51 protein-coding genes, 2 pseudogenes and 1 riboswitch (1 of these 54 running past the window's edge) are annotated in these 57,671 nt (G+C 41.3%); of the genes and pseudogenes, 37 read left to right on the top strand and 16 right to left on the bottom strand.

From position 1 onward, the window contains the following. Window positions 1-579: the 3' portion of a thiol reductant ABC exporter subunit CydD gene (cydD, locus tag H580_RS0112480; RefSeq protein WP_028595089.1), read on the top strand. The gene continues 1,248 nt to the left of window position 1, outside the view; 579 of the gene's 1,827 nt are visible here — the last part of the coding sequence; its start codon lies beyond the left edge, outside the window; its stop codon occupies window positions 577-579. Window position 580: 1 nt separating this feature from the next. Continuing rightward, window positions 581-2,308, top strand: a complete 1,728-nt coding sequence (gene cydC, locus H580_RS0112475) for a thiol reductant ABC exporter subunit CydC (RefSeq protein ID WP_028595088.1) — start codon at window positions 581-583, stop codon at window positions 2,306-2,308. Window positions 2,309-2,435: 127 nt separating this feature from the next. Here the strand turns inward: cydC and H580_RS0112470 are convergent, their stop codons facing one another. Next, the gene (locus H580_RS0112470; protein ID WP_028595087.1) at window positions 2,436-2,978 is read right to left on the bottom strand and encodes a GrpB family protein; all 543 of its coding nucleotides are present in this window, start codon (window positions 2,976-2,978) and stop codon (window positions 2,436-2,438) included. Between the two features lie 62 nt (window positions 2,979-3,040). Continuing rightward, entirely contained in the window at window positions 3,041-3,997 is a 957-nt protein-coding gene (locus H580_RS0112465; RefSeq protein ID WP_028595086.1) for an NAD(P)H-dependent flavin oxidoreductase, read from the bottom strand. 462 nt (window positions 3,998-4,459) lie between these two features. Here H580_RS0112465 and H580_RS0112460 point away from each other — a divergent pair, with 462 nt between their 5' ends. After that, entirely contained in the window at window positions 4,460-5,362 is a 903-nt protein-coding gene (locus H580_RS0112460) for a prenyltransferase/squalene oxidase repeat-containing protein (protein WP_028595085.1), read from the top strand. 222 nt (window positions 5,363-5,584) lie between these two features. Here H580_RS0112460 and H580_RS0112455 read toward each other — a convergent pair whose 3' ends face one another. Then, on the bottom strand, window positions 5,585-6,772 hold the full coding sequence (locus H580_RS0112455; protein ID WP_028595084.1) for an ornithine--oxo-acid transaminase: 1,188 nt from the start codon (window positions 6,770-6,772) through the stop codon (window positions 5,585-5,587). Window positions 6,773-6,796: 24 nt separating this feature from the next. Then, window positions 6,797-7,738 carry an arginase gene (rocF, locus tag H580_RS0112450; protein ID WP_028595083.1) on the bottom strand — a complete coding sequence of 314 codons (942 nt, stop codon included), beginning with the start codon at window positions 7,736-7,738 and terminating at the stop codon, window positions 6,797-6,799. A 473-nt stretch (window positions 7,739-8,211) separates the two neighbouring features. On the opposite strand from rocF, the gene H580_RS0112445 reads away from it, so the two are divergent. From H580_RS0112445 to H580_RS27015, 15 genes and pseudogenes are all read left to right on the top strand, one after another. Beyond that, a complete protein-coding gene (locus tag H580_RS0112445) occupies window positions 8,212-9,039 on the top strand; it encodes a CPBP family intramembrane glutamic endopeptidase (RefSeq protein ID WP_028595082.1) in 828 nt (275 codons plus the stop codon). Window positions 9,040-9,476: 437 nt separating this feature from the next. Then, the gene (locus tag H580_RS0112440; RefSeq protein WP_028595081.1) at window positions 9,477-10,322 is read left to right on the top strand and encodes an STM4015 family protein; all 846 of its coding nucleotides are present in this window, start codon (window positions 9,477-9,479) and stop codon (window positions 10,320-10,322) included. 2 nt (window positions 10,323-10,324) lie between these two features. Next, window positions 10,325-11,542, top strand: coding sequence for an STM4014 family protein (locus H580_RS0112435; protein ID WP_028595080.1), 1,218 nt, complete (start codon window positions 10,325-10,327; stop codon window positions 11,540-11,542). A gap of 19 nt (window positions 11,543-11,561) precedes the next feature. Beyond that, window positions 11,562-12,347, top strand: coding sequence for an STM4013/SEN3800 family hydrolase (locus H580_RS0112430; protein ID WP_028595079.1), 786 nt, complete (start codon window positions 11,562-11,564; stop codon window positions 12,345-12,347). A 19-nt stretch (window positions 12,348-12,366) separates the two neighbouring features. Next, entirely contained in the window at window positions 12,367-13,743 is a 1,377-nt protein-coding gene (locus H580_RS0112425; RefSeq protein ID WP_028595078.1) for an STM4012 family radical SAM protein, read from the top strand. Next, window positions 13,740-14,597, top strand: coding sequence for an STM4011 family radical SAM protein (locus tag H580_RS0112420; RefSeq protein WP_028595077.1), 858 nt, complete (start codon window positions 13,740-13,742; stop codon window positions 14,595-14,597). Before H580_RS0112425 ends, H580_RS0112420 begins: the two co-directional genes overlap by 4 nt. Before the next feature lie 318 nt (window positions 14,598-14,915). After that, window positions 14,916-15,341, top strand: coding sequence for a hypothetical protein (locus H580_RS25510; RefSeq protein ID WP_051217440.1), 426 nt, complete (start codon window positions 14,916-14,918; stop codon window positions 15,339-15,341). A gap of 55 nt (window positions 15,342-15,396) precedes the next feature. Then, a riboswitch (ZMP/ZTP riboswitch) is annotated at window positions 15,397-15,477 on the top strand. Window positions 15,478-15,560: 83 nt separating this feature from the next. Further along, window positions 15,561-16,721, top strand: coding sequence for a phosphoribosylglycinamide formyltransferase 2 (gene purT / locus H580_RS0112410; RefSeq protein WP_028595076.1), 1,161 nt, complete (start codon window positions 15,561-15,563; stop codon window positions 16,719-16,721). Window positions 16,722-17,431: 710 nt separating this feature from the next. After that, entirely contained in the window at window positions 17,432-18,454 is a 1,023-nt protein-coding gene (locus tag H580_RS0112400; RefSeq protein ID WP_028595075.1) for a hypothetical protein, read from the top strand. Window positions 18,455-18,473: 19 nt separating this feature from the next. After that, on the top strand, window positions 18,474-19,697 hold the full coding sequence (locus H580_RS0112395; protein WP_051217439.1) for a hypothetical protein: 1,224 nt from the start codon (window positions 18,474-18,476) through the stop codon (window positions 19,695-19,697). 384 nt (window positions 19,698-20,081) lie between these two features. Then, window positions 20,082-21,359, top strand: coding sequence for a cytosine permease (codB, locus tag H580_RS0112390; RefSeq protein ID WP_028595073.1), 1,278 nt, complete (start codon window positions 20,082-20,084; stop codon window positions 21,357-21,359). Beyond that, window positions 21,328-22,596 (top strand): cytosine deaminase, encoded by a 1,269-nt coding sequence (locus tag H580_RS0112385; RefSeq protein ID WP_028595072.1) that lies wholly within the window; start codon window positions 21,328-21,330, stop codon window positions 22,594-22,596. Before codB ends, H580_RS0112385 begins: the two co-directional genes overlap by 32 nt. Window positions 22,597-23,005: 409 nt before the next feature. Then, window positions 23,006-24,415 carry a flavin-containing monooxygenase gene (locus H580_RS0112375; protein ID WP_028595070.1) on the top strand — a complete coding sequence of 470 codons (1,410 nt, stop codon included), beginning with the start codon at window positions 23,006-23,008 and terminating at the stop codon, window positions 24,413-24,415. A 4-nt stretch (window positions 24,416-24,419) separates the two neighbouring features. Further along, complete coding sequence (locus H580_RS0112370; RefSeq protein ID WP_028595069.1) at window positions 24,420-25,313, top strand: DMT family transporter; 894 nt, start codon at window positions 24,420-24,422, stop codon at window positions 25,311-25,313. Window positions 25,314-25,594: 281 nt separating this feature from the next. Further along, window positions 25,595-25,702: pseudogene (locus H580_RS27015) on the top strand (preprotein translocase subunit SecA); the annotation flags it as partial. Between the two features lie 141 nt (window positions 25,703-25,843). On the opposite strand, the gene H580_RS24150 reads toward H580_RS27015, so the two are convergent. Further along, on the bottom strand, window positions 25,844-26,395 hold the full coding sequence (locus H580_RS24150; RefSeq protein WP_051217438.1) for a TetR/AcrR family transcriptional regulator: 552 nt from the start codon (window positions 26,393-26,395) through the stop codon (window positions 25,844-25,846). Window positions 26,396-26,909: 514 nt separating this feature from the next. On the opposite strand from H580_RS24150, the gene H580_RS0112355 reads away from it, so the two are divergent. The 3 genes from H580_RS0112355 (at window position 26,910) to H580_RS0112345 (ending at window position 29,238) form a co-directional block, all read left to right on the top strand. Continuing rightward, window positions 26,910-27,260, top strand: a complete 351-nt coding sequence (locus H580_RS0112355; RefSeq protein ID WP_028595067.1) for a hypothetical protein — start codon at window positions 26,910-26,912, stop codon at window positions 27,258-27,260. Between the two features lie 673 nt (window positions 27,261-27,933). After that, window positions 27,934-28,950, top strand: a complete 1,017-nt coding sequence (locus tag H580_RS0112350; RefSeq protein WP_028595066.1) for an aminoglycoside phosphotransferase family protein — start codon at window positions 27,934-27,936, stop codon at window positions 28,948-28,950. A 114-nt stretch (window positions 28,951-29,064) separates the two neighbouring features. After that, complete coding sequence (locus H580_RS0112345) at window positions 29,065-29,238, top strand: hypothetical protein (protein WP_028595065.1); 174 nt, start codon at window positions 29,065-29,067, stop codon at window positions 29,236-29,238. An 80-nt stretch (window positions 29,239-29,318) separates the two neighbouring features. Here H580_RS0112345 and H580_RS0112340 read toward each other — a convergent pair whose 3' ends face one another. Further along, window positions 29,319-29,984, bottom strand: a complete 666-nt coding sequence (locus H580_RS0112340; protein WP_028595064.1) for a DNA alkylation repair protein — start codon at window positions 29,982-29,984, stop codon at window positions 29,319-29,321. 841 nt (window positions 29,985-30,825) lie between these two features. On the opposite strand from H580_RS0112340, the gene H580_RS0112335 reads away from it, so the two are divergent. Together H580_RS0112335 and H580_RS0112330 are read left to right on the top strand one after the other, a co-directional pair. Then, window positions 30,826-33,024, top strand: coding sequence for an NPCBM/NEW2 domain-containing protein (locus H580_RS0112335; protein ID WP_028595063.1), 2,199 nt, complete (start codon window positions 30,826-30,828; stop codon window positions 33,022-33,024). A 417-nt stretch (window positions 33,025-33,441) separates the two neighbouring features. After that, window positions 33,442-33,900: a cupin domain-containing protein gene (locus H580_RS0112330; RefSeq protein WP_028595062.1), complete on the top strand. Its 459-nt coding sequence runs from the start codon at window positions 33,442-33,444 to the stop codon at window positions 33,898-33,900. A 129-nt stretch (window positions 33,901-34,029) separates the two neighbouring features. Here H580_RS0112330 and H580_RS0112325 read toward each other — a convergent pair whose 3' ends face one another. Beyond that, window positions 34,030-34,710, bottom strand: coding sequence for a stalk domain-containing protein (locus tag H580_RS0112325; protein ID WP_028595061.1), 681 nt, complete (start codon window positions 34,708-34,710; stop codon window positions 34,030-34,032). 558 nt (window positions 34,711-35,268) lie between these two features. Here H580_RS0112325 and H580_RS0112320 point away from each other — a divergent pair. Together H580_RS0112320 and H580_RS0112315 are read left to right on the top strand one after the other, a co-directional pair. After that, the gene (locus tag H580_RS0112320; protein WP_028595060.1) at window positions 35,269-35,982 is read left to right on the top strand and encodes an alpha/beta hydrolase; all 714 of its coding nucleotides are present in this window, start codon (window positions 35,269-35,271) and stop codon (window positions 35,980-35,982) included. A 773-nt stretch (window positions 35,983-36,755) separates the two neighbouring features. Further along, window positions 36,756-37,880, top strand: a complete 1,125-nt coding sequence (locus tag H580_RS0112315; protein WP_028595059.1) for an RICIN domain-containing protein — start codon at window positions 36,756-36,758, stop codon at window positions 37,878-37,880. 100 nt (window positions 37,881-37,980) lie between these two features. Here the strand turns inward: H580_RS0112315 and H580_RS0112310 are convergent, their stop codons facing one another. The 5 genes from H580_RS0112310 to H580_RS0112290 all read right to left on the bottom strand — a co-directional run bounded on the left by H580_RS0112310 (window position 37,981) and on the right by H580_RS0112290 (window position 41,725). Next, window positions 37,981-38,796: a CPBP family intramembrane glutamic endopeptidase gene (locus tag H580_RS0112310; protein ID WP_028595058.1), complete on the bottom strand. Its 816-nt coding sequence runs from the start codon at window positions 38,794-38,796 to the stop codon at window positions 37,981-37,983. Next, window positions 38,789-39,355 (bottom strand): PadR family transcriptional regulator, encoded by a 567-nt coding sequence (locus H580_RS25505; RefSeq protein WP_051217437.1) that lies wholly within the window; start codon window positions 39,353-39,355, stop codon window positions 38,789-38,791. The genes H580_RS0112310 and H580_RS25505 overlap by 8 nt, the downstream gene beginning before the upstream one ends. Window positions 39,356-39,656: 301 nt before the next feature. After that, a complete protein-coding gene (gene arsC, locus H580_RS0112300; protein WP_028595057.1) occupies window positions 39,657-40,079 on the bottom strand; it encodes an arsenate reductase (thioredoxin) in 423 nt (140 codons plus the stop codon). A gap of 24 nt (window positions 40,080-40,103) precedes the next feature. Further along, window positions 40,104-41,396, bottom strand: a complete 1,293-nt coding sequence (locus H580_RS0112295) for an arsenic transporter (protein ID WP_028595056.1) — start codon at window positions 41,394-41,396, stop codon at window positions 40,104-40,106. A gap of 14 nt (window positions 41,397-41,410) precedes the next feature. Next, complete coding sequence (locus H580_RS0112290; RefSeq protein ID WP_028595055.1) at window positions 41,411-41,725, bottom strand: ArsR/SmtB family transcription factor; 315 nt, start codon at window positions 41,723-41,725, stop codon at window positions 41,411-41,413. Between the two features lie 184 nt (window positions 41,726-41,909). Here H580_RS0112290 and H580_RS0112285 point away from each other — a divergent pair, with 184 nt between their 5' ends. From H580_RS0112285 to H580_RS0112265, 5 genes are all read left to right on the top strand, one after another. After that, window positions 41,910-42,362, top strand: a complete 453-nt coding sequence (locus tag H580_RS0112285; RefSeq protein ID WP_028595054.1) for a MarR family winged helix-turn-helix transcriptional regulator — start codon at window positions 41,910-41,912, stop codon at window positions 42,360-42,362. Between the two features lie 63 nt (window positions 42,363-42,425). Further along, window positions 42,426-43,490 carry a flavin-containing monooxygenase gene (locus H580_RS0112280; protein ID WP_028595053.1) on the top strand — a complete coding sequence of 355 codons (1,065 nt, stop codon included), beginning with the start codon at window positions 42,426-42,428 and terminating at the stop codon, window positions 43,488-43,490. Between the two features lie 134 nt (window positions 43,491-43,624). Continuing rightward, a complete protein-coding gene (locus H580_RS0112275; protein WP_051217436.1) occupies window positions 43,625-43,972 on the top strand; it encodes an ArsR/SmtB family transcription factor in 348 nt (115 codons plus the stop codon). A 97-nt stretch (window positions 43,973-44,069) separates the two neighbouring features. After that, window positions 44,070-45,446: an NAD(P)-binding domain-containing protein gene (locus tag H580_RS0112270; RefSeq protein WP_028595051.1), complete on the top strand. Its 1,377-nt coding sequence runs from the start codon at window positions 44,070-44,072 to the stop codon at window positions 45,444-45,446. Window positions 45,447-45,468: 22 nt separating this feature from the next. Further along, the gene (locus H580_RS0112265) at window positions 45,469-45,999 is read left to right on the top strand and encodes an arsinothricin resistance N-acetyltransferase ArsN1 family A (RefSeq protein ID WP_051217435.1); all 531 of its coding nucleotides are present in this window, start codon (window positions 45,469-45,471) and stop codon (window positions 45,997-45,999) included. Between the two features lie 415 nt (window positions 46,000-46,414). Here H580_RS0112265 and H580_RS0112260 read toward each other — a convergent pair whose 3' ends face one another. After that, window positions 46,415-47,437, bottom strand: a complete 1,023-nt coding sequence (locus H580_RS0112260) for an MBL fold metallo-hydrolase (protein ID WP_028595049.1) — start codon at window positions 47,435-47,437, stop codon at window positions 46,415-46,417. A gap of 216 nt (window positions 47,438-47,653) precedes the next feature. On the opposite strand from H580_RS0112260, the gene H580_RS0112255 reads away from it, so the two are divergent. Further along, window positions 47,654-48,235, top strand: a complete 582-nt coding sequence (locus tag H580_RS0112255; RefSeq protein ID WP_028595048.1) for a TetR/AcrR family transcriptional regulator — start codon at window positions 47,654-47,656, stop codon at window positions 48,233-48,235. A 79-nt stretch (window positions 48,236-48,314) separates the two neighbouring features. Here the strand turns inward: H580_RS0112255 and H580_RS26810 are convergent, their stop codons facing one another. Then, complete coding sequence (locus H580_RS26810) at window positions 48,315-48,437, bottom strand: hypothetical protein (protein ID WP_281167971.1); 123 nt, start codon at window positions 48,435-48,437, stop codon at window positions 48,315-48,317. Window positions 48,438-48,560: 123 nt separating this feature from the next. Between H580_RS26810 and H580_RS26805 the strand changes: the two genes are divergently transcribed. From H580_RS26805 to H580_RS27010, 4 genes and pseudogenes are all read left to right on the top strand, one after another. Beyond that, entirely contained in the window at window positions 48,561-48,689 is a 129-nt protein-coding gene (locus tag H580_RS26805; protein ID WP_281167970.1) for a hypothetical protein, read from the top strand. 125 nt (window positions 48,690-48,814) lie between these two features. Then, window positions 48,815-48,970 carry a hypothetical protein gene (locus tag H580_RS26205; RefSeq protein WP_157282873.1) on the top strand — a complete coding sequence of 52 codons (156 nt, stop codon included), beginning with the start codon at window positions 48,815-48,817 and terminating at the stop codon, window positions 48,968-48,970. A gap of 423 nt (window positions 48,971-49,393) precedes the next feature. Beyond that, window positions 49,394-49,588, top strand: coding sequence for an AraC family transcriptional regulator (locus H580_RS25500; protein ID WP_028595047.1), 195 nt, complete (start codon window positions 49,394-49,396; stop codon window positions 49,586-49,588). 12 nt (window positions 49,589-49,600) lie between these two features. Next, window positions 49,601-49,891: pseudogene (locus tag H580_RS27010) on the top strand (helix-turn-helix domain-containing protein); the annotation flags it as partial. Here the strand turns inward: H580_RS27010 and H580_RS26520 are convergent. Continuing rightward, complete coding sequence (locus H580_RS26520; protein ID WP_028595046.1) at window positions 49,804-50,469, bottom strand: hypothetical protein; 666 nt, start codon at window positions 50,467-50,469, stop codon at window positions 49,804-49,806. The pseudogene H580_RS27010 and the gene H580_RS26520 sit on opposite strands and share 88 nt — an antisense overlap. 905 nt (window positions 50,470-51,374) lie before the next feature. On the opposite strand from H580_RS26520, the gene H580_RS0112220 reads away from it, so the two are divergent. Both H580_RS0112220 and H580_RS24125 read left to right on the top strand, forming a co-directional pair. Beyond that, the gene (locus H580_RS0112220; RefSeq protein WP_028595045.1) at window positions 51,375-56,354 is read left to right on the top strand and encodes an RHS repeat-associated core domain-containing protein; all 4,980 of its coding nucleotides are present in this window, start codon (window positions 51,375-51,377) and stop codon (window positions 56,352-56,354) included. 12 nt (window positions 56,355-56,366) lie between these two features. After that, entirely contained in the window at window positions 56,367-56,732 is a 366-nt protein-coding gene (locus H580_RS24125; RefSeq protein WP_051217434.1) for a hypothetical protein, read from the top strand. Window positions 56,733-57,329: 597 nt separating this feature from the next. Here the strand turns inward: H580_RS24125 and H580_RS0112200 are convergent. Further along, window positions 57,330-57,671, bottom strand: a 342-nt coding sequence (locus tag H580_RS0112200; RefSeq protein WP_028595043.1) for an IS3 family transposase, incomplete at its 5' end; no start/stop codon positions are given.

Below are 57,671 nucleotides of genomic sequence, written 5' to 3'. Positions count from 1 at the left end.
AAACCCGCATCAGGGAATGTTCGAGTAAATGGAATCCCTCTTTCACAATACGATGAACCAGCATGGTTCAAACAGGTCAGCTACATTACCCAGCACCCCTATATTTTTGCAGGCACATTTGCTGAAAATATTTCGATTGGTGCTGAACGTAACGTCTCAAGAGATGAAATTGAGCAGGCAGCGAAGGATGCAGGACTTGGTGAACTTGTTGCTCAATTGGAGCAGGGATTGGATACATTTGTTGGTGAAGGAGGCAGAGGACTGTCTGGTGGAGAAAAGCAGCGGCTTGCTTTGGCACGTGCTTTCTTAAAGCGACCTGCGATCATCTTGTTTGATGAACCAACAGTGGGACTGGATTTGCATACCGAGCGAGTACTTCAACATTCCATTGCCGAACTTGCAAAAACAGCTACGATGATTACGGTCGCTCACCGATTATATACGATTCAACATGCCGATCACATTTTATTTATGGACAATGGAGTGCTAGTGGATTCAGGACGACATGACGAACTTCTAGAGCGCCTACCTCAGTATGCTGAAATGGTTGATGTCCAACGAAAAGGGGGAGGGGATTAGCATGAATGAGCTGGCTGTTCTGTCAAAGGCTATGTTTCAGGAGCGTAAAGATATCGTCCTTTCCATTTTGGGCGGATTTATCGCCGGCATAGCTGGTGTGATACTCTTTTCCACTAGCGGGTATTTGATCTCGCAAACGGTATTTGCGCCACCGCTTTACACACTAATCGTGCTCACATCGCTAGTTAAACTGCTTGGTCTGCTTCGGGCAGCAAGTCGTTATGGAGAACGCTTATATTCTCATCGGGCTACATTCTCCATACTTAGCCGTTTGCGTACCTCTTTTTTTGCCAAGCTTATTCCAATCACGCCGGGGATATTTAACAAACATCGAAGTGGTGATCTGCTTGCACGGATCGTTGGGGATGTAGAAAGCTTGCAGCATTATTTTTTGAGAGTCGCATATCCACCAATCATTGTCGTCATGGTATTTTTGGCTACAATTCTGTTTACTTCGGCTTTTTCGTTCTGGATTGCATGCTTGTTTGTGCTAGGCATGATAGCAACGGTACTAGTTGTGCCGGGAATTGTTTTGTTAGGTCAACGGAAAATACATGGACGAGTTCGAGAGCAACGGGCATTACTTTCTACGGAAGTAACCGAAGTATTATATGGTTTCCGAGATTTGAAAGTATACGGGCAATTGGCACAGCGTGAGCAGCAGCTTCAGCAAGCCTCAGCTCTTCTGGCAAATGAACAGCAACGAGCAGCCGCACACTTGCTGCGCGGGCAATCGATGCATGCTTTTGTTACGTTTCTCATTTCCTGGGCTGTGCTGGCTCTTGGCGCCTATTTAATTATAGATGGGGCACTTGCAGGTGTATTTCTTGCCATGTTAGTCATGGCCGCACTAACCGTATTCGAAGAAGCGACTGCAATGGCGACATTACCCGCGTATAAGCAAGATAGTGAACACGCAGCTAATCGACTGACGGAAACGGTGCCGGCCTTTGATGTGCAGACTTCACAGCCAAGCGGAAGGATGCCTGTTGCTCATGCCGCTTCGATCGAGCTATCTGGTGTTACGTTTCAATATGAAGGGGAGTGGAGACCCGCGCTCCGAGATTTGTCCCTGCATATTTCACCTGGCTCCAACACGGCGATAGTTGGACCGAGCGGGTCAGGAAAATCAACGATTATCGATTTGCTGCTCCAGCTGCGTACACCAACGGCTGGCGATATACGATTCAACGATGTTTCGGTGAAGGAACTGGATGAAACGAGTATATGGAGTTCGGCTAATGTAGTACTGCAGCAAAGTCATTTCTTCAGAGGAACGATCCGTGACAACCTGCTGTTAAATGGAGAAGAACATGCTGACGAACAATTGATGGATGTGTTGGATAAAGTACAGCTATCGAATAAATCGTTGACTGATATGGTGTATGAAAAAGGGGAGAACCTGTCAGACGGCGAGAAGCAGCGGCTGGCTCTTGCGCGGGCGATGCTCCGCAAAGGACGATTATGGTTGTTGGACGAACCTACTTCATCGCTGGATTATGTGACGGAGCAGCACGTTTTAAAGCACCTTTACGCACAAGCGGCTAATGACACGCTGCTATTGATTTGTCATCGCCTTACCGGATTAGAAGAGATGGATCAAATTTTGGTCATGGACCAAGGCAAAGTCGTTGAAACAGGTTCCTATTCGGAGTTAATGAAGAAAAAAGGCTATTTTTATGAGATGAAGAAAATCGAACAGCAAATGATCGGAGAAGATGGGCTGTAAAAGATGGTAAAGACTTAACTGTGTAATTGTTAAGTCTTATAGCTCTTGTCCAAATTAGATGGCTAAGAAACCCTGTCCTTTTTCAAAGGTCACAGGGTTTCTATTTAAACTCACATTTGATTCCACATTATTTTAGAACCTGTTTAATAAATTCTGTTTTTGCTTTTGAGTATGCTTCTCTATCTTGGTTAAATCTTCTCGCTAATTCTTTCTTAAGAATTGAATAATCATAAACTAATTGTGGACTTTCTCGTAAACGATTGCGAAACAAAAGTTGCTGTTCCCATCGTTCAGTTCCTTTAACCATCAAATGCAAATGCGCTACACGCTTATTATTTTTAACCTTTACGAAGAATCTTCTCCAAGGTCTTTCATCTAGTTCCGGGCTTACATAATGCCAATTATATGACTCCAATTTGGCTGAAATATCTGCTACTCTGTCAAATGAATCTGTTTCAGCCATTAGATCAATGATAGGTTTAGCAGGCAAATCAGGAATAGATGTACTTCCTATATGTAATACCTTGCTTATACCAAGAGAAGATAGAAGAGCATAAAGTTGCTGTTCTTCTTGTCTCCCTTTATCTTGCCAATCAGGATCTGCCTTAACTATTTCTACCGACTCAGTTGCCCATATAGGCCAAGCATTTTGCTTATTATTTTTATCCATTTAACAAATCTCCTTTTGCAAATTATAACACTATTTTTTATGTGGCTGTATAGAAGCACCACCTACAAAGCATCTAACGCTTCCTTATACTGCTGCTTTAATTCTTCGGTCACCTGTGCAACTGGAGCAACATGTTGGATGGCGCCCAATCCTTGCCCAGCCGACCAAATATTCTTCCACGCTTTGGCTTCGGTCGCATTAAGTTGCGAGAAGTCGACGTTATCTTTCTTATAAAGGTTGTCAGGATCGAGTCCGGCTCTGCGAATGCTCGGAATAAGATAGTTGCCTTTTACGCCGCTAATGGCATCCGTATAAATCAAATCATCGAGCGTGGAGTTGATAAGCATCGCCTGATAATCATTATGAGCAAAGCTCTCCGATGTCGCGATAAAACGCGTGCCCATATATGCAAGATCAGCACCGAGCACTTTGGCGGCCAAAATATCTTGTCCATTCGAGATGCTGCCAGCGAGAATCGTAATACCTTTCCATGTTTTTTTAACTTCAGCGATAAAGGCGAACGGATTGATCGTACCCGCGTGTCCACCAGCGCCGCTGCAGACAAGGATAAGTCCGTCTACACCCCGCTGCGCAGCTTTTTGCGCATGTTTAAGTGTACTGACATCGGAAAAGACAAGCCCACCGTATTGATGTACGACATCAACAATTGGCTGTGGGTCGCCAAGCGACGTAATGACGATCGGTGGCTGATGTTTCACGATTAGGGCTAGATCGGTTTCAAGGCGCTCATTCGATTGGTGAACGATAAGATTGACTGCCCACGGAGCAATTTTTCGTTTAGGGTCATCGCTCTTTGCGGCAGAGAGCGCATCCGTTATTTGCTGCATCCATTCGTCAAGTTCATCTGAAGTACGTGCGTTTAAGAGAGGAAATGACCCGATCAATCCGGATTTGCAGCTTTCGATAACCATTTTGGGACTGGAAATAAGGAACATAGGGGCGACGATAACAGGTAAGTGGAGTTGTTGTGCTATCGCTTGAGATAACCGTTTGGACAATTGAACTCATCCTCTCGTCGTTCATATTTTAATTAATAACTGAATCTCTGATATTAAAAGGAAAAAGCGCTTAGAGGGAAGCGTATCATGTATATGAATATGTAAGCGTTGTCAATCCATTCTGAATTAAAAATTAGCTTAATAGCATTTGATAGTTTTTTTAAATGATATTTCTTTGTTGTTAATTAATTGGTGTAGGTGTGCTCTCAGTGTGGTTTTCAAAATGGGCTGATGGCCGCGGTAGAGCAGTTTAAATGGTAGACATGCCACCTAATTGCTTGGAGAGAATCGGATAGGCGTTATCATATATATTAGTATATTTACTAATAATTTGCTATACCCGGCATGCCGAACAAGCAGGATTGATTAATGGCTCATCGAATTTGTTAACGTGAGAAAAACATGTCATAAGGTAATGCTTCACTGGAGCTTGAAGCCGAGCAAACGAAAAGGAGATACTAGATGCAAACGAATCAAACGATTCATTGGGCGATTGAAGAATCTATAAAATTTCTTGAATGTGCAACGAATTTTACGATCGATCATGGCCAGTTCAGTCGCCAAAAATGGGACGGAGCTTGGTGGCATATGGCTGCGCTGTATGAGATGGGAGAGGTATCACGAATTCCCGAATCAGCTATCCACAGAGCTAAACACCTACTCAAAACCCAGGTGTGGCAAACTTTTATCATATCCACCGATGATCAACCAACAAGTGAAAGCGATAAAATGAAGCTGGATTGCTGCCATTGTGAACTTGCCGTATTTTATATGATAATAATGGCGTATGGCTGTAATCTCGATGAGGAACTCCCTTGGATTCGGGAATGGCTCTTAAAACACCAGCTACCTGATGGCGGCTTGAATTGCGAGCCTGAAGCGTATACGCATTCTCAAAAAAGCTCTATTATTTCAACACTTCCACCACTTGAAGCTATTCTTTTTTATACAAACCGCGAATTTACTGAGCAGGAAGCTATTTTCTTAGACGAAGGCGCACGTTATTTAATAGAGCATCGTCTTGTATGCTCAAAACAAAATGGGAGCGTCATTGATAGAGATTGGCTGAAGCCTTGCTTTCCGAGATTCTTTGAATATGATATTTTGCGTGGCATGTTTTTCTTGGCAGAATGGTCCCGGCGTAGAAACAAACCACTGCCAGTCGGCTTACTTCTGGAAGGCTTAGAACGCTTGAAGCCATCAATTGAAGCAGGAGGTTTGCGAGTCGGTAGACAGATTTTTGATCCACAAGGCCCGTGGGGTGGGCACACCTTTCCCTTGCTCCAAGCAGTAGCAGGCATTGGCTTCGTTTCGCCTTATTTGACCCGTCAACTGAATCAAGTGATCGAACGATTAAGAGCGTAAGTATCCTTTAGAACAAATATCTAGTTTGAAATGAGCATCAGGCGATAGATTCTTCTGGTGACCTCTTGGCTAATGTACAACAGAGTATGAACAAGCAAATGAGGACATTGATCTGACAAATTGTTAACTAGAGCTGTCTTACCTATAAAGGAATGACGAGAGTCGACCTGTTACATGGAAGACAGCTTTTGTTGTTGTATAGCAATCGTCTATAGCAATACCTTACAGTACTTGTTTAATGCGTTCCAAAGCCCAATCCAATTCATCTTGTGTAATGACAAGTGGTGGAGCGAATCTAATTGTATGGTCATGCGTTTCCTTAGCAAGCACGCCTAAGCGCTGCAGTTGTTCGCAATATGGTCGAGCAGCTTCTGTAAGCTCAACGCCGATAAATAGCCCTTTGCCGCGTACTTCCTTAATAAGTGGGGATTGGATACCTCGCAGTGCCGTGATGAAATAATCTCCAAGTGCAAGTGAACGCTTAACGAGTTGTTCATCTTGCAGCACTTGAAGGGCCGCTACGGCTACCGCACTTGCAAGTGGATTTCCACCGAAAGTTGAACCATGTGAGCCTGGATTAAAAATGCCTAGCACGTCCTCATCAGCCGCTACCGCAGATACGGGAATTACACCACCACCCAATGCCTTGCCGAGAATATACATGTCTGGAACGACATTTTCCCAATCACAAGCAAACATTTTTCCTGTACGTCCAAGTCCTGTTTGAATTTCATCGGCAATGAATAAGACATTGTGCTTGCTGCATAGCTCCCGAGCTGCCCGCAGAAATCCATGCTCTGGCATTATAATTCCCGCTTCACCTTGAATCGGCTCCACTAAAAATGCGGCGGCGTTTGCGGTAATCGCTTGTTCTAATGCTTCGATATCACCGTACGGAATCGTCACGAACCCTGGGGTGAATGGTCCAAAGCCGCGTTTATAGGTATCCTCGGACGAGAAAGAGGTTATCGTGACCGTGCGCCCATGGAAATTTCCTTCGCATACGATAATCGTTGCTTCATTTTCAGGAACCTTTTTCAAATCATACGCCCATCTTCGTGCCGCCTTAATTGCGGTTTCCACAGCTTCTGCTCCTGTATTCATGGGGAGAATCAATTTTTTTCCTGTGAGGGTAGACAACTGTTCATATAAATGACCTAGCTGATCGTTATAGAAGGCTCTTGAAGTTAGCGTGACTTTGTCAGCTTGATCCTTGAGTGCTTGGATGATAGTCGGATGGCGATGTCCATGATTCAAGGCGGAATAAGCACTAAGCATATCCATATAGCGTTTGCCCTCAGGATCGGAGACCCAAACTCCTTCGGCATGTGAAATTACGATCGGTAGGGGATGATAGTTACGGGCACCGTACTGTTCAGTCTTATCGATAATTTGCTTGGATTTATTCATCATCAATCCGCTCCTTATTCGGAATTATAAAATGGTTTGGCCGAGCAGTGAGCAGATAAGCCCATTAGCAAGAAGAACAGTTCGTTTGTTTTGATCTAAGGTTGGATTGACTTCAACGAACTCTGCCGAGGTAATGAGTCCTGATTCGTGCATAAGTTCCAAAGCAAGGTGAGCCTCTCGGTAATTTACTCCGCCTTGAACTGGAGTCCCAGTACCTGGTGCTTCATAAGGGTCGAGACTATCAATATCGAAGCTGAGATGCACACCGTCAGTACCACTGCCTACGATAGCCAGTGCTTCTTCCATCACACGCAACATGCCCTTGCGGTCGATATCATGCATGGTGAAGCAGGTGACACCGAATGAGCGAATCGTTTCTCGCTCTCCTTGATCAAGCGATCTAGCGCCGATAATGACGACCTTGCTCGGATCAATCGGGTGAGCACTTTGTTTAATCTGGGTGAGCAAAGGATGGCCTTGACCCAGGTTAACAGCGAGCGACATACCATGAATATTTCCTGTTGGACTTGTTGCTTCCGTATTCAAGTCACCGTGGGCATCGAACCAAATAACACCTAAATTGCGATAGTGTCGTCTAATTCCCGCAATTGTTCCGATAGAGATACTGTGATCACCACCAAGGATGAGAGGGAAGTGTCCTTGTTCGACGATATTACTTACTCTGTCAGCAGCAGCTGTATTCAGCATGATGATTTCATTTAGATATTTAAGGTTTGTGGATGCGCTTACAAATTGTTTGGTACTTGTATCAATTACGGATAATTCTGAGGCGGCAGCGATGGGAGGAAGGACGATTTCTCCTTCATTGATTACTTGGATGTTCAAATTCGTCAGGTGGCGTACAATACCAGCTTCGATCAAAGCTTTTGGACCAAGCTCTGCTCCTTGTCGAGCACCACCTAAACCGAATGGCACACTTAATAAAGATACAGCTTTGTTTCTCATGAGAGTGCTCCTTTCCCTATGTCCGTGAATACAAACAAACAAGATCGTTGGAGATAATAAGCTGTTGCTTGCTAACGTAAATAAACGTGTTACCTTAAGTTTCGGTACTAGTATATCAGAAAATAATGTAAATTTAATAGCTGAAAATTTAAATACTAAAAGTTGTATTTCTATGCAAAATGTACGCTGTGTCGGAGGGTGGTTTAGAAATTCATTCTAACCTAGCATATGAAGACATGCTCTGAATTGTTAACCATCGTTTAATAAAGTGGCTTTTGAATAATCATACGGAGGTGTTCATTCAATAGGCGGAAGAGAGTATAGGTTGTTGTTCCAATGGTGCTGCCGTGCTAACGTATATGTATGAAACATAATTTGATCTAGCCAGTTAGAGCCATTGTAACATCTATTCTTAGAAAGCCTTCTTGATAAATACAATGTAGAAATAAAAAATTTCTAAAGGGGAAAGTCCAGTGAATAAGTCAATGACGACAAAAAATTTTAAAGTGCAAGACCTAGTAATAAGGGTTGCTGCCGTGCTCATTGTAGGTATCTTCATTTGGAATGGTATCGCTTATGGTAGTGACACGTTTATTGGGCAAGAATACAGCCCTCTTAAACATTTTTTAATGGCGCTGCTCACAACTGCATTGACGCTAACACTCGTACAAGTCGCACTAAAATGGGACAAAATGAAATGGAACCAGCTTGGACAAACAACCGTTAAGAACAATATCTTTTCCTTTCTTCTTGGTTTTTTTCTTTGGTTGATACCTGCATCTCTTGGTTTATTTATTTGCATTCAAATTGGGTTGGTTAGCATAAATGTTAATACCGATCTCAGTTACCTATTACAGAGTATTTTAATTTTATGCATAACTGTATTTTTAATCGAAGCACTGCCTGAAGAACTTATTTTTAGAGGATATATATATCGTTACTTACATGCCTGCTTCCCTCATTGGGCAACCATCCTTTTACAGGCATTGTTGTTCTCATTATTTGCTTATTGTATAGGGGCCATTTATTCGTTGGAACAGCTTCAATTTATTCCTGGCTTTGCAATTATATTAGGTATGCTTAGGGCCATATCGGGAAATGTGTGGACATCTATTGGGTTTCATACAGCAATTATGACGGCAACGCAAAGTTTAGGACCTTTTCAGGGGCATTTTGATGTGAGCGGAATGTTCACACTTAAATTCTTTGCATTTATTTTGCTGCCAAGTGCGGTTGGAGCGACGGTATTATCATTTATGTATTCAAACTACAGTTGGAGTAAAAAAGAACCTTTACGCTAGATGACATTGGACATGAAATACGACTAGATTAACTTTCCATTTTGTAGGAACTATCAACTTCGTGTTTTGCTATAAAAATGTGAAAATTAAACCACTCACATACGATATGTTTATCATACATAACGACCGTATTTTAGTTACAATAACTGTATTTACGGTAATAGGGAAGCACCTCGTACATGGAATTAGTGCTATGTGTCAGGTGCTTTTTTTGTTACAGCTATAGCGTAAAATTTCATTGTATTTCGTATTTGGAGGTCTAGCAGATGATATAGAAAGACCTGATTTCTATAGCGAAGATGGCCCCTTTCAACATTCTTCACAATGGGCGAAGCACTTATGTAAGAGATGTTTATTGATTGGCAAACATTTGAAACTAGCAAGTGAGGCTATTATAATGAAAGAATGTTTGTATTCATATTTTAGGAGGTATCGTTATGTCCGAATGTAAACTATCAGTCGATTATGATCAATACGAGAATGGTGTCAAAATCATAGATTTAATAGAGGAACTGGCAGGTAAAGATGAATCCCTTCAACTTGAAAGCCTCATTATCGGTGACTGGGGCGGGGCCTATGAAAATGATTCTAGTGAAATTGTCGAAGCGCTTGTTCGGCTGAAAGACCGCTTCCCACAGCTGCGGAGCTTATTTATTGGCGATATGTCCTATGAAGAATGCGAAGTCTCTTGGATTAATCAATCCAACATAGGGCCGATTCTAGCTGCTTATCCTGATCTACGCTCACTCACGATAAAGGGAAGCACAGACCTGAGCCTGGTTCCCGCTCAACATGACAAACTGGAGGAGCTTACGATTATTTGCGGCGGCCTGGGCAAAGACGTCCTTACTAGCATAAATGAAGGTAGTTTCAAAAACTTGAAGAAGTTGGAGCTTTATTTAGGGGTCGAGGATTATGGATTTGACGGAAGTCTCGAAGATGTACTTTCTTTGATTGAACCTGGAAAATTCCCTCTGCTTACCTATCTGGGACTCAAAGATAGTGAAATTCAAGATGAAATCGCCATTGCAGTAGCCAATGCACCGATTGTTGATCAACTACATACGTTAGATCTTTCTATGGGGACGCTGACAGACAAAGGCGCTGAAGCACTTATTAATAGTGAAAAGGTAAAGAAACTGAAGCTGCTTGATTTAAACTACCATTACATGTCGGATGAAATGATGAATCGATGGAAGCAGTCAGGGCTGAATGTAGATATTAGCGATCAACAAGAGTCTGATGATGACGAAGATTATCGCTATCCTTCCTTGACGGAATAACGATGAAATCAATGATTATTATTGGCAATTCCGGTAATCGAAGAACAACTGGATTACAAGCGGCAAGAGCTCGGCTGGGGTTACCCCCGGCTCTTGTTTTGGATTATTTGGATGTACTGCAGGGAAAGGCATCCTTACGTTCAGTTGCACAAAGCATGGGGCAAACGGTGAATGAACCTCCATTGCTGCGGCTGGACGCACCTGGGGAACATTTTGAAGTGGAACGTGAGCTCATTGCACTTGGCGCACCTGATGCGGCAACCCAACATCTAGACGAGCGTTGGCTTAGATTCAACAAGAATCCCGTTCAGCCTATTTCGACAAAGATGGCCAAAACGATGGAAGAAGTTAAGGGAAAGCTGTATCATCCTTCCCAGTGGTTTCGTGGGTATTGCATCCTGTTATCTCAACTGGACCGGGAGGCAGCACATTTGTGGGATATGCCAAGTTGGATGAATGCTCCCGAGGATATAGCCGCCATGTTCGATAAAAGACATACTCACGATATCCTATCATCAGCGGGATTACCAGTGGCTAGAAGATTAGCAGCACCGGAAGCCATACCGGATTACGATACACTTCGGGATATTATGGTGAACAAGCGAACCTACCGTTTATTTATTAAGCTAGCAGCTGGTTCCGGCGCATGCGGTGTAATTGCGTACCAGGTAAACCCCGTTACAGGAGCAGAATCGGCCGTGACGACAATAGGAGTCGAGAACTATGTACGTAGACCGCCTATATTTTATAACGTAAAAAAGCTGGTGAACTACAAAGACCACCAAGTCATTCGCCAAATTATTAACTGGTTATTGAGACATGGTGCACATATAGAACAATGGATTCCAAAAGCGTCTTATCGGGATCGCACTTTTGATATCCGGCAGCTAGTCGTAGCAGGGCAAGCTTGTCACAGTATTGCAAGGATAAGTAGAACGCCTATCACGAATCTGCATCTTGACAGTGATCGAATGAGCTTGGAGGAGGTCGGCATATCTGAGCATCTTCAAACTACCGTACGACAGTGCGCGGAACAAACGTTATCGGTATTTCCACGTTCTACGGTCGCAGGCATAGATGTATGTTTGAGCAGCAGTTCTTATAGACCTTATGTACTGGACGTTAATCCGTTCGGGGACTTACTGTACCATAGTTATTATGAAGGACATGATCCCTATGAATGGGAAATGAAAATGACCTCACTATCTACGACTATCTAAATGGAAGAGGATTACCACGATGTTTAATATGAATGAAATGGTAGGCAGTCACGATATTCTGATGATTACATTAGATACGCTGCGGTATGACGTAGCCGTACTGGAGGAGGAAAACTGTCCGAATTTATGCGAAAGCGGGCAATGGGAAAAGCGACATACGCCGGGCAGCTTCACTTATGCGGCTCATCATGCTTTCTTCGGCGGATTTCTGCCGACTCCAGCTACGACAAATAAGGAAGATCACGTTCGATTGTTTCATTCTAAAAATACGGGATTAAAGACACATCCGTATACTTGGCAATTCGATACAACGGATATCGTATCTGGATTGCAGGCAGAGGGCTACCGTACGATTTGCATAGGTGGAGTCATCTTTTTTAGCAAAAAAGTTCCGCTCGCCAAAGTTCTTCCAAGCTACTTCCAAGAAAGCTATTGGCGGATGACATTCGGGGTTACCAATCAACGCTCTACTGAGCATCAGGTCAACCATGCCATCAAGCTGCTGGACAAATCAGAACCAACAGAACGACTGTTTATGTTCATGAATGTTTCAGCGATACATGGGCCCAATCATTATTTTGTACCAGGGGCAAAGAAAGACTCCATAGAGACACAGCGCGCCGCACTCCGATATGTTGACAGTGAGCTTGGTCGATTATTTCAGGCATTCCAAGAACGAGAACGGCCTGTATTTTGTATGGTATTTTCAGATCATGGCACCGCATATGGTGAGGATGGATATAACGGACATAGGCTGGCGCACGAGGTTGTGTGGAACGTGCCTTATCGTGAATTTATTTTGTAAAGTGAGAGAAGGGAACATGATGAGCCTTGCGGTTTACCCTAATTACATGGACATTATTCAAAATCCGGAGGCTCTGCGCAGCTGGAAAGAACATCTAACGTCAGAGCCTTACCGGTCTTATTTATACGCTTATCCACACAAAACCTCCTATAGAGAATTAGAGAGGAAGCTACCTTTATCTGAACTGTGGAGTCAGGAAAAGGCAGATTCACTCTTTTTATATATGCATATCCCGTTTTGTGGAGCACGCTGCGGATTTTGCAATTTATTTACGCTGCCTGACAAGAGGGCTGACGTACATACTAACTATGTCGATGCTTTGGAGAGACAAGCTGCACAATGGGCCACGCTCATTCCGAATGCACCTATTGCTCGATTTGCTGTTGGAGGTGGAACACCGACGCTGCTGCAGCCTGACCAGTTGGATCGGTTATTTCATATTGCTCAACATGGAATGGGAATGGATCCGAGTCAAGCTTCTATCTCGGTAGAAACATCTCCCGAGACGATAAGTACCGAACGCTTGGACATTTTAAAAAATAGGCAGGTCGATCGGGTCAGTATGGGCATTCAAAGCTTCGTAGAATTTGAAGCAGATGCCATCTACCGTCCCCAAAAGCCTCGGGAAGTTGAAAGAGCGCTGAGCCAGCTCAAGTTGTATTCATTTCCGATACTGAATCTAGATTTGATCTATGGTCTTCCCGGCCAAACCCTTGATTCATGGTTATATTCATTGGATAAGGCGTTGTCCTATGACCCAGAAGAGTTATTTATTTATCCGCTGTATACGCGTGAACACACGATCGTAAAGCCAGAGCAGATCAGACAGAGCGGCGAGGATCAGAGGGTAATGTTCTATCGTGCAGCAAGGGATCGATTGCTTGCACATGGATATACCCAGTACTCTATGCGCAGATTTGCCAAAGCTGAAGCGGGCTCAGATAAATCACTGCTTCCTTATGGTTGCCAGGAGGAGGGCATGATTGGACTTGGTTGTGGAGCACGATCATACACAAGAACGGTTCATTACTCCTCACGCTATAGCGTAGGTCGTTCTGCTACTGCAAGTATCATTGCCGATTACGTGGCATCGATCGACTACACTCATGCCGATTACGGTATTGTGTTAAGCAGGGATGACCAGCAGCGACGATTTATACTGAAAGCACTGCTTCATACGGAAGGCTTGGCATTAAACGAATATACAGAGCGGTTTGCAACATCAGCGCTCAACGATTATCCCGAGTTGAATCTCCTCTTGCATACAGAGCTTGCTGTTATAGAGCTAGAGATACTGCAACTGACGGATGAAGGGTTGATGTACTCCGATTCCATAGGAGATTGGTTTATCTCTCCGGAAATACGGGCGCGTATGGAAAGCTGTGCACTATCATGAAGGCGACCATTTATTTTCGCGGGAGCCTGAGCTCATGCAATTATGACTGCCCTTATTGTCCGTTTAGCAAAAATATTGATAGTCAAGCGACATTGACGAAGGACAGGCTGCAAGTACAGAAGTTTGTCGACTGGGTAGGGAAGCAAGATGAAAGCGGGCATAAGCTGTCTGTGTTTTTCAACCCATATGGTGAAGGACTTACGCATCGTTGGTATAGAGAGGCTATGGTTACGCTGTCCCAAATGCAGCACGTTAATAAAGTCGCAATACAAACCAACTTATCCGCTAAGCTAGATTGGACGCGGGATCTGAATCCAGTTACGGCTGCATTTTGGGTAACCTATCACCCAGGCCAGACGAAGGAAGAGCGATTTTTACAGCAATGCGGCAAGCTTTATGAACAAAAAATATCGTTCAGTGTAGGGTCTGTTGGGCTTAAGAGTGCGTTTAGCTCCATTTCTTCATTAAGGAAGGCACTACCTGATGATGTTTATATGTGGGTGAACGCCTATAAAGACAAAAAAGACTACTATTCTGCCGAGGACTTAGCATTTTTGACCGATGTGGACCCTTATTTTGGCCTTAATGCCCAGGATTACGACAGTATGGACCAGCCGTGTCGTGCTGGGAAAAATGTATTTTATGTGCAAGGAGATGGGCGTGTAAAGCGCTGCTATAAGGATCGTCAAGTGATCGGGAATTTGTATAGAGATGGGCTTGACGGGATCTCCAAAGAACGCCCGTGTCGTATGAGGCAATGTGATTGTTATATAGGCTATATCCATATGGAGGAACAGCTGTTCGATTCTATATACGGTGAACGCGCTCTCGAACGGATCGCTATATTATCGTAGAGGGATAGCGGACACTGGGACAGTAATGAACGTAGACACACAGTATGACTTGATCTTGGATTGAGTAAAGATAATCGAATTGAAAATATATGAGAATATAAAAACACCTTCAAGTTAACGACCATCTTAAAAGATCGGTAGTACCTTGTGAAGGTGTTTTTGCATTTGCAGTAAAAATGAAATATCTAGTGAAAGTAAAAGTAAACTTGCAAACGATGAAATAACCTTTCACAAACTGAATTGGAATGCATATCCATAAAGAGTGAGTTAATTATATGCTTTTGGTGAAAACCTATTTGTAGGAGGTAGATTGAAATTATGAGTTTGCATAAAAAGGTACGTACAAGAATTTTTTTGATATTACTAACACTAGTATGTATCATTCCATTAACAACAGCGAGCGCCTTTGTGGATCAGCCAGTGAATCCCCAAAGCGGGGATGGAAAGTGGAATTGGGTAGGTGAAGATCGACTTATTAGATTAGGCCCCAATTTTTACGTTAGCAGTCCTACTGTGAATTCTACTGGGGGAGATTTCAGAGTTTGTTCTACAGCTCACGACTACTATACTTTATACGAGGCCGATTCTGTACCCAATCCTCCTGATTTAGTATGGACTGAAAAAACCGGCAGCGACGGTTGTGCAGTTTGGCGAAAAATCGGTAGATTTGTGGACGGAGACAATAGAAAAGCTGAGTTTTATATAATTGGCTCTAGAGCGGCATACGTATGGTTTTATGATTGATCTGGAAATAGTTGCATTTCTATAGGAAGTTCAGTATGATTTACTGATAATGAATAGGTTTATGTGTGACTGGCGTAGCATGGGGTACCATGAGGGAGCACATAGATGACAACGGCCGTACGCCTGGGCAGAGGTAAGGGAGTGTATTTCCCTTGCCTCTTTCTTGTATTTTTGCAACATAACTAATCTACTAATTGATGAAAAGAGGAGCTGACCATTATGCTGCACACAAAAAAATTACTACTGCTGGGCTCGGGAGAACTGGGCAAGGAAGTAATCATTGAAGCTCAACGCTTAGGAATAGACACGGTGGCAGTTGATCGCTATGAGCATGCACCTGCTATGCAGGTTGCGCACCGTCATTACGTGATAGATATGCTGGATGGGGACAAGCTGCGGAGCGTGATTGAGCAGGAGAAGCCAGATCTAATCGTACCTGAAATTGAAGCTTTAGCTACGTCGGAACTTGTCAAGCTCGAAGATGAAGGATATCGCGTAATACCAACGGCTAGAGCTGCGAAACTGACGATGGACCGCGAGGGAATTCGTAGACTTGCGTCTGAGAAATTGGGCTTGCCTACAGCAGGCTATCGATTCGCAGATACGTATGAGGAATTTGTTGAGGCGGTACATCAGATGGGTTATCCGTGTGTGATCAAACCATTGATGAGCTCCTCTGGCAAAGGACAGAGTGTCTGCCGCAGCGAGCAGGATATTGAACGTTGCTGGCAAACTGCCATGGAAGGCGGACGGGTGCAAAATGGACGGGTTATCATTGAAGAGTTCATTACCTTCCAGTCCGAAATTACGCTCCTGACGGTACGCTCTGTGAACGGGACAAGCTTTTGTGCGCCTATCGGGCACATTCAGGAGGACGGAGATTATATCGAGTCGTGGCAGCCGCATCATATGACCGAGCAGCAGCTTGAGGAAGCCAAGTCGATAGCTCAAACCATCACGGATGAGCTCGGGGGCTATGGGTTGTTTGGTGTTGAACTGTTCCTGACGGCGGACAAAGTGTACTTCAGTGAAGTTTCACCACGTCCGCATGATACCGGATTAGTCACCCTCGTTACCCAGAACCTCTCTGAGTTTGCGCTGCATGTTCGAGCCATCCTCGGATATCCCATTCCGGAGATTGAATTGATTACACCGGGAGCCAGTCGGCCGTTGAAAGCACCGCAAGAGCTGGAGAATTATACGATTACAGGTACTGAACAAGCTTTGGCCGTCCCTAACACACAACTGCGCATCTTCGGCAAACCGGTAACCAAAGTAGGTAGAAGGATGGCGGTCGCTCTATCTGGAGGAGACACTGTTGAAATCGCGCGTCAGCGCGCAAAGTTGGCATTGGATCAGCTGCAGGTGGATCAAGCTTGAGCAAGGTTAAGTAGGGTGAGAATGTATAAGATATGGAAATATTTGAAGAGGATGTCCCGAAGTCTTAAAATGACGTAGCGACATCCTCTTTTTTGTGAGCGAGTAAATCGTAATCTTTACCAAAATTCAGGTAATAAGTAGGTAGAATTAGGACTAATGATCACTATAATAAAAATGAGATACAAAATATATAGAACTGCTATATTAGGTAATGAGCATGGAGCAACGTTAGCGTGAGTGTTAGGAGGTTATCATGTGGGAAGATCATTTGCAAATTTGCATATCAAGTCGAAAAATCTTGATCACGCGCTGAAAGAATATTTTGCGAACAGTGGACGAAGGATGAATATGAACTTACAGAAGAATGTCTTCATGATGACTATTTGCGAGAAGCGTTGGACATTCGTAATGAGGATTTTGACGCATTGATAAGAATAACTGGACCAGCACAAGCCGTAGATAAGCTGTCGGAACTGTTGAAAATGTCTTTGTGGAGTGATTCGGAGTGGATACCATACGAAGAAGCTCTCAGAAATAGATTTAGGAGGTATGAATTTTAAAAGAATGGATTCCATTCACCAACTAATCAATTTTCGTATAATGACGATGGTATTGAGCTAACGAATTCCTATTTTATTTGAATCGGCCGAAACTCTCGGCTGTACAAGCATGGCTGCATGGCCGGCAGAAGCCTGAGAAGGAGGTTAGGAATGCGCAAGAGATGGAAAAGAAAGATTCTGATTAATAATCCTGCTGCGCTGGATCGGGTACGGATCAAACAGGATTTGCTCGAAGGTAACCAAGTCCTTGTTCAATTCTCGCATCCGGATTTTTATGGTGCTATTTTGGAGGAAGTGGATGAGCTTTGCGCGAGGCTGGATGAAAACTTCGGAGTACGCTTTTACGGGCATAATTCCCTCTCGTTCGATGCTCGTACGCTCCTGAGGATTCCTCATGTCAAAACGCTTCATCTCAATAGTCTTATCCACGCACATAACATCGAATCATTGGCTGCTCTGGAGCACTTACATAGTTTGCATGTGGGCATACATGAGCTGGAGAATTCGGATATTTTGGGAATAGACTCACTTCGATCTTTAAGAGATTTAGCCATTATTTCCGATAAAAAGCTTCTTAACTTGCAGCATGTTAAAGAGTTCTCTCATTTGGAACATTTGCATGTTGGCGGCAAGTTAAAAAACCTGGATGTAATCGGCTATCTGGAAAAGTTGAATTACCTGGCGCTGCATTCGATTAGTAAATTACCGATACATTTTATAAACCGATTGAAGAAGTTGAAGCATCTTCGCATCATACTTGGAGGGCGCGAACATATTCAGGAAATCGAAGAAAATGAAATCGATCACTTGGAAATCTGTAGAATCCGGGGTTTTCATGACCTGAGCAATATTACAAAATTTCGAGCGCTGACAAGCCTTACGATTGAGGATCAGGCACAATTGCGGGGGATCAACTTTGATCGTGGGATGGAGACGTTGGAGGAGATGATGATTTTAAATTGTAAAGGCTTGTCATCTTTATCAGGAATGGAGCGGCTACCGTCACTGCGCAAGCTCCGCATTTTCAAAACGGCCATTGATTTTGATTCCTTCATCGGGCAAAAGCTTCCGAGTGCATTGTCCGAGTTAGAATTTACAACCTCCAAAAGCAAAGTAGATCAAGAAATACAAGATTCCTTATACAAGTTGGGTTTTCAAAAATGGAGCATCTAAATCAAGGGTAGAAGAAAGGATGACGAAAGTGCCAAATGATAGTCAATCTCGCCTTGCTGCTTCTATGACAGATGTCGGTAGTTATTCTATTGACCTGACGGGTCCACGCAGCCACACTCTTGTCATACGGCCCGGTGTGGGCAGTTTATGTATCGGACCATCGCAATTGGGGAAAAAGGCGGATCTTCACGTTGCGCCAGATGCGCGCATCAATTGGACTGTATTTGATGCCTTTGCTACGCCGGCAGGCTCGCCCTGGCCGCGATTTCTGCATTACTCAGGCAGTGACTCGGGCTTTTTGGATTGGGCGCAGAAACGTCCCATTGAAGAGATAACGTGGACACCGCTTCTAAATACCGATACAGTGGTGGATGCCAGCCAGTCGATTATACATGGGTTACATATCGAACTAGAAGAGTCAGTAGGACGTCTGAGCTTGAAGCTTCCAAAGGAACCTTTCCGCCTGCATGTGTCCGGTGATCTTTTACATTTATCGGCTACTGGAAATATCCCGTCTTCACTGACACTAGCGCCGTGTACCAGCCGACGTAAGAATGATCCGCCATTCGCGCTGGCTGACCTTGGTGAATTGCACCAGGTGACAAGCCTGACGCTGCAAAATAAGCCGATGGGACAGCCCATCTCACTGGACTGCTTAGAACGATTCCCTAACCTTGACTCACTGAGTTTGTGGGGGAACTTCTGCAACATAGACTTGTTAGCTCGTCAAGCTAGGTTAACGAATCTAGAGCTGCGCTTCATGCCTGATTTGGTGGACTTACCATCCTTGGACACTTGGCCATTGCTTGACAGATTTATCGCCTACAATGTGGAAGAGACTACGGGCAAGCGCCTAAGGCAGCAAATGAAAGCACGCGCTAAAACGCGCCCGTGGGTCAGTTATGCTTCAGTAAGCCAATTGCGAAAGCCAGAATGGTGGACGACCGAATTTGGCCGTCCGTTCTCGGCTTGGCCTAAACGCCTTGCCAAACTGGCTAACGAAGCTTACAACGTCGCAGAAGCATCTTTGTCCCAGGCACGCAACCTTGCCGATGCAGAGGCTGCCATTACCGCTTTCACCGTGCGATTCAATACCCTCAAAGGCATCGAAACTACAGAAAGAGAAGACCTTGGAGAAGCTGTATGGCAACTTAGCCAGTCCGGTCATCTTATCAGTCTTATTGGCCAGCCTATATCGGAGGAAATGGCTCAATGCTGGTTCGATGCAGCTCGCGAATATTGAACGGTTGAATATAAAATTAAATTCCGTTTGATGAAATTTTGCGAATGGTAAGCAAGATCAAATATAGGCGCTTGTAGGAAATGCGAGTAGAGAAGTAATGACTTACATAATGAATGGTTAATATTAACATTGACAATTATGATCTTTTTCAAAATAATAGAATGTAATTGAATACTGGTACCTTTAATTCAGTCCAGAGAGGCTGACAAGGGAAGCGGATCTATTTATTCACGCATGAATCAGGGCATATACCGTCAGGGATGCTTTGCTTTTTCGCGCGGTTTAAGATGTAAAAAAGAGGCTACTTGTCAGTTTTATACATGACAAGTAGCCTCTTTTTCTGCTTTTTTTGGTATCAGAACACTTTAAGCTGGAGGTATTCTGATGAGCAATCAAGATCAAGAGTTTTCGTGGCAAGAGGTACCGAAAACGCAGAGAAACCATTTTTGGAAAACATTATCGGTAATGTTGGGATTTACTTTCTTTTCGGCAAGCATGCTGGCAGGGGGAACGTTGGGAGTCAGCTTGACGTTTATGGAGTTCATTGGAATTGTATTGGTAGGAAATTTGGTACTCGGCATCTATACAGGAGCGCTCGCTCATATCGCAGCCAAAACAGGACTTTCCACGCATTTGCTGGCAAAATATTCGTTCGGTGAGAAAGGTTCGTACCTGCCTTCGTTCCTGCTAGGCTTCACCCAGGTCGGATGGTTCGGTGTCGGTGTCGCCATGTTCGCGGTTCCAGTAGCCAAAGCAATGGATTGGAACGTGTACCTGCTAATCTTTTTGTTTGGTTTTGCAATGACGGCTACAGCCATTTTCGGTATGAAATCACTCGTCATTCTGGGTTATATTGCGGTTCCTGCCATTACCATTCTCGGTAGTTACTCGATGTTCGAAGGAGCAAACTCGCTTGGTGGTTTGCAAGGGTTGCTCGATTACACGCCAACTGAGACGCTTACCATGGCAGCAGCATTGACCATTTGTATCGGGTCATTCATTAGCGGTGGAACGCTGACGCCTGACTTTGCTCGGTATTCCCAGACTTCCCGGCAAGCGGTTACCGCCACGGTCATTGCCTTCTTCCTCGGGAACTCACTTATGTTTCTGTTCGGCGCAGTAGGAGCAATGGCTTATAAGCTGGCAGATATCTCGGAGGTTATGTTCCTGCAAGGTTTGACCATTCCCGCGATTATCGTCTTGGGGTTGAATATTTGGACAACCAACGATAATGCCCTTTACGCTTCCGGGCTAGGATTTGCCAACATCACTAAGATTTCAAAAAAGCTTCTCGTCGTTGTAAACGGCATCGTCGGTACGATATTTGCCATGTGGATGTACAACAATTTCGTCGGTTTCCTGAGTGTGCTCAGCGCGGCGGTACCCTCAATCGGGGCCATCATCATCGCGGACTACTTCTTTGTAAAGCGCAGAAACTACAAACCGTTTGCCGACACAACGTTCATGAAGGTGAACTGGATCGCGATGGTCGCTTGGGCCCTCGGTGTTGCCTTCGCCCAACTGGCTCCAGGAATTACGCCATTGAATGCACTAATCGGTACGGCTGTGGCCTACACCGTGTTGACGTTAGTCATTTCTACGAAAAAATCTAATGAAAAGGGGAAAATAAATGATTATACAGAACGCCAAATTGCGGGGTAAAGAAGGTTTATGGAATATCGTCGTGAAAGACGGCAAGTTTGAACGAATTACACAGTCACTGGAAGCCACTACAAATGAGGAAATCATGGACGTCAGCGGTTCGCTTGTGCTGCCGCCATTCATTGAACCTCATATACATTTGGATACAACGTTAACGGCGGGCGAGCCAGAATGGAATTTGAGCGGAACACTGTTCGAGGGCATTCAACGCTGGTCAGAACGCAAAGCATTCCTAACGCATGAAGACGTTAAAACGCGCTCCAAAACGGCACTAAAATGGCAGATCGCACAGGGCATCCAGCATGTACGGACGCATGTAGACGTCACCGATCCAAGCTTGACCGCGGTTAAAGCGCTGCTTGAAGTGAAAGAAGAAATGGCACCATACATCGATATCCAGCTTGTCGCATTTCCGCAGGAAGGCATTCATTCTTATCCGAACGGCGCACAATTGCTGGAAGAGGCGTTGAAAATGGGCGTTGACGTAGTAGGCGGAATTCCACACTTCGAATTTACGAGAGAATATGGCGTTGATTCGATGAAGGTCGCATTTGACCTCGCTGAAAAATACGACCGTCTCATCGACATCCATTGTGACGAAATCGATGATGAGCAATCCCGTTTCTTAGAGGTCGTAGCAAAAGAAGCCTACGAACGCGGGCTAGGCTCCCGTACGACGGCAAGCCACACGACGGCGATGGGATCATACAACGATGCATATACGTACAAATTGTTTAGATTACTGAAGATGGCTGACCTCAATTTCGTCTCCAATCCTTTGGTCAACATCCACTTACAGGGACGTTTCGACACGTATCCGAAAAGAAGAGGGCTAACTCGCGTCAAAGAGCTGCAGGAAGCTGGTCTTAATGTATGTTTCGGTCACGATGACATCTTTGATCCATGGTATCCATTAGGCACGGGCAACATGCTTCAGGTGCTGCACATGGGTATTCATGCTTCGCAGTTGCTCGGTTACGATCAAATTGTGAATTCAATCGACTTGATTACGAAAAATAGTGCGAGAACGCTTCATATCGAGGAAGTGTACGGCATTGAAGAAGGTAAGCCTGCTAACTTCATCGTACTTGAGGCAGAGAACGAATATGAGGCTATTCGTAAACAAGCTGGAGTGCTTTATTCGTTCAGAGGCGGCCGCAAAATCGCGGAAACGAAACCGCGTGAGACGTCGATCGTTCTTGATGGTGGTTTGGAGAAGGTCACGTTCAATAAATAATCGAATGAGGCGTGCCATGCATCAAGCAGGGCATGCGCATTAGCCAAAATTCCCCTCATGGTAGACAGGGTAACAAGAGATCGCATGATCGTGAACTCTTCCTGGATACATGAGGGGATTTTTTGTGCATACCGCTTTTATCTTGATTCAAGTACCCACTTTACTCTTCCAGACGTCGAACACCTATTTTGAAATCTACTTAAAAAGCTGTTTGCATACTATAGGGGGGTATGGTATATTGATGTTAAAATTAAGGAGGTGGGGCAAACTCAATGAATTCAAAAAGTTAACTAAAGCTGTTGAAATCAATCTGTGCATTCTATTGAAAGCAGTATAGACAAACTAACTTTACGATTAGATCAGAAGATAATAAACCATATAACCCATATAACGAAAGGAATGAGAAATGATGAGTTTAGAAGCTTTAAATAAACAAGTAAGAAGGGATCTTTCTTTTCTTGCATTTGGAGGAGAAGACTGGGTACGTAGAGCCCACCATCCTGAGGGGCATGTCTATGATGCAGTGATAATAGGAGGCGGCCAGTGTGGCTTAGGTGTAGCCTTTGGGCTTTTACGTGAAAGAATATCTAATATCCTTGTCCTCGATGAAAACGTTGAAGGATATGAAGGGCCATGGGTAACTTACGCTCGTATGATGACATTGCGTACGGTTAAACAGTTGATATCCATTGATCTCGGAGTGCCTTCTCTAACTTTTCGTTCTTGGTGGGAAGCTCAGTTTGGGGTACAAAGTTGGAAGGACATCGATAAGATTTCACGGAATGATTGGATGAACTATCTGCGCTGGTATCGAAAAGTTCTTCAATTACCTGTTGTTAATGAAGTAAAGGTGAAACTAATTGAGCCTACAGGGGATGATGTTTATCGACTGCATGTGGAAGGAGCAGGAGCATCTTCTCAACCATTACTGGCCCGCAAGGTTATTTTAGCCACGGGAATTCAAGGCGGAGGGGAGTGGCACGTACCCTCAATAATTTCTGCAACATTACCTCGTCACCTCTATGCACATACCTCAGAAAAGATCGACTTTAAAGCCCTACAAGGCAAGGAAGTAGCCATTTTAGGCGGCGGGGCATCAGCTTTTGACAATGCCAATTTTGCATTGTCTGAAGGTGTGAGTTCGGCTCATGTGTTTGTCCGGCGCACGGAGATACCGCGTATTAACCCAATGCGACAAATGAGGGTGTCAGGTCTAATTGAACGTTTTCATGTTCTATCTGATGCTGATAAATATGCCGTGATAGACCACTACTTTAAACATCAACCTCCTACAAATGACACATTTGAACGTGCAGCTTCACACTCCGGCTTTCAATTACACTTAGGTGCACCCTGGCTAGACGTACAGCATGAAGCTGGGAAGGCCGTTATCACTACTCCACAATGTAATTTCACTTTTGATTTTCTTATCATTTCTACTGGTCTTATGACTGATCATTCTTTACGTCCAGAGCTCAAGTTGTTCGAACCTCATATTGCACGTTGGGGCGATCATTATCATGCACCTCCTGAAATCGCCAACCATAAGCTTGATGCGTATCCTTACCTAGGCCCTGACTTTACATTCACATGCCGGGACAGAAAGGATTCCAAGCTTCTTCATGGGCTTTTTGTTTTTAACTATTCCGCTATAGTTAGCTGTGGTATCTCAGCCTCTTCGCTTCCGGGAATGAAATATGGGATACCTAGACTCGTTTCTGCTGTGGCAGACCAACTGTTCTCTGATAATCGTGAGGAAATTCTCAAAAACTTTTATGCCTATAATGAAGCTGAATTCGTTGGGTTATTGGGAGGGTAGTCAATTGGGGCAGCTCTTTACAAAAACGACGTATGCAGCACTATTATTAGTCTTTATTTGGGGCGGAAGTTGGCCGATCTATAAAATGGCAGTACCTTATACGCCCCCGTTATTATTTGCAGGTATGCGTACATTGATTGGGGGCCTTATACTTGCAGCTCTCCTATATAAAATGAGAAACAAGATCAAATGGCGTGAAAATTGGGTGAAATATTGTATTTCAGCATTGTTTAATACGATTCTCTTTTTTGGATTACAGACGGTCGGGCTCAATTATTTACCAGGAGGACTGTTGTCAGTGCTTGTCTATTTCCAGCCCGTTCTGCTTGGATTATTTGCTTGGATTTGGCTTGGAGAGCACATGCCGCCGTTTAAAATCATAGGTTTGATTATCGGATTTCTTGGCATTGTATTTGTCAGTGTGGACGGATTAACTGTTCATGTATCAATCATTGGTGTTGTCTTAGGGCTGCTTATGGCATTGAGCTGGGCACTTGGTGTCGTTTATGTGAAAAAGGTGAGCAACGAAGTAGATGCTTTCTGGATGGTGTCATTGCAATTTATTATTGGTGGAGTTGTTCTAACTGGTACTGGAACCATTGTTGAAAACTGGTCAACTATTGAATGGAATGGTAAATACCTTTTTGGACTCGGATACGGCTCCACATTTGGCATTCCACTGGCATACATCATTTACTATAAACTTATTCATGCAGGAGAGGCTAGCAAAATCGGTACATTCACGTTTCTGGTACCGATCATTGCGGTACTCATCAGTACAGTGTTCTTAGATGAGCCGGTAACTTACCGCCTTATCGTAGGCCTATTGTTCGTAGGTGTAAGTATTTATTTAGTGAATTATCGTGCTAAAAAAGCTAAGGCTTCATTATTTAAATGAGCGCGTGCAAAATGTGATACGGAAGAGTAAACGCGTACGTTCTAGTAGTATATTTGCTATAGGAACTGACAAAAAAGGAGCCTGACATTATAATTGTAAGATATATCCTATATTAATATTTTCTGGGACACAAGGCATGCAATCTTTATTTTACTAGGTATACGCAATATAGACATGGTGATGGGGGAATTTTTCCCCCTCCTCATACCTTGGCATGGATGGTGGTATTGACGATATGTCTGTTGTTTTATATCAACATCGGTTAATGGATTTTAGGAAAAAAATCAGCCAAACTCAAGGCGCTTGTACAAGAAATCTCATCCGTCCATGCGACGGGACGTCCTATTCTCATTGGTACGTCAAGCGTCGAGGAGTCTGGTACCCTGGCCGTGGAGGTAACCCTACGCAAGCAGAGCTTGTTGCCAAGCTGGGCGGGTTGTATTTCATGTTCAAATCACCTAAGCCTACTTGGAAGAATTCGGGGTGAAGAGCCCTGCTTCCACTCAAACTTATATTATCAACGATCAATACTATTGTTGTCTGCTGCGAACCCATTCCATCGCTAATTGCACATGTTTCTCTAGCATGGACATATCATGATTTAAATATTGCATAAACAGCAAACCGTGAATCATAGAAAACAGGAAGCTAGCATCTTCACGGTTCGGAAGTATCTGTTGAAGCGTTGCAATATATTTTTCACCAATTGCATGAAGAACAGCGAGATGCTCCGGCTCTAATTCCGTACTACGATAATAATCTAATATGAACAGTGTTTTCTGAATGAAGTATTGTTCTTGTGTTATTAAATATCGAAAAAGATGCTGTAATTGCTCCTCTGCGGTTTCATTCGGAAGATCTACCAATCCATGCATAATGTCCTTCGTCGTAAGATGTTGAAGCATTTGCCTGAGCAAATCTTTTTTGTCGGGGAAATAATGATAGATTGTTCCTGTAGAAACATCAAGATACTTTGCAATCTGCCGCATCGTTAGGGACGATATCGATTTGTTTGCAAACAAATCGAAACATCGATCCAGCAGCTCTATTCGATAGCTATCATGATCGACAATCTTAGGCATGCGTATTCACCTCAAAAGTATCCTTTTTATATATTATATAACGTATGTTTGACATAAATATATGGGTGAAAAATTGTTGAAATCAAGACCTGATTTCATTGAAGGAGTTGGATAGAAAGGCTAGTGTGCTTTACATGATTTATAACAAACGTTCGGTATACATAAAAAGCAGAACGCTGTCGAAAAGGTAGGACATTATGAGTAGGACTGTCACCGATTATGCGAGCGTAAATTAACGATTTCTGCTGTATTTTTTGTTTTAACGCTAGTCGATTGTAATACTTGCCGAAATCATTTATGTATCTACACAATCCGTTGTTATTCAATAAAATTAGCAAAGTAACAGGTAGTCTTGCAGATTCATTTACACAAATATTGCGGTCAGATTATATTTTAAATATTCCAACTTGGAATAAGGTAAGTCATTTATTTTCAGGGAGGTGGAATTTCTTATTCAAATCGATTACATCTAGCCTGCAACTAAAATGTAAGACTAAAAGAGGAGGCGTTTATAATGAAGAAACAAGCGATGCTAGTTATGTTATTTGCTACCTTGATGATGGTCTTATTCCCAATACTCACTGTTTCCGCTGAAAAAAAGCCGTTACCAGGGTTCGGTTTTTATGAAGACATAACAGGATCAGGAACTCTCGTTGTCGCTGCTGAAGGAGGCGGGGGCCACCCAGATGTGCCTGGTACTGTATGGTGGAGATTAATCATAACTGGTCCTAACGGACAAACTTTGTACTCTCAAGAACTAGGTAGTTATGTGGTACTAAATAATCTTCCTTACGGCACCTACAGAATAACTTTCCAAGCCAATATGTGGACAGGGAACACCTATTATTCCGCACATTTCCAATAATACTTCATTGTTGCTATACACTTTTAAATAATCATTTAGTTGATCACGATGGCTGTAACTGCTCAATTTCGCTTGAACGGTTACAGCCCATATTTCCTAGCATGTACAACCTCGCTCATACAGCTTATTAAAATCCTGATTCCAGCAGTATCTCTGCTCTTACCATAATGGTATTGATTTCTTACATAGGGTTATGTTTAACTATTGGAGTAAGTTAATTTTCTACTTTTTTCCTGCGAAAGGGGATGTTTTAATGACTGCTTATATGGTATTGGTGGTTTTAACTTAATCACATATCTGGCATAGTGGATTCCAACCTTTGCTTATCGTTTGGAATGAGAAAAAACGGGACTATTACCCGTGTTTTTGCTATGCCGTAAACAGTAACCTTTCGTGAATACTGCTGTTAGCGGGATACGATGATGGTCGTATCCCTTTTTGATCACAAGAGCCGGTCTTCGGCTTTTCGCCGCGAAACAGCAGCTTCTTAGGAGGCTGCTTGTTCGCGGTATTTTTATGCCCAAAAACAACTTAGATTTATATAGGAGATAGGAGATAGGAGATAGGAGAGGATCGGTTTAGTATCAACCTATATGGAGAGGTGACGGCTCTATTGAAACGTTCGGACTATTCAGGCCATGCAGCATAAGGATAAAAAGGGAGGATACCAGAAATGAACAACCATAATGAAAAGTTTGTACGTCCCGAATTACTGTCGCTTGTTCTGAGTAAAATGCTCGAGAAGACGATAATCCGCGCAGATTATCAACTCAAAGAGTTGCAAGGTGGGACAGTAGGAGATGTTCTACTGGTAACCGGTATAGCTGTAACTTCAGATGGTGAAAACCTGCCGTACAAGGTGGTTTGGAAAACACAGAAAAAATTTGAGCGTTATGGTGATCCGGATTCATGGCGTAGAGAATACGATCTCTATGCATCAGATATTAAACAGGTTTTCTCCGATTCATTCCGTTCTCCAGAATGTTATCATGCCGAATTAAATGACAATGAGATTCAATTGTGGATGGAATATATTGGTGGTGTGTCAGGCTTACATCTGACCACGGAAATGTATGAACATATAGCCGAGGAATTGGGACGATTTCAAGGAAGACTGTATACAGAACGACCAAACGCATTGCAGAATCTGTCCAATTTAAGCAAGATTGAGTATACGAAAAACTACTATTTACGGTATCGGTCATGGCATGTTGTGTACGATTATATACGCTCCGATGACTGTGAAATTCCGAAGCACCTGTGTAACATGCTCATAGACTTAGATAACAACGCAGAAGAAATATTCAGTCGTATTGAAATGCTGCCAATCGTGCTTTGCCATAGAGATTTTTGGGTGGCCAATATATTCTATTCAGACAATAAAATCGTACTTATCGATTGGGATACCGCAGGATGGGGGCACATGGGCGAAGATATCGCGAGTTTAATCACAGATGAAGCGGACGTTTGTCATATGCTTGATTACTACCAAAAATCCATTCCTGCCTATTATAGGGGATTTTCTGAATATGTGGATGTATCTCATATCCATGATCATTGTATCTATGAACTAATCGTTGCTATGTTCGGCTATAGACTTGTAGAGTGGTACAAATTCGCTGAGTCAACCGAAGATAAATCTATTCACCTTGATACTTTGCAAAAAATCTATGAGATGAAAAATAGGTAGAGACGATTAGAAAAAGCCGCCCGTGTGGAAAATTGAAGCATATTTAAGCTAGTTAAGGTCAGAATAAGGAGGGTGAATAAACACCAACTAACTACGATGTAGGGGGACTTTACAATGAATATTCGAGAAGGGCTAATACCAACTGCATTAGGTATAGCTGTAACGGGTGCAGGTTATGCGATGAAACAAAGTCGCGGATCGAACAAGATGATTGCAAATACCGTTTTTGGTTTTGGTTTAGCACACGTAGTATTAGGCGTAATAGACCTTGTAGAGCATCGTCGTTAGAAATCAAGAGGGCCGAGCAGTGTTGAGCTCGGCTTCTTTTATTATGATGAACTAGCGTTACCCAATTGTTGAACATCGCATTAGTCTTTTCGTTTGTTAACTTCAATCGTAATGAACTGCGGTAAATAGCTGGGCGTACATCCTTTTGCTACTATTTCATCTTTATAAAGACCCGTTTTCTCACCAAGTTTAATACAACGTGCACGATTCTTTTCATCATAAACGCCTATCCAGCCTGCGGTGAAATTCATAGCCCATTGAACTTCCGGTTCTTCCTGCGTAATATTAGCTTCTAATGTAGATAGTAACTCTGCGGTGTTATCAGGCGGTGTTTGTCCAGTCCATCTCAATCGCGCTTGATAATACCAGAAGGCTCGCCTTTGAAGAGCATAAGGGCTATTTTCCCATGACTCCATCCATGCAATTGTCTTCTTGTCTTTGGTGAGCTGATTAGCCATTAACCAATCCATTAAGTTATTTCGTTCATCAAATGTGTGAGTCTGCATATCTTTATCAAGCTTATTTAACACTTCTTGTGAAAGAAGTTTTTTATCCATAAGTAAGATTGCTAAAAGTCTGGGCAAAAACTGTTCGGTTGACCAAAGTTCCATAGCTAGTTCGTGGTCTTTTTTTACGTCCTTTGCGATTTTTCGCAAGTCCCCTAGCTTCGTTTTACTATTGATCTGCGATAAAATCCTTTCTGCTTTTGAAGAACGTTTTATTTCTGTACCTTGATTTTCATTCATTTTATACAACTCCTTTATTAAAGCGGGTTTTTCGTCGTAGTCCTCAAAGCTTATGTCGAGCTTTCACCTCGTGGCCTCCGCGACGGTGCCATACTTCCAGTAATGTTAGAGCTTAACGAAAGTGATGTAATCCACTTGGACAAGCTCTGCCGATTCGATCCGAAGTACCCGGTTAATCTGGCCCCGGTGATATTGGCCGTGTAATATGACTTGTGATAGGATGTCCCGGATGGACGTTTGGAAAGGGATTCCGCTCAGATTCGCATAGTTAATCATTATTTCATCAATAGCTTGTGTCTGCTGTTATCCGTTAGTTTAATCATTTGAATGAACGAAAATAACCTTTTACGGGTGAACACTTTATTATTGTAACATTGATATTTGTTTGAAGGATATGTAGCTATTGTAAGTAGCTATCTAAAAGATAAATTAAGAGGGAACATGTAATGGAGAGTATTCATGAATATCGATAAAAAGATGATTGAAGAAATGGTTCGTAACATGATCATGGAAAAATAGCGATTGATGCTATTGAACAGAAGGTTCATAAAGGTTCTGGAGAGATTACTTCTGTTAAAGCGCCAAATATGAAAGTATACATTAAAGAGAGCAGATGGCACACTTGTTCAAGAACCTTGGATTGTAAAAAACAACAAGATAACAATCGCAAGAAAAAATCCTCCGCAATAATCATTTAGAATAGCTTACTGTATAAACCGTTTCCCATAATGGAGAAACGGTTTTTTATTTCAAGTGGAATCATCTGAAAGAAGAATAAAGATCAAATGGAAGTAATAGGGATAGTTCAGTGCCATATTAATCTTTATTCTAGGAGGACTCGATGAGAAAACATAAGAAGTCACTTCACATTTTAACGCTAATGGTGGTAACCGCAATTGTAGTAACGCTCTCACCATCTGGGCTACTCGCCCAAGCTTCAGAGGCAGCCATTACACAGCAAAGTAATCTTGTTGTTCAGCGAAATTTTGAAGTAAAAGCCCTTGGAGATATATGGGCGGAAGGCGAGCGTGAACGTAGAGCGGGTCATGCAAATGCTCGAAAAATATTTCAGCCAACAGGTTTATATGTAAATCCCAATGAACAAATTAAGATTGAAGTCACAGGTGACAAACCAATTAAAGCAGTTATTGGGGTACATCGCCATGATAAAGAATGGGCGCTTAGTTATCCATTACAAGCAGGTATAAACACAATTTCCTCACCCAATGGCGGTTTGTTGTCTTTTGATAACAGCAACAATGAAGGTAGTATTAATGTAAATGTAGTAAGTGGGGGTAGTCCTGTTCCATTCTTTGTATTAGGTAAGCATACAAAAGCGGATTGGCAGGCAATGATGAATGCTTATCCTACTGCACCTTCTGTTGTTCTTCAATCAGAAAAAGCTCTTTTAGTATTCTATTATGCTACTGCTAAAACTCATATCTTGAATCAAGACCCAGTTCCTGTGTTACAGACTTATGATACGTTTATTGCAGCACAGGATAAAATATCTGGACTATCTAATTCTGATCCTGATCCTAGGCATCGGTTAGATAAGCATTTGATTGCCTTTGTTGAAACAGAAAAAACCATACCAGGAGCGTATGCATATGCAAACTGGGATGGGGCCATTATGCCTAAAGATACTGGAGCAAGTGCCGATGCTTTAGACCTTACAAGAATGGGTTGGGGGCAGTATCATGAGGCAGGTCATTTGAGACAACAAGGACCTTGGACTTGGGGTGAGATGACTGAGGTAACAGTCAATCTATATTCTCTAGTTGCTAAGAAGGTTCTTAAACCTACTGAGCCTGGAAGGTCACCAGGTGAGTACTTAGCTGCTTTCACATTCGTAGATCAACCAACCAAAAATTTCTCAGACTCGAATTCAAAGCTAGAAATGTTGTGGCAGCTTAATCTCGCATTTGGGGATAACTTCTATCCCAATTTACATCGATTATATCGTGAGATGGCAATAGTTGATCTGCCAACAACAGATGATCAGAAGAAGCAGGCATTTATTCTTAACACGTCAAAAGTAGCTCAGTATAACTTGACCCCTTTCTTTGACAAATGGGGGTTGTCTGCAACAAATGAAACACGAAATAAGATAAATGCATTGAATTTACCTCTTCTCACTGCACCAATATGGTTTGGGTCAGAGTCCAACATCATTAAACCGACTGATGGCATAGATAAGGTAAAGGGTATCATTGGGGTAACAACCAATAGCCAAGAGACTGCAAGTGCTAATAATGCCGCAGTAAATGCATTTGACGGAAATACAAATAGTATCTGGCATAGTGAGTGGAATAAACAAAACCAGTTCCCTTTCCATATTACAGCGAAGTACGCAGCCCCATCCACATTCTCCAAACTAACCTACCTACCACGACAAACTCAACAAAATGGTATTATTACAAAGTATAAAATCCTAACTAGTCTAGATGGAGTAACATTCACTGAGATTGCAGCAGGCACTTGGGCAAATGACAACACTGAAAAGACAGTAACGTTCACACCTACGGTTGCAAAATACGTTCGACTTGAAGTACCACAAGGTGGAGGCGCTAATGGTTTTGCATCTGCAAGTGAGATTAAAATCTTTGAAGCACCACCACCTGTTACAACGTATCTCAGCGATATCAATTGGTTTTCAGCCACAATAGGTTGGGGAACCATTCAAAAAGATCGTAGTGTTGATGGAAATACACTTAAGTTAAATAACAAGACCTATACAAAAGGTTTGGGCACACATGCTAACAGTGAAATTGTCTACAAACTGAATGGGCAGTACACATCCTTTGCCGCGCTTGTTGGGGTAGATAATGAGGTAGGTACTGTAGGTTCTGTGGAGTTCCAAGTTGTTGTAGATAATCAAGTTGTATTCACTAGTGGTAAAATGCATAATACTACAGAGGCAAAAGAGGTAAACGTTAATCTTTCTGGAAAAAATGAGCTGAAACTTATCGTAACAGATGGTGGTGATGGTATAAATAGTGACCATGCTGATTGGGTAAATGCTCGTCTTATCAAATAGTATTGTAAGGTTAAACAGGCCCACCAACCAACTAGTTGCTTTTTGGAGCCATTCGATAGCAATAGGATAGAAATGGCTATGATATGGCTTCTATTCGTATCAATGTTGAAAAATGTTCACTAAAAGTTTCTGCTTATCTATTGTAATTAGCGATGTAGAAGATAAACTAAAAGGGAGCATGCAATTTTAAAGTTACAGCGTGTGGAACATTTTCATTCACGTTGAAAATATAATAGAGGACTACAATGGCGTAGTCTTACTAAAGCAAAGAGGCTTAAGGTTATTGCATTCCTATTTGATAGGAAGCGGTATAACTTTAGGCCTCTTTCTGTTTATTTTCAAGTAATGGTTGCTATGCTCATCGCACAGTAAAATGGTTTTCTATAAACTGCATCTTAGAAGTAGAGGAGAGTACTTATGAATATCGATAAAAAGATGATTGAAGAGATGGTTCGCAACATGATTATGGAAAAAGTAGCGGCTGATGCTATTGAACAGAACGTTCATAAAGGTCCTGGAGGGATTACTTCTGTTAAAGTGCCAAATATGAAAGTAACAGAAGAGGATCGTCTTGATACAGGCAACCCTAATGATATCGTCTATTGTAAAGATCTCTTTTCATTAAAGGAAAGTCCAAGACTTGGCTGCGGTATCATGGAGATGAAAGAAACAACCTTTGACTGGACACTTAACTATGATGAAATTGATTATGTGATTGAGGGACATCTAGATGTAATCATTGACGGCACAAAGGTGTCTGCTGGTCCAGGGGAAATAATCCTGATTCCAAAAGGAAGTAAAATTCAATTTTCTGTGCCAGAATATGCACGCTTTATCTATGTCACATATCCAGCTAACTGGGCGGAACAAGCGTAATATTTAAATTTTTACTTTCTAGTACAGCTTAGTTAAATAATGCACAAGAACAGAGTCAGCCGATGAAACATCACCAACTGACTCTGTTCGATAAAATCAATTGTCCCGACTACTGTCTGAAGACTTGTATTATTTATATGTACCTGCAAGGAAGATTGTACCTGAAGCACCGATTATATCAACTAATTTAGCGGTCACCTTAATTTCCTTCGCACCCTTGATATCTAATGTAACCGTTTGACCACTGCCACTCGGGGACAAGAACACTTCTTTCAGCAACACCTCACCGTTAAATATTTTAACAGAAATCTCTTGAGAAACCGATACAGGGAGCACAGCAAGTTCTAATGTCTGGTGTTTACCTTCGGGTTTGAACGTGACCTTCTGCTCTACATTAATTTCTTTCATAAGTACACCTGATCCATAATCCTTACCGTCATGAATCGTGTACTGATTGTCCGTTGTGACGACAGAGGAGTATTGTACATCAATGTCTTCAGATGTTAGTGGAGTAGTAGCAGACTTTTCGCCAATACTAATTTTTTGAGTTTTATGATCATACTTTACCGCTATCCCTAAAGCATTAGAAACCGCTCTAACCGGAAGATAGGTTGTGTTGTTGTAAGTAATAGCGGCCATTTTATTTCCAGATTGATCCTTAGGCGTCCACTGCTTTCCGTTGACTTCATAACGAATTCCCCAATTCAAGTTTGCTGTGATTTTTTCGAGCACGGGTGCAGCCCCGACACCAATAGCCATACCCCCGAGCATCGTCGCAGAAGATAATAATACGACAAATTTCTTTTTCACCTTTCATTACCCCCCATTTTTTTACTTACAAATAATTATATGAAACTATGAAAATATATACAACCTAAATTCTCCCATATTATGCAAGTTACATCCTACGAACGGTATTAACTTTATTGTCTTTGATTTTCAAACAGCATTATCATGGAAGTTTTAGTAAGCTGAAGAGGCGGAGCGGGATAGAACACAGTCCAAGAGACTTATTGTAAGTCATAAATGGATTTGGAGAACTACAGGGACAAAGTGGAAGCGGGTACTAAAAATCCAGGTACAATGTTCACTGCATTTTATACTATCCTTTCACTACTTTCTCCGGCGGCGGTTTCGGTTTAAACTGTTAACTAGAGAGAAGTTAGCTGCTTGCGCTTGGAGCTCATACTATCACATATCCTCAAAATAGTACGTACTTAAATGTTTGTATGCAAGGGACAGAACCTTGATACCGATACTAGAGACTTTGTGAAAATGGGGGAATGCACAATCAATTTCCCTGTATTGAGCCTATAGAACATAGCAGCTACGAAATCAGACAGCATCATATCGTGGAGGTAATATAGGTTGAAAAAATGGATAAAAATCGCTGCGTACTCTGTTCTAAGTTTATTAATTGCGGGAATTATTATATTTATCGTTTGGTCCCAGTTTACTTATAAACCAACCGAAGAGGCTTACTCATTAGTAGAACATAATAAAGTTGACGGTCATTTAGTGTTTGGACAGAAAGAAGCTAACACGGGGATTATTTTTTATCAAGGAGCAAAGGTAGAAGTAGAATCTTATAGCTATTTGGGGAAGAATCTTCAGGACCACGGATATTTTGTTGTCATGCCTGAACTACCATTAAACTTGGCGGTACTTGGAACGAATGCAGCAGACAGTATAATTGAAAAATATCCTGACATTCAAAAATGGTATGTTGCTGGGCACTCATTGGGTGGATCCATGATATCTAGATATGCCTTTCAAAATGAAAAAAAGGTAGACGGTATTATTTTCTTAGCTTCTTATCCAGCAGATGATTTCTCCACAAAAACAATTCCAATGTTATCTATTTACGGTGAAGTAGATGGCTTAGCCACTGTAGAAGAAATAGAAAATAGAGAACATTTAATGTCAAAGAATAAAACCATGCATTTGATAAAAGGCGGGAATCATGCTAATTTTGGTATGTATGGTGAGCAAAAAAGGGACAATGCGAGTTTAATAACGCCAAAAGCCCAGCAAGATGAAACGATAAAAGCAATGCTCGACTGGTTACAAAGTCAAAAGTAAATGTGTACGCATGAGAGCATAGGTACATATCGTATTCAGTATTTAACCCGCATGAAATATTGCGGGTATTTGATATTCTGATTAATTTAGAGCAATTGACAGGATCACTGGAATAACGTCCTATTTTCAATATTCGAAAGTGTTGCTATTTATTCCTCTGACGAAACACAAAAGACAGTTTACATTTATGGATACGCATGGTAAAGTAATCACCAATACTTCATGTTTAGCGACACGCATACCAATCAAAGGGAGAGGGGGATTTAGTCGCCATCTATATCAGGCATTGGTGACTTTCAAAAGTAACGAAGAGTAGCAGCCAGTTTATCTAGTTATATCTTCAAGAACAATCATTAGCGGAAACAAAAGAAACGAGTGTACATCAATTTTACTCCCTTAACTCCTACTATAAGTACCACTATACTCCACAAAAGCTTGCTACAACATTACCCATTACCCATTATCCTTAGACCACCTCATAACCAGCTTTGAATCAGCTGAAAATTATTCACACCACACAAAGCAGTTTACGATCTTTCTTTCGATAAAACTGAATTGATTCAAAGGAATTCTCATTCTTAAAATTCTAACATCCATGAAGTTTTTTTGTCATGCCTTTTCTGGCATACCAACTCTCGTTCGACTGAAATAACGCGCATCAAATGTGGCGTATTGAGTTCTGCATTTCTCTTTTCAGACGAGTAGTTTTTTTGTGCATCGTTCACTTCAGCACCTTTGAAAAGAATATGATTGACCAAATTAGGAGGGATACAATGAATTTTTTATCCAAAAAGGCACTGTCATTGCTGTTGGTAGGTGCAATGAGTCTTTCTTTCTGGACTCCTCTAAGTGAAGCTGCAGTTCCAGAGAAGAATCAATATTATTATATTAAGTTAAAGGCGGATTTCAATAAAGAGTGGGATAATCCTAATTCAAGCCAATCTAACAACACCGGGGTCAATTTACACTATCCGTTTTATGTTGATAATCAAAAATACATATTTTTCCCACTTGATGGAGGGTTGTATGCCATTGTAAATAAAAGCAGTGGTAAAGCCACTTCATTTGCAAATTGGGAAGCGGAGCAGTTGGTACAACAAACTTGGACGGGTGCCACTAGACAACAATGGTATTTACGAGCTCTAGGAAATAATGATTTTGAAATTGTAAACCAAGAAAATGGGAAAGTTGCATCTTATGGAGCACGTGGCAGCGAGGAGTTTGTAGATTTGGATCATGCAAATTCTTCTGATCCTAATCGTGTATTTCGACTCTCAGCAACCAATACCAGCATTACGTTACCAACTTTGCCAGCTATAGGAACTAGACCAAATGCTCCCGTTTATACTACTCAAAATGTCAATGAACAATTACCTGATACTTCAAGCTCTGCTGTAGTAGGGGCAACATTATTACCTTTTATCGTAGTACAAGATAACCAAGCAAGTGATTATACAAAAATAAACAATTCACCTTATTATGTTCTGGTGAAGGAAGAATACTGGGAGAAAACATTCTCAGCGGTTGTTCCACCTGGACTTACTTACAATTATTCATTTACATCAGGTGTGAGTTCTGAAGATCAACGAACGTTGACGGATACACTTTCAATAACTGTCGGAGCGGATTTTGGGTTCGCATTTAAAGCAATAACTGCATCACTGAGAACCGAAATCACGAAATCATTACAAACATCAGTTAGTTCAACTACTAGCAAAGCAACGGAAGAAACTATTTCAACTACTGTAACCAATACATCTGGGGTAACAACAGGCTATACAGGCTATCAATTGGTAACCAAATATACGTTAAAGAGAAAAGATGGCTCACTTGTTCAAGAACCTTGGATTGTAAAAAATAACAAGAATACAGTCGCAAGAATAAATCCTCCGCAATAATAGAAAAGCCTATAGTAGAGAACCGTTTCCCTTAATGGAGAAACGGTTTTTTATCTCAAGTGAAATCAACTTGTTTTTTTAATGAGGCCATTTCACAACATTAGAGAGTGGATGTCTGCGGTTTAGATTTCTTTTTTCTCTGCTCTAAGTTCAATTTAGCTATCAACACAAACCCAAAAGTAGTGAGTACAACTGCGTATCCTCCATAGGCGAACAAATCGGTTTTGGGAGCATACAAGCCAATATAGGTAACCGCGTTAAACGAAGCATGGAACACAATAGCAAGAAGAACGCTTTTAGTCTGGATGTACATCCAAGTTAAAATTGCACTGTATCCGATCAACTCTAAAGCGTAGATAGCAAAGTTACTTCCGTATTGTCCTGAATCGGGAATGAAGAATAGTGGGATATGCCACAATATCCATGTGGCGCCGGTAAGTAAAGTCGCACAGTAAAAGCCGAAGCGGGCAAGCAGCAGTGGGAGTAGCAAGCCCCGCCAACCGAACTCTTCCAGTCCTCCAAATATGATGGAGCTGAAGAAAGCAGGGATAAAGGTATAAAAGGATTGAAGAGTAGGTTGTGATGCTAGTTCAGAATTGGACAAGAATCCTATTAAAAATCCTATCCCTCCAAGCAGAACAGGTAGAGTAAGGGCCACAAGTGGCCACTTCCATCCCAAATGGGGTTTGAATTGATCGTGGTATGCTTTGAAGCCTCCATCACTTCTAGTTAAAGCGATTGCCAAATAAGCGCTGACGGTGGGCCCCATAAGACCAAGTAACATCCAGATACCCATGTCATCGGAAAAGTTTAATCCTCCTCCGATTTGATGGATGTAGATTGCGTATATATACCAGCTAGTGTAGGTAATAGTGAAGGTACTTAGTATATAAATCAGGATTCTCTTGTTACTCATGATTCACATCCTCCTTACCTTTATATTGATCAAGTAGATCCAACGTTTCACGAGCCCAATTCAGATTGGCCTGAAAAGTAAATTTTCCTTTACGGATACTAATTAACCAGTAAAGCATATCAGACTGTTGCTCGACTTGATGAATATATTTTGCTTCAATATCAATAAGTTTGTTCAGTAAAGCCTCATGATGTTCGATGTAGGCATGTAAGGCAAATGGAAGATTGCTTCCATCACTATGTTCGCTGAAAAAGATACGCATGACAAAAGCATCTCGAATCTTTAAGGATTCTTCAAATTCATATTGGTTAATCCACTCTATTAGCTCCTGAAGTCCGCTATTTAATATAGAGTAGATTTTTTTATTAGGCCTGCCTTCCTGTTGAATAGTCGTCGAGGTAATTAGCCCTTTTTCTTCCAACGCATTTAGTTCACGATAAACCTGACTTTGTTGGGCGTTCCACATAAAATTCAGGGAAGTATTAAAATCAGAGTTAATCTCGTAACCAGTCATAGAACCTTTCGCAAGCAAGCCCAAAATACCATGTTTTAAAGACATATAAACAGCTCCATTTATTCGGATTATTATAATACATGTATAATATATCACAAGTAGAATATAAAACAAGTGGAGTTTTATACATCTGATGAAATGGTTCAAGGACTTACTTACATTTCGTACCGTCTAGTACATACTCGTATCAAGGAAACTCGCTAAATCAATAAAATATGATGTGTCACGACATATCTTATTCTTCATTTAAAAAGAGTAGGATATGATGTGACACACATTATATTATATAAAACGCCACAAAGTTGCCCCTATGAACTCCCCATATTTTATAAGGGAACACAATGGCTTATTGTCCTTCTTCAACAAACTTAACAACACGCGCTTTTATAGCATCTCTAACGCTTCTAAAATGCGTCATAATTTCTTCTTCGGTACCGGTTGTTTTTGCAGGATCTTCAAATCCCCAATGCCATTTCACAACAGTAGAGTTTGAAATGACAGGACAATGCTCATCCGCATGTCCGCAAAGTGTAACAACATAATCCGCACGGTTTAAAATCACCGGATCAATGACATCCGAGGTATTATTACTGATATTAATGCCGGCTTCATTCATTACTTGAATGGCTCTAGGATTTAATCCATGAGCTTCGAGGCCAGCACTATATACTTCAAAGCGATCTCCGCCGAATTCCTTCATGAAGCCATCCGCCATTTGACTGCGGCATGAATTACCTGTACATAGGAAGTAAATGAGTTTCTTTTCCATCTTTGTATTTCTCCTTTAAATTTACTAATGAATAATGCTTAACCACAAATAAAGTCCGGTCAAAGTAATAAATAAAACAGGGATGGTTAGCACGATTCCCACTTTGAAATAGTAGCCCCATGTGATTTTTACATTTTTCTTACTGAGGACATGCAGCCACAACAGTGTTGCAAGCGATCCAATAGGCGTGATTTTGGGACCTAGATCAGAGCCTATAACATTGGCATAAATAAGTGCTTCACGAAGTACTCCTTGTGTATTCGTCTCCTGAATGGCCAGTGCGTCAATCATAACGGTTGGCATGTTATTCATAATAGAGGAGAGGATAGCTGCAACAAATCCGGAGCCTACTGTCGCTATAAACAGCCCTTGATCGGCCATCCATTGAAACACCTTGCCGAGCTCTTCTGTAAGTCCTACATTGCGCAGGCCGTATACTACGACATACATGCCGATGGAGAATACGACAACTGACCAAGGAGCGCCTTTGATAACAGCACCCGTTTGGACGACCTTACTGCTTCGAGCAAATACCAGAAAGACGATAGCAGCTATGCCAGCAATGATGGATACTGGAATCTGTACGAGTCCACTTACCATATACGCAACCAACAATACAGAAAGTACAATCCAAGAAAGCTTAAACATCCGCATATCTTTAATTGCTTCCTTAGGTTGTTTTAGTTGACTGAGATCATAGGTTTTTGGAATACGTTTTCGAAATACAAGATACAGCATCAGCAAACTTCCAGCAATAGAAAAGATAGTTGGAACGATCATTCGACTCGCATATTCAGCAAAACCAATGCCAAAGAAATCAGCCGAGACAATGTTAACTAAATTGCTCACGATAAGTGGTAGCGAGGCTGTATCTGAAATAAATCCACTCGCCATAATGAATGGCAAAATCATTCGGTCATCAAACTTGAGTGCCCGAACCATAGCAAGTACAATCGGAGTCAAAATCAGGGCTGCTCCGTCGTTTGCAAACAACGCAGCTACAGCTGCTCCTAGTAAAACAACATAAATGAACATGAGCCTTCCGTTGCCTTTTGCAAAACGCGCCATATGAAGGGCTGCCCATTCAAAGAAACCGATCTCGTCAAGGATAAGCGAAATGAGAATGATGGCTACGAAGGTAAGTGTCGCATTCCACACGATACCTGTAACATCCCATACATCCTGAAAGTTAACGACTCCGAAAAGAAGGGCCAAGATAGCACCGCCAACAGCAGAATATCCGATGTTTAACCCTCTAGGCTGCCAGATGACAAAAATCAGGGTAACGATGAAAATAAGAGATGCAATAACTAACATGTATTCCTCCTTAATTATTTACAACAATTTGGATTAAACCTGCTTAGTTCATCTTTCATAGACGGCAGTTCTTCGAGAATACCTTGTAAGTACGGCTTATCTTCCACATTCAAGGAATAGTAAATCCACTGACTGCGCCTTGTTTCTACGACTAGCCCGCCATTTTTAAGCTTCTTCAAATGCTGGCTAATGTTAGGTTGTGTAGTTTGTAAAATATCGACGATATCACAGACACACATTTCCTTCTCTTTCAGAAGGGCTAGAATAGTCAATCGTGTTTTATCAGCTAACAGTTTCATCGTATCTACAAGAACTGTAGTTGATGTCAAAGAGATCACTCCTTTAAAGATGATGAGGCATTATCACCTTGAGGTGGTTTATATCCAGAACTTATTATACACAGAACATCATATAAGTAAACAATTATATTAGTGATTGATTATATGAAATACTTCGTTGTATTAGTTGCAAATTGCAAATATAACAGGTATAACTAAATGGAGGTGAGCAGGAATGAAGCCCAGTCCTAGAGATTTACTACAAGTCATAGCACGTAATTTTGGATTGTTGAATAAGAGCTGCTGTAATGTAGGTCATCATGATATATCACTAGTCCAAAGCCAAATACTTTACGAAATTGATCGCCAGCATCAACCTTCCGTACAACAAATTGCTGATACGCTAGGGATGGATATAACAACTTTTAGTCGACAAATACAATCGTTAGTGAAAAAGAACTTCGTTAAAAAGATTCAATTGCCTGAAGACAGAAGGGTGTATATCCTACTGTTAACAACGGAAGGTAAGTTTATTGCAGGTGCAATTGATAAAATGATCCAGGATTATTTAGAGAAAGTATTCTTGTGCATGAGTGAGTCGGAGCAAGACATCGTGTTGCAAGCTTTGCAACTATTGAATGAAAGCATCATAAAAGCTAAATCGTTGTACTCAGCGGATGAATGCTAGAGCTAATTCTGCATTCACGTATAATACTTGTAAAATGCAAATATTTTAAAGGGGATAATTAAAATGAGTAGTAAATCGTATGACACCATAGTGATCGGTGGTGGGCAGGCTGGGCTTGCTTCGGGTTATCATCTACAGAATCAAGGGCTGTCTTATCTTATTTTGGAATCTCAACCTGAAGCAGTTGGTTCCTGGCCTAGATATTATGATAGCTTAAAGTTATTTTCACCTGCACGTTATTCATCTCTTCCTGGAATGGAGTTTCCTGGTGAAATGGGCAATTACCCAAGGAGAGATGATGTTATTTCTTATTTCAAACAATATGCTAAGCGCTTTTCACTTTCAGTAAAGGCAAATGAGCATATTGTACAGGTGAGGCAGGAAGATGGACGATTCAATATCTACACAGCCTCTGGAAACACGTATGTATCAAAGACAATTATTAATGCTACAGGCTCTTTTCATAGTCCATACACCCCTCGAATTAATGGAACAGACAAGTTCAAAGGAAAAGTGATACACTCATCGGTTTATCGAAATGCAGAACCTTATAAGAACCAGCGAGTTATAGTCGTTGGACGTGGTAATTCAGCTGTTCAAATTGCCATTGAATTGGCTGATGTAAGCCAAACCAGTTTAGCAGTACTTAAACCAGTTCACTTTACCAAGCAGCGTATACTAGGGAAAGATATTCACTTTTGGTTTCGTCTAACTGGATTAGATACATTTCCTTTTTGGCGTTTCGGGATAAAGTCACCGAATCCAGCCTCCGTAATTGATTTGGATAATTATAAGAACAGAATAGATGCATGTAATCCGGATCAGAAAACGATGTTTAATGCTTTTTATTCCGAAGGAGTTATTTGGCCTAATGGAGAGAAAGAGAAAGTTGATTCGGTCATCTTTGCCACGGGATATAAATCGAGCCTGTTTCATCTAGAGGGACTAGGTGCTGTTGATGAAAATGGCGATCCTTTACAAAAAGGAGGAGTCAGTACAGCCGTTCCAGGGCTTTACTATGTAGGTTTATATGGTCAACGCTCGTTTGCATCAGCTACGATTCGCGGGGTAGGTTCCGATGCAGAATATGTTGTTAAACAACTTATGAGGTATCTGAAAAGAACATAGTTATAGAAGTGTCAATCCTTAAATCAAGAATTTTTGATTTAGTATTGACTTTCATAAAAACTGGATGATATGATACCACCATAAATCAAAATAATTTGATTAAATGAGATTATAAAAGAGTAGGAGGGAAGATGATGTTTAAAGAACTTCCCATCACGCATCAAGGATCATCAGAAGTCGATTTTGCAAAATATGAGGCAAAGTTTAAAGCATTAGCAGATCAAAAACGACTACAGATTATGTATGAGCTCACACAGAGAGGAAACACATGCGTGTGTGATCTAACCGATATTTTCGATATGCAGCAGTCTAAACTGTCATACCATTTAAAAATCTTACTGGATGCTGGTTTAATTCGGAGAGAAACGAAAGGTACATGGAGTTATTACGAACTTAATCAAGAGGAAGTTAACAATCTTCTCTCACCAGAGCTATGCTACATTTTCCGTTTGAATGATGCTAAAACAGGCGATTGTTGCTAATCGCTTTTGTTTTATATAATTAATCAAAATAATTTGATTAAGAGAATGTGGAATTAATACTAACGATACTCAAATCAATTAATTATGGAGGTAATGAATGATGAATACATGTTGTAGTGTTTTGCCTATAGCGATAATTGGTGGGGGGCCTGTAGGCTTAGCAGCAGCAGCTCATTTGGTTTCAAAAGGCGAATCATTCGTTCTATTTGAGACAGCTAACGAGATAGCAGGGAATATTAATCGATGGAGTCATGTACGTCTATTCTCTCCTTGGCAATTTAATATAGATAAAGTAGCCACACAGCTACTCGAGGAAAATGGTTGGAAGGCACCGATTCATACTGATATTCCAACTGGTGGTGAGTTAGTAACGCAGTACCTTGCTCCACTATCCAAGCTGCCGACAATTCAACCACATATCCACTTTAATGCAAAAGTTACTGCAGTAAGTCGTAAAGGTTTGAGCAAAGTAAAAACAGCTGAACGTGAAAAGTTGCCTTTTGTGCTGCATGTCACGGAGAATGGTGAAACAAAGGTCTACGAAGCAAAGGCTGTAATTGATGCATCTGGTACATGGGCTACTCCTAATCCTGCAGTATCGAATGGAATGTGGACGGATAATGAGCTTGCATTGAAAGAACAGATTACTTACGAAATTCCTGATGTGCTAGGTAAACAGAGAGAACGTTATGCTGGTAAACACGTACTTGTTGTTGGAAGTGGTCACTCTGCTATTCATGCACTGTTAGATCTTGAAAAGCTTAAGGAACAGGAGCCAGATACAAACATCTCTTGGATCATTCGCAAATCCCAAGTAAAAGAAGTGTACGGAGGACAAGAGAAGGACAGTCTTCGTGAACGTGGACAGCTGGGTATAAGGTTAGAGAATCTTGTCCTTTCTGGAAAAGTGCAAGTGTACCCATCATTCATGATTGAGAACTTCGAACAATCAGGAAATCAGATTCATGTAATAGGTTACAGTAACGGTCAGACAATCCAAGTTGAATCGATTGATGAAGTTATAAGTAATACCGGATCTCGCCCAGATATGAGCTTCCTTCGTGAAGTCAGAACAGATATCGATTCAGCAATTGAGAGTGTCGGGGTGTTAGCTCCACTGATTGATCCTAATCTTCATAGTTGTGGTACCGTAAGGCCACATGGAGAGAAAGAATTGCGTCAGCCTGAACAAGACTTTTACATCGTTGGAGCGAAAAGCTATGGTCGTGCACCAACGTTTCTTATGGCAACCGGATATGAGCAGGTTAGATCCATTGTGGCAGCTTTGACAGGTGATTGGGAAGCAGCAGAGAAGGTTGAACTAGAACTACCGGAAACAGGAGTTTGTAACATAAGTGTATCTCGTGAAGAGAGCTGCTGTGAGACAGAGGAAGCTGCCCAAGAAAAAAAGGCTGAAAGTACTTGCTGTACAGTTAATCCAAGCCCAAGTAAGAGTTCATCCTGCTGCGGATAATCCTAAGGGAAGGGAAGCAACTATGAAAATCGAGATACGTAGAGCCAGGATAGATGATGCAGCTGCTCTAAACGATATTTATAACTATAATGTTGTTCATGAGCGAAACTCGACATTTGAGAGCAATCCTAAGACGCTTGAAAGCAGAGTGAAATGGATTGAGGAGTCTGGGGAGCATTATCCTATCTTAGTGTGCGTTAGTGAAAATGTAATTCTAGGCTCGGCCTATGTTTCTCCGTATCGTGAGACAAGAGAATGTTATAAAGGTATTGGGGAATTCTCCATTTACATTCATAAAGATTACAGAGGAAAAGGAATAGGTAAGCAACTTCTAGGTGCACTTATAAAGGAATGTGAGAAGCTTCATTACTGGAAGTTACTTTCCCGTATTTTTGACTTTAACGCAGGTAGCCGACAGTTGTGTCGTAGTCTGGGCTTTAGAGAAGTTGGCGTATATGAAAAACATAGCCAATTAGATGGTAAATGGCTTAATGTTGTCATTGTTGAGAAGTTATTTTCAAGTAATATGACGGAGCACAAAGAAAACCCGTAATACTTCATACGAAATTTCTTCGTGCACATAAAATCAAACTAATTGTATTCTTTCATAAGATATGATGTGACACATCTGTCAGATGACAAAAACATAAGGACATTACCGATTAAGGCGGTAACTTTGATGATTGAAATCGTTATTCACAGAATGCAGACGGCGCGAGCTTTTAACTTGAGCGGACTATAGCCGAGCAATTGGGTCCACTTTCTGAACAGCGCCTGATAAATTTGTTATTCATTAATAAAATTCTTATAACGAAGCGGGAAATTAGTGTTGATTCAAGCGATATTCAATCAATTTAGTGAAAAAGAAAAGAACAGGCAATCGACAGACCCCTGTATAGAAACGCCTAATCGTGCCTGTTTCAACTTCAACAATCTACAGTAATCAATAATATTGATAATTCAAATTGCTATTCTTGCCAAACACTCATAGGGTCCCATGGTTTGATCTGATCGCCATATTTCCCAGCCAAAAAAGCTTTCATGTCCTCCAGCTTAGCAGGCACCTCGTTCCAAATTGGAAGGGGGGGTAACCCTCGTTTGCTCTTCAATAGGATATCCACTGTAACATACAAGCGTTCTGGCTGAATCCAATGAAGGAAGCGGGAAATATCAATTTGCTTGGTCAGGGACAAGGAATCCATTTCGTCATTGTAATGCTTGTTGAACTCGCTGATCAGGTTCAGGAGGTAGTCTCTCTGCTCCTTCACGAAGTCCAGGCCGCAGATGGCGCCATGTCCTGGAACAACGATTTCGGGTTTAATTTCATCAATAATGCGATCAAGCACTTTAATCCAATTGAGGGTTCCCTCTTCGCTGTATGCTGTACAACCGTTAAACACGACATCACCAGCGAACAGCACTTTTTCTTTTGGCATCCACAACAGTAAGTCACTGTCAGAGTGCGCTGGAGCTACGCTGTAAATCATAACTTCCGTATCGCCAAGACGGATGTTAATATCGTCCTTGATCTCAATATTCGGGAGCACCCATTCTACGCCTTCCAGGTCGAATCCTTCAAATTCCGCTGCAAAAAAACGCTCTCCCGGAGTCGATTCCGGAGAATCCTTTCCTCTTCTGATGACGCTGTCTATCCAGGCGATGTTTTCGGTGAGACGCTCTCTGGACGCTTCCTTGTGCATAATAATGCAAGCATCTTCAAACACTTTGTTTCCCCAGGAATGGTCGCTGTTATAGTGCGAGTTCACCACATATGCGGGAGAGCCACCGTTGCTTACTTCCATAAAAGCATCCCGCATTTCCCGCGCGTGGAACAAATCGAAGAACGTGTCATACAGCAGCCCATCACCCTTGTTGATGAACCCGGCATTGGCCCAACTGATGCCGCGATACGGTGAAATGCCAGCAAAGACGTCATCTGCGACTTCAAAAAATTTAACGCGAGGTTTTTGGATAATACGTCCATACTTCATGAAAATTCTCCTTTGCGTGTATGTTTTTGGGGCAAGGCATACTGACAGTGTTTTATTATAGAGAACAGAAAACAGATTTGCAAGCGTGCACTTGCATGCATTGATTCTGCGCGATATGATAGTAATTGAGCAGCATCACACTACATGGATGGGGGCGCTGCTGCATGTGCATAACTTGTAGTAGAATAGACTTAACTATGCAAAAGGAGAAATACAATGCAAACATCAGATAGAATCATTGAAGCTGCGACACGGCTCATTAAAAAGAATGGCTATCGGGGAGTAAGCACCAAAGCCATTGCAACGGAAGCTAAAGTCAATGAATCTACGATTTTCCGGCAATTTGGAAGCAAGCAAGGCATATTAGAAGCCATCATTGAAAGACATTCGGATATCCCTCAATTTGAGAAGCTGTTAAAAGAGGACGCGACCGATAATCCGGAAGTCGATCTACTGAATGTAAGTCAGCAGTACCGTTTGTTTTTTCATAAAAATGCGGACATCATTTTAATTGGCCTCCGCGACAAAGGAATGCTTCCCGAATTAGACAGAGTGCTGGCTGATCCGCCGCTGAAGCTGCACTCCTTGCTGGTTGAATATTTTGAACGCTTGCAGAAGAAAAAAGTTATAGCCAGACAGGATGAGCGTCTTATCGCCATGTCTTTTCTCTCGATGTGCTATGGATTTCAGATGAGCGAGCTGATTCACCGGCAATATCAATCCCAACTCGTCACCGAGGAAGAGTTCTACAAGCACAGTGTCTCATTGTTTGTTAAAGGAATTTTGTCTCAGTCATAAGCTTTGTTGATTTATTTACATATGCCGAAGACTGCTTGCGCAGCTCTAACTCTAGTATAATACTAAAAGCAGCTGCTCCTCAAAAGAGGGCGGACTGCTTTTGCTCGACTAGCTTTACCATTCGATTCACATTCATAATAAATGCTGTGAGATACGTCTGTATTCGCATACGATATAGACCTCGGTACTTGGCTGTTTCCATATCGCGGAACCTCTTCATCTCTACAATTTTATGTTCAATAACCGGTCTGCATTTTTCCGTATTAATCTAGAATTTATACCATAAATATGGTGATTATGAATCTTACTTCTAGGAGGTTACAACATGACGACAGAACGCTATCAACGAGGGTGGAACAAACTAATGGAGGTAGGCGGGAGCGGAGGAGCAGCAGAACGTGTAATCGAATCACTTAAAGATATTGCTCCTGACGTTGCTAACTACATTATCTAGATTTCATTTAGAAATATTTATTCCAGAGAATGACTGAACCCAAAAAAGCGGCAACTGTTGACGATTGCTTCCCTGACAACCCAAGGTGGAGTCGAGTCAGAACTTTATCTTAGGATTAGGAGCCCTTGGAAGTATGGATAGAGGTTATTGAAAGTTATACTGACATAAGGGTTTGGATAGCCCAAAACAAATTTATTCCTAATGAGATTATGGAAGTTCTTTCAGAAGATTCTTTAGAACGTGTGAGGTGGATGATTGCTTTAAAAAAACAGGTTACCTGAGAATCTTCTAATAAAAATGGCAAAAGATCATGACTCATCTGTCAGACAAAGAATTGCTTACAACAAAAAAGCGTCAGCGAGATTATTGCAGATGCGAATAGAGGATGAAGATCAGGAGACATATCATACACACAACTCGAAGTAAAAATATACAACCATCATCTGTCGTGGGACAAGAACATGGCCCCATTGAAAGTCGCTAATTTAGCGGCTTTTTGTTCTATCGGTACAAGTTCTTGTCCCGAGTTGAGGACAAGAACTTGAGCCGATTACCGATTAGATATGTATCTAACTGGATTTCCATGCAATTTCATTAAGCTAACGGGCTGGATTACGTACTAACCGTGTTTCTCCGCCGATATGAGAAAAACATCTAGAAACCAATTGTTCCCTATACTACAATGAACGCCATGGTGCATATCCATGGACTATAAGCAAAGAATTCAATCCGTACTTAATTATATCGAATCGCATGTGCAGGAAGACATTCCGTGTGAGTCGCTTGTAGCGTTAGCCGGCTTCTCTAAGTTACATTTTTTGCGTGTGTTTGAGGCGTACACCGGCTTCACCGTCATGTCCTATGTACGCGGTCGCAAATTAGATCTTGCTGACGAATGATTAAGGAAAAGCAATGATAAAATAACGGAGATCGCATATGACTACGGCTTCGAATCCCATGATATATTCGGAAGAGCTTTCAAACGCGTGTATGGAATAACACCAGAAAACTATCGGAGGGGACGGTTTCTTTTGCCTACATTCCACGCTGTTAATCTCGCCTTGCAGCAAAAGGGAGCTGAGCCGTGGATTGGGATAGTCGCTATCCTTTCATTTTATAGTGGTAGTGAAATGTTGCGCTCGGTCATAAAAGGGATTAATTTACGAAATGCTATTGTGCTTGCAGCCTGTCCATCCCGTTGATATGCATTATAATCGTTCTCGAAGGTTTCCTGCATTTCCTCCGATAAGTGGCGGATGTACCGATGCGTGCATTCACGTATTTGTTCAGGTGAACCGAAATCAACCACCAGGTCTAGAACGTCAAGCACATAGAATCCCATTGGATTCGCCTGCGGCAAAAACCATCCAGTCTGGATGACCTCCTCAAGGATCTCCTCAAGATTAGTCTCGTACTTGTCCATCAATGGAGCGACCTTATTTTGAATCAACGTGATTATTTCTGCCAGTTCCCGCTCTCGGGTGGCTTCCTTGGCCAAATTCCATACCTTGCCTTTGTCCCGGAAGCTGCTCAAGCTGATCTCCCAGTATACTTTTCCGCTATGCGTATTTATGATTCGGGAATTGGTATTAAACTCCAAATAACTGCCGGCCGCATTGGAAGAGTGACTTGAAAAACGTACCTCAGCTGTAAAGGAACCGATTGGTTTGATCATACTTCTTCTGGATTTATTGTATTTGAAACCGCATGGAGCGCAGGCCGCCGCAATCCTGGAACAACATTCTCGAAAAATATCCTTACTAGTTGGATAATCTGTCATTTCGCTTCATCTCCATATTTCTTATTTTGTTTAATATAAAAAGGTATAACTACACAGCAATTTCGATTTGTCTCCAAGCCTTTAGTTCCAGTATATATCCTATTATAATCTTACAGGTATAACAAAACACGCCTGAAGCCTTTCGTTATGATATGGTAACTGGAAAGTTAATAGACTGGTTCGCGCCGTGAATTAGGAGGGATAACGTTGAGTTATACTTATTTAAAAAATTTCACAGAGTCAAAAAAAGGCGATCCTGTTTTTGCAATAAATAGAGTAGAAGTGAACCTAATTTATATTAATCCTCTTAAACCTACTTATTTCGTTGGATAAACTCCAAAGGTAGGTTATTTGTTATGCAGTCACCATGTACATGTAAGAAATACAATCATAAGTGTTCATGGAGAAATGAGAACTTATGATTGTATTTGGGTGGAGATTTGATTTAAGTATAATATGCTTAACTGACCAACATAAAAACGTAAAGAAGCCAGACAATGAAGTTTAAGGTTAGCTATAATTCTTAATATGATTCTTATAATTGGCAAGAAGTTGATGACATTTCCGTTTTTGACAAGAACATAAGGATATTATCCCTTAGCAATGTTTAATATGACGTTTTAGGATTGACACATAGCTTTTACAGCAAGTTATTTAATTGAATTAATAAAGATGGTCAAATGTTATCAATGGGAACCGGTTATGAACAAGTTAGATTTATTGTGGCATCCCTTATAGGTCTGTTACAGACAGGGTTTTTGTTAATGAGGATATTCGTGTGTTTTCACATACTAGCACACATGATTACAATTATTAACTGGAAAAAAGTTGCTACTTGTCAATTCCTTATGCTGTAAATAGAATGGATCATTGTGTTCGTATTATTTTGCATAAGAGGTAAAGATATGTATTCTAGGAAGAGATTTAAGAGTTTTCAAAGTTTTGTAGTTTCAATTTTGGTGTTTGCACTACTGGTGACAGCTGTTCCAATCGGCTATGCATCACCTAGTACTGGCTCTGAACAAGCTGCACCAAATTCTTTGAAAAAGGACCAGGAGCAACAAAGTAAAGAGCAAGATCTACTCAAAGAAGAAGTAGTAGATCTAAGAACAGAAGATTCACGCACCTTTTCAAATGGTGATGGTACGTTAACGACGGAGATTTCTCAAGTACCTATTCACTACAAAGACGAATCCTCGGATAAATGGCTCCCCATCGATAATAAACTCCACACGAATGGGCAATTCGTATACAACAATGCGAATGATTATAAAGTCAAATTTTCCAAGAAAAATAAAACAAATGCTAATCTGTTCGAATTAACAGAGGATCAATATGGAATTACTCTGTATCCAGCAGGCAGAAAGCATGAAAACAAGAGCTCTCGAAAAAAAAGAGATACAAGTAGTAACCAAGCTGCATTAGATGCTCCCCAAGAGGTAACAAGCTCACATGAGAAAAACAATATTGAATATCCTGATGTGTATCCTGACGTAAATATCAAGTATACGTTGGCTTCAAACCGTATCAAGGAAGATATTATCCTTGAAAAGATGCCTGATCCAACAACACCGACCGTTTATTCATTCAGCATCGATTTGAAAAATCTTGATTATCGTGCTGAACCGAATGGAACCATCTCATTACTTGATAAGCAAACACAAGATATTGTGTATTTTATTGACAAACCATTTATGTACGATTCGTACAGACCTGAAGGCTATAAATCAAATCCACAGGTTGATACTTATCCTGAAGAGGCGTTGTCATTTGACGTAGAAATGCGAATGCAAGAAGAGGGGGATCAGCTTACGCTGGATATTGTCCCGAATCGTGCATGGTTAGAAGATAGCAGTCGTGTCTATCCCGTCACCATTGATCCAACGATCGTCAAATATCAGCCAAAGGCGAAATTGAATGATACTAACATTCGAAGTGCTTCTCCAACAGCAACAGCACCAACGGAGACAACACTTGGTGTTGGTTTATACAAGGACAGTACAAAGAGTAATGTCATTCGTTCGTTGCTTCATTTTGATACAAGCAATATCAAAAAAGGTTCACAAGTACTTACAGCGGAAATAAATATGCGTCTAGCATCTGTATCCAACGATACGGACATCAGCGCAACGATGCACGTCATTGAGAAAACATGGTCCGAAACGGGAGCGTCGTGGAATAATGCAAACGTCAACGATCCTTGGAAGGTAAAAGGGGGAGACTTTGCAGCGGCTCAAACTTCTACGGTTTCTGGTATCGGCTCTTTAACAACATTGGATATCATTTACCAGTGGCCGATTGCACCGTACATCGTAGACAGATGGATTAACGATCCTTCGCGGAATCGTGGACTTATATTTAAGAGCCACTCGGAAACGACTAACACCTATAAGAAATTCGTATCCGGAGATGATACAGCATTTGCAGAGTATTCTCCCGTTCTAGCGATTACGTACTATCCAGCAAGTCGTTTAGGTATGGAACCGTATTGGACGTATGGCAGTCTCCCAGTCGGAGATGGTGTTAGCTCTGCAAATCTTGGAACAGGTAACCATGTGTTATCGTTTACTGATTTCGTGCTGGACGGTCGAGGAAACTTTGGCTTCTCTCTGAATCGCACGTATAACTCTAAGTCTGGTGAGCATTCTCCATTCGGTTATGGCTGGTCCTTTAATGGTTCGGAATCCATTATAGAGGCACCACGTGCAGGTGAAATTCTATATACAGACAGTGATGCAACTTCACATACGTTCAAGTACAGCAAGGAAACGAATCGTTTTGAAGCACCTCCAGGAACGTATGTAACGCTGAAGAAAAGATATGATGAAAAAGGGTTTACGATAGGCTATGACATTGTAGATAAAACGGGCAATGTTGCTCGATTTGATCGATTACCTTCCGACGAAGAAGTAAGTATTATTCGAGCACGAATTAGCTCAGAATTCGATAGACATGGAAACACAATAACGTATGGCTACGATGTAGCAGGCAAGTTAGCGCAGATTACAGATCCATCTGGCCGTCAATTAATATTGAACCACAATGACAAGGGCAAAGTCATAAGTTCAATGTTGGAGGGAAAGAAATTTGAATATGGCTATGATGCATCATCCAAGTTAATATACGTAGATGAGCACATGGACGCTAGTAAAATAAGCCGTACGCAATTCGAGTACGATAACGGAAATCGTATTAAGGCTGTTATTGATCCTAACGGACGACGTACCGATTTTACGTATGATGAAAATAACTCATTGCTAAAAATACAAGAGCCTTCAGTCGATGCATCTGGAGCAGATTCACCAAACCGTCCAGGTACAAACTATGATTACCAGCTTGACAAGGGTATTGCGGTAATTACCGACCCATTAGGAAATGCAACAACATATCATATGAATAGTAATTATGTTGTCACAAAGGTTATAGACGCGGATGGAAATACATTTACAACTGTAGTAGATGAGAACTTCAATCCTACTGATTCCACAGATGCGAAAAATGGATTGTTGAAGCGTACGTACGATAATAAAGGAAATGTGCTAACAGTCAAGGATGAAGAGGGTAACCTTACAACGTATTTGTATGATAATTTCAGTAATGTAACTTCTGAAACTGATGCGAAAAATAATAAGACGATATATGAGTACAACAACGTAGGCGACCTGATGGTGGTTATTGACCCCAAGCAGGAGCGAACGACCTATACGTACGATCAATACGGTAATCGTAAGACGGCTACACTGTCAAATGGTACGGTAGAGACATTTGATTACGACGATAAGGGTAACTATGTAAAATCTGTAAAGGATGCTTCGGGAAATGTCGTAACATCGTATACGGATAAGTTCGGAAATGTGACGCGTCTTGTTGATGGGGAGCAGCATGAGACCAACTATACGTATAACAAACGCAACCAGTTAACAAGTGTCTTGGATGCAATGCGAAATACTACCTTATATGAATACAATGATGCTGGTGATATGACTAAGTTCATTAATGCCAACGGTCATGTGACGACGTATACGTATAATGGACTAGGGCTTGTAACAAGCAGTACTAATTCGCTGGGGCAAACGACTCATTTGGAGTATGACGCCAATGGAAACCTGAAGAAATCCATTACACCAAATGGCGATACGTTAACGACGCATTACAATAAACTCAATCAGGTTACTGATACCTTCGTAAATGGAAAAGTCAACTGGAGTTATTTATATGATGCGAATGGTAATGTAGAAAAGGTACTGCATAACGGAAATCAGATCAAGCAATATCAGTATTATAAAAATGATACCTTAAAACTTATTACGGATCGTGGAAATAATATTTCATATATTTATGATCCAAATCAGCAAGTAAAAGAACTAGCTTATCGAGTAGGTGCCATTAGAAATACGCAGAAGTATGCTTATAATGCGCTTAATCAATTAACGGAAATATCAAAAAATGACGTTAAGCAAATAAATTACAAGTATAACAAGCTTGATAATTTGGAGCATATCAATCGTGTAAATGGAACATCGACTAGTTTGACATATGACAAAGGCAACCAATTATTAACCCATAATAACATTGGTTCAAATGGTCAAATGATGGATACAGCCTCTTATAGCTATGATAAAAATGGAAACGTCTCTAGCATAGATACTGAAACTGGTACAATTAAGTATGAATATGACGGACTTGAGCAGCTTGTTAAAGAAGTTCTATCAGATGGAACAACAATTGCCTATAGCTATGATAAAGTAGGGAATCGAATTGAGAAGACGATTACAAATAAAAATGAAACAAAGACGATTCGTTACTCGCATAACAACGCGAATCAGGTAGCTAGTATTGACGGAGTTGCTTATACGTATGACAAGAATGGAAACTTAACATTTGATGGTAAGCATTCATATCGCTATAATGAACAAGATCAACTTGTTCAGATAACGGATATCAACGGGGATGTTACTTTCCAAGCCGAGTATGACGAAACAGGTAAACGTATACGCATCGTAACTCCAGAAGGAACGACAAACTTCTTCTACGATGGAGACGACATTCTTTATGAGACAAATGCAAACAATGAGCTAACCGTACAATATACATGGGATGATTCGGGGAATCCTATAACCATGAGTAAAGACGGGGAAACGTACTATTATCATTTGAATGGGCATGCTGATGTTACTGCAATGACAGATAGCAAAGGTAATGTCGTTGCTTCGTATGCATATGACGCTTGGGGAAATATTACGGAGCAAAGTGGCCCACTAGCAGAAGATAACCCCTATCGCTATGCAGGTTATCGCTATGATGAGCATACAGGCTTGTACTATTTGTTAGCACGTTATTACAATCCGGCACATAGTCATTTCTTAACGTTAGATCCTCATTCAGGATCGAGTGAAATCCCTCTAACGAAGAATGGGTATACGTATGCAAATAATAACCCCATAAACTTGGTTGATCCTGATGGTGAGTGGGTAGTTTTAGCTATTAAAATAATTTTTAAAGTTGCACCGAAAGTAATTAAATATGCTAAAAAGGCTTCAAAAAAGATTACTAAAAGTAAAGATCATGGTTATTTACAAACATTTTCATCGAAAGCAAATAGTTCTTACAAAAAAGAAAAAGTTACAAGAAAAACAAAGCAAATAACTGAGCATAGAAGGAATATATCTGCAAAAAACTTAGAAAAAGAGAAGCGTAAATTCTTAGGAAATAATTATGTAAATGTTGCACCGGGAAAGTGGAGAAATAGCAGTGGCTCTAGGCAATTCAGAGCTAAACCCAATGATATTAAAGGAGGACATGGAAATATAGGGCCTCACGTACATTTTGAGTTTTTAAATAAGAATGTAGAAGTAACTAAAAATGTTCATATTCGGTTAAGGTAGAGGGGTGCTAAGTTGATTAGAATATATAGAGATGATGAGTATGCACTTAAGCTTGAATTCAACTTTCTTGGTGCAACAAGACTTAAAGAAATGTTTACGACGGCCCTAAAAGAAAGCAATGATGTTATTCATCTAAAGGATAGTTTTATTGAATTTGAGAAGCCTATTCAGGAATTTTTAGTAACTAATCAGGGTGATCCATCAGAGCTATCTTATGTTGATGGAAAATTCATATTAGAACTAGATATAGAGATTATTGAGTTTTGTATAGACAGATTCAATGACTGTATAAATAAAAAAGATTTTTTCCCATCTGAAATTTGTGATGTTGACTTTGAAAATGATGAGCTAACACTCTACGGTATGTTCATAGAGTAATAAATGACGGATTGTAATCTGGAGTGTTAAATAAAACGGATCATGATCAATTCATGTAAAATGATTATAATCATTTTAACAATACACAGTCATTTCGAGGTTAGTCAGATTAGTCTGGCTAACCTCATTTTCATTTTAAATAACATCAGCCGTGGAGGACGACACACAGTCTAGTCAATGAGTAGTAAGCTCATCACACAAGTTACCTTTAAAGAGGAAAGCAAAAAAGAGAAAAATAGCATAGGTAATAAGCAGGGAGCGGGATTGTGACAAAAAGTAATCCTGTTTTTAATCATTGAACTGAATAAAGTGTACCTAGGAACCGGCTACAACAAGTGATTACGCAAAAGATTCAAGGGGAAGAAATACTAAAAAATGAGGTTGCTCATCCAAAAAGTAATGTTCTTGATTTAATGTCTGCACTTCAGGCTAGTCTAGATGCTTTAGATAATAAGAGCAGCTCAAAGTCAATAAAACCAAAGGGGAAACGAAAGAAGGAACAAAACAGCATGATATCGTAAACTAAAAGTATGACAGTGATAAAAACCGATCCTGCTTTTGCAATAAATAGAGTAGAAGTGGACTGTCAACACAAAATCAAACAACTTTTTTAAGGGCTTTTCTTTTATAATTAACTGGGCTCATATAGCCTAATGTCCCATGTATGCGGTGCTTGTTATACCAATTGACATAGTCATATAACTCCAACGTAAGATGTTGCAGGCTCTGAAAATTCATTTGGTTAATAAACTCTGTTTTCATTATTTTAAAGGTAGCTTCAGCAACGGCGTTGTCGTAAGGACAACCTTTCATGCTTAATGAACGGCTAATCTGGAATGTAGCCAATGTCTCATCGATTAACTTATTCTTAAACTCACTACCACGGTCAGTGTGGAACAATTGAATCTGTCGCAAATCTCCTTCCACAGAAGCAAATGC

Origin of the sequence: Paenibacillus assamensis DSM 18201, from assembly GCF_000422445.1 — a bacterium.
GTDB lineage: Bacteria > Bacillota > Bacilli > Paenibacillales > Paenibacillaceae > Paenibacillus_B > Paenibacillus_B assamensis.
Note: the sequence above shows the minus strand (reverse complement) of the source record. Positions and strands in the feature narration are given on the sequence as shown.

Coding starts and splice junctions, on each gene's coding strand:
- H580_RS0112420 (WP_028595077.1), top strand. CDS start 13,740: ATGAAGGCGACCATTTATTTTCGCGGGAGCCTGAGCTCATGCAATTAT.
- H580_RS25500 (WP_028595047.1), top strand. CDS start 49,394: ATGGACTATAAGCAAAGAATTCAATCCGTACTTAATTATATCGAATCG.
- H580_RS0112400 (WP_028595075.1), top strand. CDS start 17,432: ATGCGCAAGAGATGGAAAAGAAAGATTCTGATTAATAATCCTGCTGCG.
- H580_RS0112470 (WP_028595087.1), bottom strand. CDS start 2,978: ATGGATAAAAATAATAAGCAAAATGCTTGGCCTATATGGGCAACTGAG.
- codB (WP_028595073.1), top strand. CDS start 20,082: ATGAGCAATCAAGATCAAGAGTTTTCGTGGCAAGAGGTACCGAAAACG.
- H580_RS0112340 (WP_028595064.1), bottom strand. CDS start 29,984: ATGAATGAAAATCAAGGTACAGAAATAAAACGTTCTTCAAAAGCAGAA.
- H580_RS0112355 (WP_028595067.1), top strand. CDS start 26,910: ATGAAGAAACAAGCGATGCTAGTTATGTTATTTGCTACCTTGATGATG.
- H580_RS0112265 (WP_051217435.1), top strand. CDS start 45,469: ATGAAAATCGAGATACGTAGAGCCAGGATAGATGATGCAGCTGCTCTA.
- rocF (WP_028595083.1), bottom strand. CDS start 7,738: ATGAGAAACAAAGCTGTATCTTTATTAAGTGTGCCATTCGGTTTAGGT.
- H580_RS0112270 (WP_028595051.1), top strand. CDS start 44,070: ATGATGAATACATGTTGTAGTGTTTTGCCTATAGCGATAATTGGTGGG.
- H580_RS0112285 (WP_028595054.1), top strand. CDS start 41,910: ATGAAGCCCAGTCCTAGAGATTTACTACAAGTCATAGCACGTAATTTT.
- H580_RS0112335 (WP_028595063.1), top strand. CDS start 30,826: ATGAGAAAACATAAGAAGTCACTTCACATTTTAACGCTAATGGTGGTA.
- H580_RS24150 (WP_051217438.1), bottom strand. CDS start 26,395: ATGCCTAAGATTGTCGATCATGATAGCTATCGAATAGAGCTGCTGGAT.
- H580_RS0112440 (WP_028595081.1), top strand. CDS start 9,477: ATGTCCGAATGTAAACTATCAGTCGATTATGATCAATACGAGAATGGT.
- purT (WP_028595076.1), top strand. CDS start 15,561: ATGCTGCACACAAAAAAATTACTACTGCTGGGCTCGGGAGAACTGGGC.
- H580_RS0112425 (WP_028595078.1), top strand. CDS start 12,367: ATGAGCCTTGCGGTTTACCCTAATTACATGGACATTATTCAAAATCCG.
- H580_RS0112345 (WP_028595065.1), top strand. CDS start 29,065: ATGAATATTCGAGAAGGGCTAATACCAACTGCATTAGGTATAGCTGTA.
- H580_RS0112330 (WP_028595062.1), top strand. CDS start 33,442: ATGAATATCGATAAAAAGATGATTGAAGAGATGGTTCGCAACATGATT.
- H580_RS26805 (WP_281167970.1), top strand. CDS start 48,561: ATGACGACAGAACGCTATCAACGAGGGTGGAACAAACTAATGGAGGTA.
- H580_RS0112375 (WP_028595070.1), top strand. CDS start 23,006: ATGAGTTTAGAAGCTTTAAATAAACAAGTAAGAAGGGATCTTTCTTTT.
- H580_RS0112280 (WP_028595053.1), top strand. CDS start 42,426: ATGAGTAGTAAATCGTATGACACCATAGTGATCGGTGGTGGGCAGGCT.
- H580_RS0112430 (WP_028595079.1), top strand. CDS start 11,562: ATGTTTAATATGAATGAAATGGTAGGCAGTCACGATATTCTGATGATT.
- H580_RS0112255 (WP_028595048.1), top strand. CDS start 47,654: ATGCAAACATCAGATAGAATCATTGAAGCTGCGACACGGCTCATTAAA.
- H580_RS0112310 (WP_028595058.1), bottom strand. CDS start 38,796: ATGAGTAACAAGAGAATCCTGATTTATATACTAAGTACCTTCACTATT.
- cydC (WP_028595088.1), top strand. CDS start 581: ATGAATGAGCTGGCTGTTCTGTCAAAGGCTATGTTTCAGGAGCGTAAA.
- H580_RS0112435 (WP_028595080.1), top strand. CDS start 10,325: ATGAAATCAATGATTATTATTGGCAATTCCGGTAATCGAAGAACAACT.
- H580_RS0112395 (WP_051217439.1), top strand. CDS start 18,474: ATGACGAAAGTGCCAAATGATAGTCAATCTCGCCTTGCTGCTTCTATG.
- H580_RS0112220 (WP_028595045.1), top strand. CDS start 51,375: ATGTATTCTAGGAAGAGATTTAAGAGTTTTCAAAGTTTTGTAGTTTCA.
- H580_RS0112385 (WP_028595072.1), top strand. CDS start 21,328: ATGATTATACAGAACGCCAAATTGCGGGGTAAAGAAGGTTTATGGAAT.
- H580_RS25505 (WP_051217437.1), bottom strand. CDS start 39,355: ATGTCTTTAAAACATGGTATTTTGGGCTTGCTTGCGAAAGGTTCTATG.
- H580_RS0112460 (WP_028595085.1), top strand. CDS start 4,460: ATGCAAACGAATCAAACGATTCATTGGGCGATTGAAGAATCTATAAAA.
- H580_RS0112275 (WP_051217436.1), top strand. CDS start 43,625: ATGTTTAAAGAACTTCCCATCACGCATCAAGGATCATCAGAAGTCGAT.
- H580_RS0112350 (WP_028595066.1), top strand. CDS start 27,934: ATGAACAACCATAATGAAAAGTTTGTACGTCCCGAATTACTGTCGCTT.
- H580_RS0112260 (WP_028595049.1), bottom strand. CDS start 47,437: ATGAAGTATGGACGTATTATCCAAAAACCTCGCGTTAAATTTTTTGAA.
- H580_RS0112455 (WP_028595084.1), bottom strand. CDS start 6,772: ATGAATAAATCCAAGCAAATTATCGATAAGACTGAACAGTACGGTGCC.
- H580_RS26810 (WP_281167971.1), bottom strand. CDS start 48,437: ATGGAAACAGCCAAGTACCGAGGTCTATATCGTATGCGAATACAGACG.
- H580_RS25510 (WP_051217440.1), top strand. CDS start 14,916: ATGAGTTTGCATAAAAAGGTACGTACAAGAATTTTTTTGATATTACTA.
- H580_RS26520 (WP_028595046.1), bottom strand. CDS start 50,469: ATGACAGATTATCCAACTAGTAAGGATATTTTTCGAGAATGTTGTTCC.
- H580_RS0112315 (WP_028595059.1), top strand. CDS start 36,756: ATGAATTTTTTATCCAAAAAGGCACTGTCATTGCTGTTGGTAGGTGCA.
- H580_RS0112295 (WP_028595056.1), bottom strand. CDS start 41,396: ATGTTAGTTATTGCATCTCTTATTTTCATCGTTACCCTGATTTTTGTC.
- arsC (WP_028595057.1), bottom strand. CDS start 40,079: ATGGAAAAGAAACTCATTTACTTCCTATGTACAGGTAATTCATGCCGC.